Annotated in this window: 50 protein-coding genes, 1 tRNA gene and 3 pseudogenes (1 of these 54 cut by a window edge); 18 read left to right on the forward strand and 36 right to left on the reverse strand. The window is 46.4% G+C overall.

The window, feature by feature from the left end; all coding sequences use genetic code 11:
* Nucleotides 1-449: 449 nt before the first annotated feature.
* Both H164_RS0106055 and H164_RS0106060 read right to left on the reverse strand, forming a co-directional pair.
* Nucleotides 450-1,652, reverse strand: a complete 1,203-nt coding sequence (locus H164_RS0106055; RefSeq protein ID WP_019967799.1) for a CobW family GTP-binding protein — start codon at nt 1,650-1,652, stop codon at nt 450-452.
* Between the two features lie 232 nt (nt 1,653-1,884).
* On the reverse strand, nt 1,885-3,036 hold the full coding sequence (locus H164_RS0106060; RefSeq protein WP_019967800.1) for a hypothetical protein: 1,152 nt from the start codon (nt 3,034-3,036) through the stop codon (nt 1,885-1,887).
* A gap of 94 nt (nt 3,037-3,130) precedes the next feature.
* Between H164_RS0106060 and H164_RS0106065 the strand changes: the two genes are divergently transcribed.
* Nucleotides 3,131-4,015 (forward strand): patatin-like phospholipase family protein, encoded by an 885-nt coding sequence (locus H164_RS0106065; protein ID WP_019967801.1) that lies wholly within the window; start codon nt 3,131-3,133, stop codon nt 4,013-4,015.
* Between the two features lie 21 nt (nt 4,016-4,036).
* Here the strand turns inward: H164_RS0106065 and H164_RS15775 are convergent, their stop codons facing one another.
* Nucleotides 4,037-4,276 carry a hypothetical protein gene (locus H164_RS15775; protein ID WP_211214768.1) on the reverse strand — a complete coding sequence of 80 codons (240 nt, stop codon included), beginning with the start codon at nt 4,274-4,276 and terminating at the stop codon, nt 4,037-4,039.
* Between the two features lie 199 nt (nt 4,277-4,475).
* On the opposite strand from H164_RS15775, the gene H164_RS0106075 reads away from it, so the two are divergent.
* Nucleotides 4,476-5,828 carry a DUF6080 domain-containing protein gene (locus H164_RS0106075; protein WP_019967802.1) on the forward strand — a complete coding sequence of 451 codons (1,353 nt, stop codon included), beginning with the start codon at nt 4,476-4,478 and terminating at the stop codon, nt 5,826-5,828.
* A 5-nt stretch (nt 5,829-5,833) separates the two neighbouring features.
* Nucleotides 5,834-6,787: a glycosyltransferase family 2 protein gene (locus tag H164_RS0106080; protein ID WP_019967803.1), complete on the forward strand. Its 954-nt coding sequence runs from the start codon at nt 5,834-5,836 to the stop codon at nt 6,785-6,787.
* Nucleotides 6,788-6,844: 57 nt separating this feature from the next.
* On the opposite strand, the gene H164_RS0106085 is transcribed toward H164_RS0106080, so the two are convergent.
* Entirely contained in the window at nt 6,845-7,552 is a 708-nt protein-coding gene (locus H164_RS0106085; RefSeq protein WP_019967804.1) for a DUF421 domain-containing protein, read from the reverse strand.
* Between the two features lie 436 nt (nt 7,553-7,988).
* Nucleotides 7,989-8,810, reverse strand: a complete 822-nt coding sequence (locus tag H164_RS0106090) for an alpha/beta hydrolase (RefSeq protein WP_025829959.1) — start codon at nt 8,808-8,810, stop codon at nt 7,989-7,991.
* Between the two features lie 102 nt (nt 8,811-8,912).
* Here H164_RS0106090 and H164_RS0106095 point away from each other — a divergent pair, with 102 nt between their 5' ends.
* Complete coding sequence (locus H164_RS0106095; RefSeq protein WP_025829958.1) at nt 8,913-9,443, forward strand: NUDIX hydrolase; 531 nt, start codon at nt 8,913-8,915, stop codon at nt 9,441-9,443.
* Between the two features lie 188 nt (nt 9,444-9,631).
* On the opposite strand, the gene H164_RS0106100 is transcribed toward H164_RS0106095, so the two are convergent.
* The 7 genes from H164_RS0106100 to dapB form a co-directional block, all read right to left on the reverse strand.
* Nucleotides 9,632-11,404: a hypothetical protein gene (locus H164_RS0106100; protein ID WP_036872790.1), complete on the reverse strand. Its 1,773-nt coding sequence runs from the start codon at nt 11,402-11,404 to the stop codon at nt 9,632-9,634.
* Nucleotides 11,405-11,433: 29 nt separating this feature from the next.
* The gene (locus tag H164_RS14435) at nt 11,434-13,278 is read right to left on the reverse strand and encodes a hypothetical protein (RefSeq protein ID WP_019967808.1); all 1,845 of its coding nucleotides are present in this window, start codon (nt 13,276-13,278) and stop codon (nt 11,434-11,436) included.
* 51 nt (nt 13,279-13,329) lie between these two features.
* On the reverse strand, nt 13,330-13,584 hold the full coding sequence (locus H164_RS0106110) for a hypothetical protein (protein ID WP_019967809.1): 255 nt from the start codon (nt 13,582-13,584) through the stop codon (nt 13,330-13,332).
* A 417-nt stretch (nt 13,585-14,001) separates the two neighbouring features.
* A complete protein-coding gene (locus H164_RS0106115) occupies nt 14,002-14,649 on the reverse strand; it encodes a WbqC family protein (RefSeq protein WP_019967810.1) in 648 nt (215 codons plus the stop codon).
* Between the two features lie 38 nt (nt 14,650-14,687).
* A complete protein-coding gene (locus H164_RS0106120) occupies nt 14,688-15,089 on the reverse strand; it encodes a S26 family signal peptidase (protein WP_019967811.1) in 402 nt (133 codons plus the stop codon).
* A 67-nt stretch (nt 15,090-15,156) separates the two neighbouring features.
* Complete coding sequence (gene lepB / locus H164_RS0106125) at nt 15,157-16,602, reverse strand: signal peptidase I (protein WP_019967812.1); 1,446 nt, start codon at nt 16,600-16,602, stop codon at nt 15,157-15,159.
* 5 nt (nt 16,603-16,607) lie between these two features.
* On the reverse strand, nt 16,608-17,363 hold the full coding sequence (gene dapB, locus H164_RS0106130) for a 4-hydroxy-tetrahydrodipicolinate reductase (RefSeq protein WP_025829953.1): 756 nt from the start codon (nt 17,361-17,363) through the stop codon (nt 16,608-16,610).
* A gap of 226 nt (nt 17,364-17,589) precedes the next feature.
* Between dapB and H164_RS0106135 the strand changes: the two genes are divergently transcribed.
* The 4 genes from H164_RS0106135 to dusB are packed head-to-tail and all read left to right on the forward strand — an operon-like array spanning nt 17,590 to nt 21,447.
* On the forward strand, nt 17,590-18,903 hold the full coding sequence (locus H164_RS0106135) for a DUF2851 family protein (RefSeq protein ID WP_025829952.1): 1,314 nt from the start codon (nt 17,590-17,592) through the stop codon (nt 18,901-18,903).
* Nucleotides 18,884-19,303 carry an acyl-CoA thioesterase gene (locus H164_RS0106140; protein ID WP_019967815.1) on the forward strand — a complete coding sequence of 140 codons (420 nt, stop codon included), beginning with the start codon at nt 18,884-18,886 and terminating at the stop codon, nt 19,301-19,303. The genes H164_RS0106135 and H164_RS0106140 overlap by 20 nt, the downstream gene beginning before the upstream one ends.
* Nucleotides 19,304-19,309: 6 nt before the next feature.
* Nucleotides 19,310-20,437: a DNA-processing protein DprA gene (gene dprA, locus H164_RS0106145; RefSeq protein ID WP_019967816.1), complete on the forward strand. Its 1,128-nt coding sequence runs from the start codon at nt 19,310-19,312 to the stop codon at nt 20,435-20,437.
* 26 nt (nt 20,438-20,463) lie between these two features.
* Nucleotides 20,464-21,447, forward strand: coding sequence for a tRNA dihydrouridine synthase DusB (gene dusB / locus H164_RS0106150; protein ID WP_008564806.1), 984 nt, complete (start codon nt 20,464-20,466; stop codon nt 21,445-21,447).
* A gap of 949 nt (nt 21,448-22,396) precedes the next feature.
* Here the strand turns inward: dusB and H164_RS0106155 are convergent.
* Both H164_RS0106155 and H164_RS0106160 read right to left on the reverse strand, forming a co-directional pair.
* Nucleotides 22,397-22,597 (reverse strand): hypothetical protein, encoded by a 201-nt coding sequence (locus tag H164_RS0106155; RefSeq protein WP_019967817.1) that lies wholly within the window; start codon nt 22,595-22,597, stop codon nt 22,397-22,399.
* A gap of 21 nt (nt 22,598-22,618) precedes the next feature.
* On the reverse strand, nt 22,619-23,707 hold the full coding sequence (locus H164_RS0106160) for a mannose-1-phosphate guanylyltransferase (RefSeq protein ID WP_019967818.1): 1,089 nt from the start codon (nt 23,705-23,707) through the stop codon (nt 22,619-22,621).
* A 174-nt stretch (nt 23,708-23,881) separates the two neighbouring features.
* Between H164_RS0106160 and H164_RS0106165 the strand changes: the two genes are divergently transcribed.
* From H164_RS0106165 to H164_RS0106180, 4 genes and pseudogenes are all read left to right on the forward strand, one after another.
* Nucleotides 23,882-23,966, forward strand: a tRNA-Leu gene (locus tag H164_RS0106165).
* 233 nt (nt 23,967-24,199) lie between these two features.
* The gene (locus H164_RS0106170; protein WP_019967819.1) at nt 24,200-25,120 is read left to right on the forward strand and encodes a hypothetical protein; all 921 of its coding nucleotides are present in this window, start codon (nt 24,200-24,202) and stop codon (nt 25,118-25,120) included.
* Between the two features lie 124 nt (nt 25,121-25,244).
* Nucleotides 25,245-25,538, forward strand: coding sequence for a helix-turn-helix domain-containing protein (locus H164_RS0106175; protein ID WP_019967820.1), 294 nt, complete (start codon nt 25,245-25,247; stop codon nt 25,536-25,538).
* A gap of 4 nt (nt 25,539-25,542) precedes the next feature.
* Nucleotides 25,543-25,971 (forward strand): annotated as a pseudogene (locus tag H164_RS0106180) (hypothetical protein); the annotation flags it as partial.
* Here H164_RS0106180 and H164_RS0106185 read toward each other — a convergent pair.
* Genes H164_RS0106185 through H164_RS0106195 form a run of 3 tightly spaced genes read right to left on the reverse strand, consistent with a single transcriptional unit; the run spans nt 25,972 to nt 27,550 of the window.
* Nucleotides 25,972-26,535 carry a hypothetical protein gene (locus H164_RS0106185; protein ID WP_248616184.1) on the reverse strand — a complete coding sequence of 188 codons (564 nt, stop codon included), beginning with the start codon at nt 26,533-26,535 and terminating at the stop codon, nt 25,972-25,974.
* 59 nt (nt 26,536-26,594) lie between these two features.
* A complete protein-coding gene (locus tag H164_RS0106190) occupies nt 26,595-27,269 on the reverse strand; it encodes a hypothetical protein (RefSeq protein WP_019967823.1) in 675 nt (224 codons plus the stop codon).
* Nucleotides 27,266-27,550 carry a hypothetical protein gene (locus tag H164_RS0106195; protein WP_019967824.1) on the reverse strand — a complete coding sequence of 95 codons (285 nt, stop codon included), beginning with the start codon at nt 27,548-27,550 and terminating at the stop codon, nt 27,266-27,268. The genes H164_RS0106190 and H164_RS0106195 overlap by 4 nt, the downstream gene beginning before the upstream one ends.
* A gap of 417 nt (nt 27,551-27,967) precedes the next feature.
* On the opposite strand from H164_RS0106195, the gene H164_RS0106200 reads away from it, so the two are divergent.
* From H164_RS0106200 to H164_RS0106210, 3 genes and pseudogenes are all read left to right on the forward strand, one after another.
* Nucleotides 27,968-28,426, forward strand: a complete 459-nt coding sequence (locus H164_RS0106200; RefSeq protein ID WP_025829948.1) for a DUF6078 family protein — start codon at nt 27,968-27,970, stop codon at nt 28,424-28,426.
* Between the two features lie 281 nt (nt 28,427-28,707).
* Nucleotides 28,708-29,379 (forward strand): annotated as a pseudogene (locus H164_RS14440) (relaxase/mobilization nuclease domain-containing protein); the annotation flags it as partial.
* Nucleotides 29,380-29,381: 2 nt separating this feature from the next.
* Nucleotides 29,382-30,029, forward strand: a complete 648-nt coding sequence (locus H164_RS0106210) for a hypothetical protein (RefSeq protein ID WP_019967827.1) — start codon at nt 29,382-29,384, stop codon at nt 30,027-30,029.
* 58 nt (nt 30,030-30,087) lie between these two features.
* On the opposite strand, the gene H164_RS0106215 is transcribed toward H164_RS0106210, so the two are convergent.
* The 9 genes and pseudogenes from H164_RS0106215 to H164_RS14445 all read right to left on the reverse strand — a co-directional run bounded on the left by H164_RS0106215 (nt 30,088) and on the right by H164_RS14445 (nt 40,049).
* The gene (locus H164_RS0106215) at nt 30,088-31,632 is read right to left on the reverse strand and encodes an RNA-binding domain-containing protein (RefSeq protein WP_019967828.1); all 1,545 of its coding nucleotides are present in this window, start codon (nt 31,630-31,632) and stop codon (nt 30,088-30,090) included.
* 20 nt (nt 31,633-31,652) lie between these two features.
* On the reverse strand, nt 31,653-32,174 hold the full coding sequence (locus H164_RS0106220) for a very short patch repair endonuclease (protein ID WP_019967829.1): 522 nt from the start codon (nt 32,172-32,174) through the stop codon (nt 31,653-31,655).
* Nucleotides 32,175-32,261: 87 nt separating this feature from the next.
* A complete protein-coding gene (locus tag H164_RS0106225; RefSeq protein ID WP_019967830.1) occupies nt 32,262-33,344 on the reverse strand; it encodes an HpaII family restriction endonuclease in 1,083 nt (360 codons plus the stop codon).
* Between the two features lie 8 nt (nt 33,345-33,352).
* A complete protein-coding gene (locus tag H164_RS0106230) occupies nt 33,353-34,672 on the reverse strand; it encodes a DNA cytosine methyltransferase (protein WP_019967831.1) in 1,320 nt (439 codons plus the stop codon).
* Between the two features lie 10 nt (nt 34,673-34,682).
* Nucleotides 34,683-35,600 carry a restriction endonuclease gene (locus tag H164_RS0106235; RefSeq protein ID WP_006044042.1) on the reverse strand — a complete coding sequence of 306 codons (918 nt, stop codon included), beginning with the start codon at nt 35,598-35,600 and terminating at the stop codon, nt 34,683-34,685.
* 10 nt (nt 35,601-35,610) lie between these two features.
* Nucleotides 35,611-37,254, reverse strand: a complete 1,644-nt coding sequence (locus H164_RS0106240) for an ATP-binding protein (RefSeq protein WP_019967832.1) — start codon at nt 37,252-37,254, stop codon at nt 35,611-35,613.
* Nucleotides 37,251-38,339 (reverse strand): DNA cytosine methyltransferase, encoded by a 1,089-nt coding sequence (locus H164_RS0106245; protein ID WP_019967833.1) that lies wholly within the window; start codon nt 38,337-38,339, stop codon nt 37,251-37,253. The genes H164_RS0106240 and H164_RS0106245 overlap by 4 nt, the downstream gene beginning before the upstream one ends.
* 194 nt (nt 38,340-38,533) lie before the next feature.
* Entirely contained in the window at nt 38,534-38,758 is a 225-nt protein-coding gene (locus H164_RS0106250) for a helix-turn-helix transcriptional regulator (protein ID WP_019967834.1), read from the reverse strand.
* A gap of 66 nt (nt 38,759-38,824) precedes the next feature.
* A pseudogene (locus H164_RS14445) lies at nt 38,825-40,049 on the reverse strand (tyrosine-type recombinase/integrase).
* Between the two features lie 976 nt (nt 40,050-41,025).
* On the opposite strand from H164_RS14445, the gene hcp reads away from it, so the two are divergent.
* The gene (gene hcp / locus H164_RS0106260) at nt 41,026-42,678 is read left to right on the forward strand and encodes a hydroxylamine reductase (RefSeq protein WP_019967835.1); all 1,653 of its coding nucleotides are present in this window, start codon (nt 41,026-41,028) and stop codon (nt 42,676-42,678) included.
* 528 nt (nt 42,679-43,206) lie between these two features.
* Here hcp and H164_RS0106265 read toward each other — a convergent pair.
* From H164_RS0106265 to H164_RS0106310, 10 genes are all read right to left on the reverse strand, one after another.
* Nucleotides 43,207-44,649 (reverse strand): DUF6080 domain-containing protein, encoded by a 1,443-nt coding sequence (locus H164_RS0106265; RefSeq protein WP_019967836.1) that lies wholly within the window; start codon nt 44,647-44,649, stop codon nt 43,207-43,209.
* Nucleotides 44,650-44,698: 49 nt separating this feature from the next.
* Nucleotides 44,699-45,172 (reverse strand): 2-C-methyl-D-erythritol 2,4-cyclodiphosphate synthase, encoded by a 474-nt coding sequence (ispF, locus tag H164_RS0106270; protein ID WP_025829944.1) that lies wholly within the window; start codon nt 45,170-45,172, stop codon nt 44,699-44,701.
* Between the two features lie 48 nt (nt 45,173-45,220).
* Nucleotides 45,221-46,378: a type IX secretion system outer membrane channel protein PorV gene (porV, locus tag H164_RS0106275; protein ID WP_373278006.1), complete on the reverse strand. Its 1,158-nt coding sequence runs from the start codon at nt 46,376-46,378 to the stop codon at nt 45,221-45,223.
* 59 nt (nt 46,379-46,437) lie between these two features.
* The gene (porU, locus tag H164_RS0106280; protein WP_036887807.1) at nt 46,438-49,968 is read right to left on the reverse strand and encodes a type IX secretion system sortase PorU; all 3,531 of its coding nucleotides are present in this window, start codon (nt 49,966-49,968) and stop codon (nt 46,438-46,440) included.
* 37 nt (nt 49,969-50,005) lie between these two features.
* The gene (locus H164_RS0106285; protein ID WP_008564767.1) at nt 50,006-50,623 is read right to left on the reverse strand and encodes a fumarylacetoacetate hydrolase family protein; all 618 of its coding nucleotides are present in this window, start codon (nt 50,621-50,623) and stop codon (nt 50,006-50,008) included.
* 312 nt (nt 50,624-50,935) lie between these two features.
* On the reverse strand, nt 50,936-52,672 hold the full coding sequence (locus H164_RS0106290; RefSeq protein ID WP_025829942.1) for a membrane dipeptidase: 1,737 nt from the start codon (nt 52,670-52,672) through the stop codon (nt 50,936-50,938).
* A gap of 25 nt (nt 52,673-52,697) precedes the next feature.
* On the reverse strand, nt 52,698-53,168 hold the full coding sequence (locus tag H164_RS0106295) for an Lrp/AsnC family transcriptional regulator (RefSeq protein ID WP_008564764.1): 471 nt from the start codon (nt 53,166-53,168) through the stop codon (nt 52,698-52,700).
* A 131-nt stretch (nt 53,169-53,299) separates the two neighbouring features.
* Nucleotides 53,300-54,187, reverse strand: a complete 888-nt coding sequence (locus tag H164_RS0106300; protein WP_019967843.1) for an FKBP-type peptidyl-prolyl cis-trans isomerase — start codon at nt 54,185-54,187, stop codon at nt 53,300-53,302.
* An 8-nt stretch (nt 54,188-54,195) separates the two neighbouring features.
* On the reverse strand, nt 54,196-55,077 hold the full coding sequence (locus tag H164_RS0106305) for an FKBP-type peptidyl-prolyl cis-trans isomerase (protein ID WP_008564761.1): 882 nt from the start codon (nt 55,075-55,077) through the stop codon (nt 54,196-54,198).
* 22 nt (nt 55,078-55,099) lie between these two features.
* Complete coding sequence (locus H164_RS0106310; protein ID WP_019967845.1) at nt 55,100-55,702, reverse strand: FKBP-type peptidyl-prolyl cis-trans isomerase; 603 nt, start codon at nt 55,700-55,702, stop codon at nt 55,100-55,102.
* 202 nt (nt 55,703-55,904) lie between these two features.
* Between H164_RS0106310 and H164_RS0106315 the strand changes: the two genes are divergently transcribed.
* Nucleotides 55,905-56,609, forward strand: coding sequence for an SIR2 family NAD-dependent protein deacylase (locus H164_RS0106315; RefSeq protein WP_019967846.1), 705 nt, complete (start codon nt 55,905-55,907; stop codon nt 56,607-56,609).
* A gap of 81 nt (nt 56,610-56,690) precedes the next feature.
* A protein-coding gene (dinB, locus tag H164_RS0106320) for a DNA polymerase IV (protein WP_019967847.1) crosses the window boundary here: on the forward strand, nt 56,691-57,671 show its 5' portion. The gene runs 105 nt beyond the window's last position; only the first 981 of its 1,086 coding nucleotides appear in the window; it begins with the start codon at nt 56,691-56,693; the stop codon falls past the right edge of the window.

Raw genomic sequence — 57,671 nt, forward strand, 5'->3', positions numbered from 1 at the left:
TTTCCGAGGCCTCGTTTCTTAAAAAACATTTTGCAACAGCATTTCCGAGGCCTCGGAAAATAAAAATGCATACTGAAATTATATTTCCGAGGCCTCGGAAAGTAAAAATGCATATTGCAATTGTATTTCCGAGGGCTTGGAAAGCAAAAAAACATTTTGCGACAATGTTTCTAAAAACTTAGAAAATAAAAAACCTTTTGCGACAATATTTCTAAAAACTTAGAAAATAAAAAACCTTTATGCGGGAACAAAAAATAAAATCTCTCCCGCTATTTCCAAATGCGGGAGAGACTAAATTTACAGCAAATTATTTATACGCAGTTCGCACTCCCCTCCCTTCGGGAGGGGTTGGGGGTGGGTTCCTCCTCTTTCTTGCTTATTCGGGAGGGGTTGGGGGTGGGCTCCCCCCTCTTTCTTGCTTATTCGGGAGGGGTTGGGGGTGGGCTCCCTTAATCCACAAGCCGTGCGTCGAGCAGACGTGAAATCTCGTCCTTATCTAAGTGCTGGCCGATAAAAACAAGCTTCTGCATGCGGTCGCCGTAGGTTTCGTCCCAGTCGCGACGCAGCCCCTCCTCGCGCGCCTTGAGCGCCTCGAGTTCCTTTTCGGGCATCGTGGCATACCACTGTCCGGCATTGCGCAGCCCCATCTGGCGACCGGCTTGCTCAAAGACATAGCAGGTTTGCGGCTCATCCTTGAACCAGCAGATGCCTTTGCAGCGAATGACGGTCCGGGGCCATTGTGTGGCGATGAACTCGTCGAAGCCCACGAGGTCGAACGGCTTGCGGCGATAATAAACAAAGGTCCCGATGCCATACTCCTCCACTTCGCCCCCTTCGTGATGGTGGTGATGATGGCCCGCTTCGTGGTTGTGGTCGTCGTGATGGTCGTGATGCGCAGCCTCCTCCGTTTCCTCACCGTGATGATGCTCAATTTCGTCAATCCACGCGGCCGAGGTCGCTACCGCGTCGAAATCGAAGCGGCCGGTGTTGACGAGCTTGTCGAGGTCCACGTCGCCGTAGTTACATTCGATGATTTCTGCCTTTGGCTGCAGCGCGCGAATGATGTGCTTGATGCGTGCCAGCTCGCGCGGCTCCACCTCGGCGGCCTTGTTGAGCAGGACGATGTTGCAGAACTCGATTTGTTGGATAACGAGGTTCTCGATGTCTTCCTCGCCGATTTCCTGCCGCACGAGCGCGTCGCCGCTTCCGAATTCGTCTCTCATTCGCAGCGCATCGACTACGGTTGCGATGCAGTCGAGTCTGAGAATGCCATCCTTGATGTATTCCGGTCCCATGGTCGGTATGGAACAAACCGTCTGGGCGATGGGCGCCGGTTCGCAGATGCCGCTGGCCTCAATGACGATGTAGTCGAACTTTCGCATCTTGACGATGTCGTGCAGCTGCTTGACGAGGTCCATTTTCAGCGTGCAGCAGATGCAACCGTTCTGTAGGGCGACGAGGCTGTCGTCCTTTTCATTCACAATTCCGCCCTTTTCTATCAAATCGGCGTCGATGTTCACCTCTCCGATGTCGTTTACGATGACCGCGAACTTGATACCGCGCCTATTCGATAAGATTCTGTTCACCAGCGTCGTTTTCCCGCTGCCCAGATAGCCCGTGAGCAGTAAAACCGGAATTTCTTTCTTGTTCATCTCTTGTTTCCTCTCTTAAATTATAGTTACTATGCAGAAATTGCATACAAAGGTATAAAAAATTATCAATAATGCGTAACTTTGCAGCGATTGTGCGTCATATTCACGGTAAAACAACGCAGCACAGCTGAAGATGAACAAAAAAGAGCATTTTTCTGCGCCCACATGCCACTTACGGCCTGATAGTGCAACGGAAACGTCCAATCGCAGGCTGCGTCGCGATTAGGCCGAACTAACCCATCTTCTTCCTGTAACACCGATGCCTTCTGTGCTGTTCCGACTCGAAATACTGCCATTCGCTCTGCACAGCCGTATTGGTTTCCATCTGCGGCATGGCTTCCGCCCACTTGAAACCATATTGGTGGGAACGGTCAATGAGGTCGTTAAAGATAAGCGCATTGGCTCCTTTCTTACGGTATTCGGGCAATATTCCGATGAGAAGCAGGTCGACCGTGTCAGTCTTATGCCATTTCAAGACACGCAATAATGGCCACCACCCCATCGGAAAAAGGCGGCCGTCGCGCGTCTTCTGCAATGCTCGAGAGAACGAAGGGAACGTGATTCCGAAGCCAATCATCTCGTTGTTGCGATTCCCATCGACCACAGCTGTGACGAGATTAAGGTCGGCTTTACGGATATAATCGTTCACCAAGCCATCTATCTGTCGGTCGGATAGTTCGGAATAGCCGTAAAGGTCTTTATAAGTGGCATTGACAATCTCAAACAACCTACGCCCCATTCCCTTGTTGATTAGCTCGTCCGACGTGAATTTATGCACATGGAGATTGTACCGCGTCTCTATCATTCGGCTCAATTTCTCAAACTTCGGCGGTGCCACTTCAGGAATCTTGATACGGTATTCCAAATAATCATTGTCCTTTGCGAAGCCTTCCAGCCGTTCAATATGCTGTCGGTAATAGGGATAGTTATAGTTGGTATACATCGTAGAGAGGCGGTCGAAGCCCTCAATGAGCATGCCCTCGCGGTCCATATCGGTAAATCCGAGCGGTCCGGCAATCTCATTCATGCCCCTTTCGCGGCCCCATTTCTCAGCCACATCGAGCAAGGCTGTCGACACTTCCGGGTCGTCTACGAAGTCAAACCAGTTGAAACGCACTTCCTTACAGCCCCATTTTTCGTTGGCACGGTGGTTGATGATGGCGGCAATGCGCCCCACCATGCGCCCCGATTTGAACGCCATGAAATAGCAGGCCTCACAACATTCGAACGAAGGGTTGCGGTCGCTGCGTAGTGTTTTCATCTCGTCGCCGAACAAAAAAGGAACGGCATACGCGCAATCACGGTACAGTTCGTAGTAGAAGTCAATGAATTTCTTCAAATCACTCCTATGCTCTACTGTCTTTATCTCAATTTGTGCACACATTGTTTCACATGTTTTACGGTGCAAAATTACCAATTATTTCTCAATAATTCCTTATCTTTGCAAAGATAAAATACCAATCTTTCAAAATCAATGCATGGAAACAACCAAAAAGAATGACCGAGAAACGAAGACCGGACTCGTGCTCGAAGGCGGTGCCTTGCGTGGTCTTTACACGATGGGCATCGTAGATGTGCTCACCGAAAACAACATCTTCTTCGACGGAATGATAGGCGTTTCGGCCGGAGTTGCCTTTGGTTGCAACTATCCAAGCCGTCAACCGGGGCGTGCTTTGCGCTATAATCAACGCTATTCTGGCAATTGGCGCTATTGCAGTCTGCGTTCATGGCTCACCACGGGCAACCTTTTCGGAGCCGAATTCGCCTATCATCGGTTGCCAAAAGAGCTCGACCCGTTCGACTTCGAAGCCTTCAAAGCCTGCCCAACCGACTTTTGGATGGTGTGCACCGACGTGGAAACGGGTCTCCCCGTCTATCGCATGGCCGACAAAGCGATGTCTTTCGACAGCCTCTGCGAGTGGGTTCGCGCCTCGGCCTCCATGCCCTTGGTGTCGAGAGTGGTCGAAATCGAAGGCCAAAAGCTGCTCGACGGCGGCGTGACCGACTCCATTCCGCTGCGCTTTTTCAGGCATCAAGGCTACAAACGCAACTTGGTTGTCTTGACACAACCACGCAATTACGTAAAGCGTCCCACGCCTTTCATGCCCCTCATGCGCCTCGGTCTGCGCCGTTACCCCAAGATGATAGCCGCTTTGGCCCGTCGCCATGTGATGTACAATGCGCAACTTCGCTACGTCGAAGCACAGGAACAATCAGGCGACACACTCGTTCTTGCGCCCGAAATGCCGCTTTCCATCAGCCATACCTCGCACGATCCGCAAGAAATGCACCGCATTTACGAGATTGGAAGGCGGCAGTGCGAGGCAAATCTGGCGCGGATAACAGCGTTTGTCAAGGGATAAATAGAGGGCACCTCTAACGTCTTACAAGAGAAGCGAACCCAAGTCTGCGGGCAATGTCAGCAAGATAGGCGTGCGTATAAGTTGGCCGTTGACGCGTAAACGGGTGGACAAGTTAATTATTCCGGCTGTTGTAGGAATGTACAGCTCGTGCGTCTGCCCCAATAACCACGTGCTATACGCTTGCAATTCACTTGGTCGGACGCACGAACCGTGCGTCCCTACATTCCCGCCTTGTTCCCATTGCATTTTAATTCCAGCCATTTTACCGTGCAATCTCAGCTATTTTAGGCGGCAATCTCAGCCATTTTACCGTGCAATATGGCTGAGATTGTTTTGCGGTATGATTGCCGTGGAAAATCACCCACGCTTTTTGTCTCCCCGGAAACTATCCAAAGATAGGTAAAACACTTGACAAATTGAAAAATAATATGTACTTTTGTAAGCAGAAAAACCGGTGACAATGAGAAACCCATTCAGCATTTTCGCCATCCGAAAGGGCGAAAGATGGCCTGCTTTGGCCATATTTATCTATCTGACAGCCTTGAACGTACTTGCCGTTTCAAAGCATTTCGAGGCGTTCACCCGTTGCGGACACCTCGGTTACTACTCGCTCTTCTTCGGCGATTTCACTCTTTCGGGCTTTGATCCTTTCACGTATGTTATTCTTTCCGAGTGGCGTTCGCTCTACAGTTTGGCCCGTCATCCGCTGCTGGCTGTGCTCATTTACCCGCTGAACCAGCTCAACCAATGGCTCATGATGCTGACGGATATGAACTGTGCCGTGTTCATTTGGGCCGCCGTTCTCATTGTTCTTTCGCTCTATTCTTTCCTTTTTCTATTCCGAATCCTGCACAAAATCATTGGCATCGGCCATAAGGATAGCTTCTTGTTATCAGTGTTTTTCTTCGCATTCGGGCACATTATGGTCACCGTTGTGGCCCCCGATCACTTCGCACTCTCGCTCTTTTGTCTGCTATTGACGCTCTATGTGGCCGGCCGGGCCATTCGTCTCAAAGAGCCATTAGCCGCATGGAAGACGGCGCTTCTGCTGTTCCTGTCAACCGGAGTCACCGCTACCAACGGTCTGAAAGTTGCACTTGCAGGGTGGTTTGCAGGTGGCAGACGGTTCTTCCGACCCAAATCGTTCGCCATTTCCATCGTGCTTCCACTGCTGTTGCTGGGCGGAAGCTATCTGATCATCAGTGAATACATTCAGAAACCCGAGCAGGAAAGGCGCGACCGCACGCTGAATCAGCGACTGAAAAAGGACGAAGCGTTTCGCAAACAACAGGCGACGCTCATGCAAGCTGCGGCAAAACGCAACGCCAATCCCATCATGAAGGGCGAAAGTTTCCGCTGGACCGACCTCGCATTGTCACGTCCTCGCTCGGTCATAGAGGGCCTTTTCGGCGAGTCTTTGATGCTCCATGAAGACCATGCGCTGCAGGATGTCAACAAAGGACGGCCGGTTTTCGTGACTTATCGCAACAAAATGTGCTACGTTGTCGCGGGCATTGTGATGCTGTTGTTGCTGCTTGGCATCGTAACGGGGCTTCACGACCGCTTCATGCAGCTCTGCCTGTCGTGGTTCAGCCTTGACATGGTGTTGCATCTTGGCCTGGGTTTCGCCCTGTCCGAGGTCTATATCATGGCCGCCCACTGGACTTTTGTGCTGCCGATTGCCGTCGGTTTCCTGCTCAAGCGCCTGCAAAAGCCGGGCATCAAACAGGCTTTGCGCTTGCTGACTGTGCTCATCACGATGTTCATGTTGGCCATCAACGGTCGCATTTTCCTGAATTTCATATTGGAATAAGACTGATGAAAGTGTCCGTTCTCGTTCCCGTTTATGGCGTGGCGCAGTATATCGGCGCGTGTGCCGCATCGCTTTTTGGGCAGACCTACCGTGATATCGAGTTCATTTTCGTAGACGATTGCTCGCCCGACGACAGCATTTCAGTATTGAAAGAGGTGTTAAAAGCCTATCCCGACAGGGAAAATCAGGTTCGGATATTGCGGTACGAGGCCAACAAAGGCGTGGGAACGGCCCGCCAAACTGCCTTTGCTCATGCCACGGGAGAGGCTGTCATGCATGCTGACAGCGACGATATTCTGCCGAAAGATGCCGTGGAATTGCTGGTCAAAGCCATGCAAAAAGGAGCCTATGACATTGTAACCGGGGCCTATGCCACGTATGAAAACGGAACAATCGGAGCCATTATGGCACCGCCAAAACTGTCACGTCGGCGTTATTTGCGGCTGATGTTGTGTCAGAATTTAGTGAAACATCATCTCTGGGCCCGCCTTTATCGGCGTGCATTCCTGCAGGAACAGCATATCGGTTTCGCCACCGGCATTGACTATTGTGAGGACTATACGGTCGTCACGCGGGCCTTTCTGTACGCCAAATACGGCCATATCGACCAAGTGGTTTACTACTATCGCACGGACAATGTGGCCTCTTATACGCATCAAATCTCCCGTAAGAACCTCGTTTCCATGCTGAAAGCGAATGCCGTTGTGGCTGACTTTTTCCGCCAAAATGATAGGAAAAAGACTTACAGAATGGCCTTGGACATGGGATTGATCAACATGTATCGCGAGGCCATGAAGCACGGAATGCAACCCAAAGAGATTGAACTTTATTGCCCGTTCAGGCCAAGCAAGCTCTTCAACAGGCTGTTTTTAAAAATGATGAAAAGCGGAATTCCGCTGCAAGTCAGCAATGTCTTGTATCTTGTTTACCGTCGGATAGCAAGAAATCTCGGCATGTAGCGTTGCCACTCGGGCCCCGTTGCGCCGTCATCTCATTGCCGAACGGCCACCGAATGCCTACATCTGCACCTCGTTTTCAATCTTTTCGGCAGCGATTTCCTCCCTTCCGCGCTTCACATCGCCGTCATAGGTGACGAAATAAAAGCCGCGATGGGGCGTCCATTCCATGCAAAACAGGTCGTGAGGCCCGTCAAATCCGTTGTTCTTGATGTTGTGAAGCACCCAAGAACGCGTCTTGTTGCAACGCAAAAGCCCCTTTTCAACGATTGCACCGTTGTTGACCAACAAATGAGATTCGGCTAACTTGCCGGGCGAAAGCACCGTGACGGCACCGTTGGTTTCGAACAATACGTCCTCAACATCAAACATCGAGAAGATGCCTTTCTGCCGCAATAGCAAGCGAAACTGCTCCATTTCGAGGCTGTTTCGCTTGAAAGCCTTGAAGTTAATCACGCCGTTTCTCACCAAAACCTCGCTTTCTCCCTTGATTAAATGGCGCAGTTTGAGCGACCGCATCGCAAAGCGAACGAGCATATTAAAGCCAGTCCACACGGCCAAAGCAAAGAGAATGTGCCACATAGACATGTCAGGATTGTAAAGCACACCACCGACTAAGGCTCCTATAACAAAGGCACTCACGGTGTCAAGTGGCGTGATTTGCGCCATTTGGCCCTTGCCTGCGATACGCAGAAAAACCAATATTCCAATCATGCCCGTGATGAGTTTCAGGGCTATCTCCACGTAGGGATGTATCCATTCAGCCATTTTTCCAATACTTTTTTTATTGATTCAAAACACGATATTCGGGCTTTACGCCCCGAAAGAGGCCCGCCCCATGCCCCAACCTGCACACCGCAAGTTCGGAATTCGGCTGCAAATATAGACTATTGTCGCGAGATGTACAAGAGAAATGACAGAAAATTGCCGCCAAAATGATGCCCATCAACGCACATAACGCCCCACCCCGCCGCCTGATATCATCGCTTTAAAAATAAACGCACCACTATGGTGTTCTAATTTCAGCCATTTCACCGCACAATATGGCTGAGATTACCGCGCAATATGGGTGAGATTGCACGGTAATATGACTGAGATTGAAACATAAGGTGTAAATTATTGAATTTCAATTGAATGTATGTAGGAACGCAAAACGAACGGAACGGCGAGACAACATGGGAGAGTTTCCTTGCCAAATCGTTCGTTATTTCTGCAAAAGCCAGTCTTTCAAGTCCTGCAACATCGTGACATGGTGTTTGAAATTGGGCCGGATACCCCACCCATGTCCGCCACTTGGATAGACATGGAGCGAGGCCGGGACATCGTGCCGATAGAGTTCGAGATAATAATTCACGCCATTTGCCGGCATAACAGCCCTGTCATCGTCGCTCAAAGCAATCCAAGCAGGGGGTGTAAAACGGGTCACCTGAGTGTCGTTACTAAAGTCTTTTTCGTCCTTTTTTCGGGCATCTTTGCCCATAAAGTTATCGTGACTTTGTTGATGAGTATAGCCCGGAACCATCGTAATCACAGGATAAAAGAGCACTTGAAAGGCCGGTTTGGCGTCTCCCTTGCTGTGGGTTGCAATGGTAGATGCCAGATGTCCGCCCGCCGAAGAGCCCATAATGCCCACGTCGTTCGGGTCGATATGCCATCTTGAAGCATTGGCTTTGACCAGCCGCATGGCTGCTTCGGCATCGCTGATGGGCACTTCGAGGTTGCCATTGGGCATGCGGTATTTCAGTACGATGGCCGCAATTCCGAGGTTATTGAAGAAACCTGCCCAGTCTTTTCCCTCATGGTTCATGGCCAACATGGCATAGCCTCCACCCGGACAGATGACGATTGCGCGCCCGGTTGCAGCCTTCTGGGTCGGCAGATAGACGTAGACTTTAGCCGTATCGCGGTCGTTTCCGTTGCTGTTGGGGGCATTGTCCTGCCACAAGTTCAGTTCGATTGGCCGCTGTGCCGCCGCTCCGACACCCGAAAACAGCAAGGCAACCAGCATCAAATGTTTCATTTTCATATCTTGTTCTTTTGGTCTTGGCTTGTTTTTTCCTTTCGCATTTGCAAAGATAACCAAAAAATCGTAATATTGCAACATGAAACCAACGATTGAAATAAACCTATGATGCTCTTGGAGAAAATGGCCTTTTGCCCTATTTGCGGCTCATCTCGCTTCCCGATGTCAGGTCTGAAGAGTCGCCGATGCACGGCTTGTGGCTTCGAATATTTTATGAATCCTGCCGCTGCAAACGTGGCTTTAATACTGAATGAACGGCAGGAACTGCTCGTGGTTCGCCGGAAAAACGAGCCCGAACGGGGCACTCTCGACCTTCCCGGAGGCTTTGCCGACATGGAAGAGACGGCCGAAGAGGGCGTAATCCGCGAGGTGAAAGAAGAGACGGGCCTTGAGGTTACGTCCGTGCGCTACCTTTTCAGCTTTGCCAACCACTATGCATTCAGTGGTGTCATCGTGCCCACACTCGACCAATTCTTTGCTTGTAGCGTTGCCGATACAGCCGTTTTGCAGGCTTCTGACGATGCTGCTGAGGCTTTCTGGCTACCATTAAACCGCATCGTCCCCACCGATTTCGGTCTCGTTTCCATTCGTCGGGGTATCGAAAAGTACCTGAAGACAAAGGAAACAACAGCATGACAAGGACTCGTCGGAGATGTAGCGGTAGCATAAATATTAGTCGCTACCAGTACCTCCCACCGGTTCTCTATTGCTGATAAGGATAAAGACCTCACGGGCTGGTTGATATCCACATGACATCATTAGACGGAAACAGCACGCAATCCCCGGGGATTGCGTGCTGTATTTATAAGGATTAATCGTTGTTTTTATCTTGACTTAGGCATTGAAAGTAGTCCCAATGTCTTTAGTGTATTGTGAACAACTGACACATTAGCTTTGTAAAACTGTAGACTATAGGCTGTATTATCATAAGGATGAGCAGGATCATGATTCCATAGCCAATAACGTCCTACTTGTCCTACACCCTTCAAGGCACCGTTCTCCCAATAACCCAAAGCAGGCAATGGGAAATAACCAGCTACATCGTGCACACCTTCTGTCAACACTCCTGTATAACCCGATGTTGGAGCATTATTACGCCAATTATCACCATTCTTGGCTGTTGTATGTCCCTTAGTAATGTTAGGAACCCACATCATACCTGTAAACAAATGTCCATCATATATATACTGAGTTTCCTCATCCCAATAGCACTGGTCAAGTACGTATGAAACATCATTAGCTGTCGGAACATCATTCTGATAGTCCAAAGCACCTACTACAACATCTCTGTTATTTGAGTCATACCAACGGAAACCATCTGCTGCAGACTTTGGCCACTTGTCATCAGGTGCTGCAGGTGCAGGGATACCGGCTGCCCCGGCATTGAAGCCCCAATTTCTTGGTGTCGTCACACCATTCCAATAGACTAACGATGCGCCCCACATATGATAACTGTTAAAACTATTACTGAACGATGGGAAGCTAAGCTTATAGTAAAGTGGAAGATTCTTACCTTCTTCTAAAACCACCTTGGGGTATTCATGATGAATAGTATAGGTTTGATGCGTGATGGGGTCACTCAGCAGTACATCCACCTTCACATTTTTGTATTCACCAGGTAATGCTACCATGACAGCAGCCTTCTTCAAGGCATCATCACGGCTCCCAGCAATAGAGAGACCGTCAGAAATTACTAACATTGATCCCTTGCTCTGCTGATCGTTCGGACGGGTAGTCAGATCAATGCCGGCGACACTGAAATCCAATTGTCCATTGATACTTTGATTATCAACAGTGACATTTATCCGTTTCACATACAGATGCTCTATCGCACCGGTAGTATTATACACCATAAACGACAAATAGCTGGCTTTATGTCCTGTTTTGTATTCTATCCCATGCGAGAATGGTTTATTGCTAGATCCCACGACATACTCATCGGTATTATTACCGACGTGGATATGAAAACGGTCGTAGCTATAAGTGGTAATACCGGTTTGTGAATCATAACTTTCTTTGTGATCGCTCCATGTAGCTGCGGCATAGCCTACAAAGCAATCACCATTCTCTCCTAATTTGTCTGCATAACCGGCTGTCCCCGTCTGATGCTGTACCTTCGGGATATTCACCTGATGCACGTTGTTACTGTTACCTGTGTAGAGAAGCGTATAGTACCCTTGCCGATAATCTCCTGTAGGATTAGTACTATTGGATTCGTTACTCTTTTTAGTAATTGGCTTCAGATTTGGATAAACAAACGAAACAGACTTAATCAGTGAAGGATTTGAAGGATCTACCTCTGCTGTATACTGCTGATGGGCTTTCTGCCAGTCTGCAGTAGCCTGTTGTTGGTTGACATCACACCACAGATAATTCTGATCGGTCTCTGTCCACACAAACTTAATTTTATTATCTTTTTCTATTGCACCGGTACGTGTAGTAGTCTCTGTCGGAACAACGAATGTTACGCCATTACCAACGTCCTTGCTTCCTCCGCTTCCATTTCCATTCTCCGGAGCAATTTCATCGCCCGCACAGCTACTCAGTGCAAAGACCGAAGTAGCTACTACAACAAATGCTAATATTTTCTTTGTCATATACAATAAGCTATAATTATTTAATTCCTTTAATAAGAAGTGTCTGCCCATTTTGGTAGTGCGATATCACGCATAGCTTGCTTTCCTCCAAAGGGACTATCACTACCAGAATAAGTACTATTTGGCCACCAATATCCGTGGTACAACTGCCCCTCTCCATCATAGTAGAAAATACAATGCATCATCCAAGCAATATTGTTTGAACCTGCAAATGGAGTACTAGCCCAATACTCTCCATATGCAGTTCCATTTTTAGGTATCATACCTATTAAAGAGCCATCGATATAACCACCTAATGGCAACACGAAAAAGTATTCGTTACGAGAACCGGCCGGAATATCAGACCATTTGTCTTGAAAACCTTTCCAAAGAAGGTAACTACTAGTGGATGATGAATAATCAGTACCGCTATGTTGCGCCATCATTTGTGCAGTACTTCTCGACACTTCAGTAGCAATCTTTGATGCCTTTTTAACCCATATACGACCATTAAACAGATGTCCATCATATGTAAACGGAGCAGGATCAATACGAGGATTGCCATTTGACACATAATACTGCAAAAGATTAACCGTAGGCGCGTCTTTATCCAAAGAGCCGTCTGGTGCACCAATAGGCTTTGGTGGACTGACTATTACATTGCTATAATATCGATTTGAACCAGAATTAGGCAAGTTACCACTGGCACCTGGAGGCAACATATTCCCCTCTGCGGTCCAATTGTGATAAGGCTGATAACCGTCCCAGTAGGTCTTCTTAGCACCCCACATATGATATGTATTGAAAAATTCAGAAGTATAATCCTCACAAGATAGTGCAGAGTAAATTGGTCTGTCCTTACCAGGATTTAACGTCAGCGAAGCTATTTTTTTATTGAACTTACCATATGTACACGTTACCGGATCCCACAATAGATACTCGATATTTACGTTGTTGTACGTACCCGGTGCAAGTACCATAATAGCACCATTATCTACAGCAGCATCCTTGCTGGCAGAAATTGGAATATTTGCCGTACTAGTACCTGTTGTTGGTGCCTGAATATTCTGGGTGCACATCAATGTAATCCCTGTGTTCTCATTCCCACTACTCCAAGAGGTGATATTATACCCTTCATCGTTGACAGGAAAGTTCCCATACATCAGCTTATCAGAATAAATCTTCACGCGTAATAGTTTGCAACTCGCCAAAGCATCGTGACTGTCTCCGGCCGCCGCATAGGGCATAAAGGTGATATAGGCACTATGGTGCTTCAATGTGAAATTGTAATACAGTCCGTTGTCCTCTGCCGTAGCTGTAGCATAGTCACCATATTGACGAAGATGAGTGGCTTTCCCCGGGACGAACTGCTGCTGTATGTTTTTTATAGCATTATAATTATATCCACTACCTACACTAGTTCCATTTCCATATCGTACTTTGTATTCCGGTTTTTCTAATTTGGAATCTCCTTCCCATGTTGCACGGACTACCCCCCCCGTTATAGGGTCAGTATCTTCCACTTGCATAGTAGCCCCGGACTTTGGAAAATATCTCCAATTAGGAGAAACATCTGTGCCGTAGTTTACCCAAAGTGGATAACCTGTGGTACTGTTATATTGTTTATCCTCATCCTCATCAAAAAAGAACCGGATTCCTCTCTTTACGCCATCACTGAGTTTACCATATACACCGGTCATGCGTGTACGCGCTGAAGCTACATATGCTTCAGCCTCACGCTTCGCATCTTCGCTGATATAGCCACCCATTTTGTATTTTCCTTCGCGATGGCCATCATTGCCATCCTTGCTGACATTTTCCTCAGCACAGGAGCCAAGGCCTAATGCCAGTACGGCAAGAGTAAGGCATTGCATGAATAAAATCTTTTTCTTCATTTTGTTTCCTTTTTCATTATTAATACAACTTCAAATTGGAGAAGCTGAATACTATTCTTCTTCCCAAACACTTCCCCAAGATTTGGCATTATTAACTTCACCATCATCTTCAATCTCACCTGAACTACCACCAATAGTACGGAAAATACCACCGTCACTGTTCATCGCTTCACCAGGCGTATTATCCAAACCCACGACTGATGCTTCGAGTAACGCGTGATCATAGTCCACTTCGTGCACAGTGATGAATGGGCTGACATATGTCTTTCGCCCATCGAGAAGTTTCTCTTCTTGAATTTCTTTCATCGATTTATTTTGAATTTAATAATTAGTTACAAACCATCATGGTGTAGCCTTGATATTAAGACACACCAAAAGGTCCTCGCAAACTACAGCGGGGAAACGTTTTATAATATGTATAAGCGTATTTAGAAGATATGGGAGAGGTAACAAATCATTTGGAATAACTAAATGATTCCTGTTAAATGTCACAGAAACAATATGATTTTCTTTCATTTTCATATTTTACCTTTGTATGAACTCCCTATTAAAAAATCAAAATCCGGTGGCAAAATTAAACATTATTTTTGAATGGAGCAAAAAAATGCCCTAAAAATTTCGTGTTTTTTAAATATCATTAGTGGAAGGACGACCGGAAAAGCTCGCCGAAAAGCCTCTGAAATTCACCTCAAAACCCTCTCACCAAGGGCCGGGGAGAGGCTTTTATAACCACAATATCGCCTCGTTCCCCTCATTGAAGAGCAAATCGAGGATACTCATGTTGGGCTGAAAGCCGTACTTCTGCTGATAAACTTGATAGTAAGGACGGGACATAAAGTCACTATCAAGGCCGGGATGCTTGGGCCGAATGACGTCACGGAAGTCATCAATGAGGCTGTTTTCTATAGCATTTTCAGCCATCGAAGCATCGGAAAGGAATGCCGTTGTGAGGCTAATTTTGGGCCGAATGTCGAGCAGTTCGACCATTTTTAAGATGATTTCCATATTGAAATCGAAGAGGAACGTCCATTTTCGTTCGAAAAATGGACGCAAGTCGTCTTGATAATAGTCGAAGAACGGACTTTCTCCATAGGCCGAACAGAGTGCATTCCAATGGATATGTCGCCAGTTTCCATGGTCAGAGATGCGGACATCGCGCATCGGTGTCTTTGAAAGTTGGCTACCTTGAGGGCATGAAACAGGGATACTGAGGGCTTGAATGCCATTGGTCGTGGGAATGATGCAACGGTTCCGATAGGTTTGTTTGACGAAATTGTCGTACTGTTCGATGAGGCATCGGTCGTAACGATGCAACTTTTGATACCATTGAACGGGGCCAAAATAGGCCGAAGAGAGCAGGGCTGTTTTCATAAAGCAATACGTTTGGGCGTTGAAAGTATTGCTTCCCGTCAGAAAGGCAGATAAAAAAGGCGGTAAGCGGGACCAATAATGTCGTGATAAGGCACGAGCATTTGAACGCTTCCTGTGCTGACAAGGTAGGCAAAACAGTGTTTACAACGGCACTTCTTACAGCAAACCACAGGAATAACGAAGCGTTTCTGGCTCACTGTAAGGGTATCTCCGGGCAGCGCCATGATGCGACCCAAAGTCGTTGTTCGGCTGCCAAAGACGATGAGTTCACCCCGATGAAAGTTGCGATGTGACAACTTATTCACCACTACACGGTCGCCCTGACGCAGCACGGAGGCTGCCGGAACGCGGTAAACGGTGAAAGCAAAGGCGCGAACTGCAATGACGATCAACAGTGCAACGCCCGAAGTCAGAAGCCAAGCACGCAGTTGCTGCATCATAAAAAACCCTTTCGCAACCACCAACCGCAGTCGGTGGAATACGAAAAAGGCCCACCTTATTTATATATTACTTGATATTGTCGACAAGTTTGAACAACCTGCTCCAGCGAATGCCGCTGAATCCGGGGTGGTCGGGGTTGTGACTCCACCATATAAAGATAGGTTTCCCGACGATATGGTCCTCGGGTACGAACCCCCAATAGCGCGAATCGGCACTGTTATGCCTGTTGTCTCCCATCATCCAATAGTAATCTAACTTGAAAGTATAGCTGTGACTGAGTCGCCCATTAATATAGATTTGACCGTTTTTCACGGTGAGTTCATTGTGCTCATAGGCTCGGATCGGACGCTCATAAAGGGCAATATTCTTCATATCCAAGTGCACCGTGGCTCCCTTTTTGGGTATCCATATGGGGCCGTAGTTGTCGCGTGTCCACCCCGTATAGGCATTCAAAGGATAGAGGTCGCCCGATTGTGCGTCGGTGTTCAGGCGGATAGAGGCCACGATGTCCCTGCGGGCAGCAAGTTTCTTGGCTGCTTTGTGCGTTAAAGGCAGGTAGCCGAACTGATTGAGTGAGGCCATGTCCTCGTTCGAAATGCCCAGTTCGTCCATCAATTCCGGGGGCATCTGCGTCTTCAACTTCACGTAGTAGCTGTATTGAACATTGTCGGGTTCTTTGTTGGGTTTGCCATCCAAATAGACAATGCGGTTCTTGATCTGCAGCGTTTGCCCCGGAAGTCCCACGCAACGCTTCACATAATTCTCGCGTCGGTCGGTGGGTCGGGTGATAATTTCTCCGTATTCTGCGGGATTACCTGCGATGAATTTGCGTCCCACGGCCAGCGCATGATCCAAGTAATCACGCTGTTCAACGGGGTTCATGGCCTTCAAATCGGGCTGAACACCCTGCTGTGCGAGCAAACTTTTGCCGATATAGCTGCACAATCCGTAGAAATCTTGCCCCTGATAAGCCTCGGCCGAGCAGAGTGTATCGCCCGACGGATAGTTGAAAACCACGATGTCATTGAGCTTGACATGCCCGAATCCCTTCACACGACGATAGTCCCAATGAGGCCATTCGAGGTAGCTTTTGGTGTTGATGACGGGAAGTGTGTGTTGCGTGAGGGGCATCGAGAGCGGTGTTTCGGGTATGCGGGGGCCATAACTCACCTTGCTCACGGCCAGATAATCGCCTGTCAAGAGACTCTTTTCAAGTGAACTCGAGGGAATAACATAGTTCTGGAAGAAGAAAAGATTGATGAAATAAACGGCTACCAAGGCAAAGATGAGGGCATCGACCCAGCCCATGATGAAGCGCGTTGGGCCTTCGGCGTCTCTCCACCACTGCCATTTGATTTTCTTGGTGATATAGACATCATAAATAAATGGAACCACAATGAGTCCCCACCAACTGCCTATCCAATAGAGAAACAGCAGGTAGCAGATGATGACGGCAACGAACTTGGCCCACTGAATACGTGGGTTTATCTTGGCTTTTTCTTTATCAATCATTGTATTTAGAATTTAAATAGGTCGCCGGTTGTCAACAACCCCGTGTGATTTTGAGTGTATTCAGCCGCCAACACGGCGCCCAAAGCGAAACCTTCGCGGCTGTGTGCATCGTGCGTAATCGTGATTCTGTCGGCCTCGCTGTCGTAGGTAACGCTGTGAATGCCCGCTACTTCGTCACGACGAATACTGGCAATGGGCAGCTCTTCGGGCGCAACAGCGTTGCTTCCTTCCTCACTTCCGTCGGCATGATGCTGGAAACCTTTCACCCATTCGGTCTTTCTGTCGAGGTTTCCGATGATGTCTTCGGCCAGTGTTATGGCAGTTCCGGAGGGCGCATCAAGCTTATGCACATGGTGGGTCTCCTCCATCGTGACGTCATATTGCGGAAATTGGTTCATGATCTTGGCCAAATAGCGGTTCACGGCCGCGAAGATGGCCACGCCCACCGAGAAGTTGCTGGCCCAGAAAAGGGTATGCTTGCCATCTTTGGTCAATGCCTCAACGTCGGCCTTGTGGTCTTTCAGCCAACCTGTGGAGCCACTAACGACCTTCACATTGTGGCTGAATGCCTTGAGATAGTTGTCGTATGCCGCCGTGGGATTAGTGAACTCGATGGCCACATCGGCTTTAGCAAAGGCCTCGGAGTCGAAGTCTTGCTGATTGTCGGCATCGATTTTGCACACGATTTCGTGGCCACGTGCAAGAGCAACCTGCTCGATCATATGCCCCATTTTGCCGTAACCAATCAATGCTATTTTCATACTTGCGTTGTCGTTTTATTCATTTTACGTACTTATTATTGCGACAAAGTTACGAAATTCTCCGCTGATTTGATGAGTATATGATGTATAATCTGTTGAAATTCGTGGTGTTTTATCAGTTTTTTTGTATTTTTGTACAAAATATAGTTGCACTCGACAAATCATGAACACGTTCACTTTGCCTTGTTTGAAATATTTTTATAAAAATAAATTGCCTGAGAATATCATGGAACAGCTCCTGCATTACGTCTGGAAACACAAGATGTTCCCCCTGAAACCCCTCACGACGACCGACGGGCAGCCGGTGGAAGTGATAGATTCCGGCCTGCACAACCACGATGCGGGGCCCGATTTCTTTAATGCAAAGATTAAAATCGGGAGTACGTTGTGGGTGGGTAACGTCGAAATTCACGACAAAGCGAGCGACTGGTTCGCCCATGGACACGACAAGGACGAGCGCTATGATAACGTCATCCTGCACGTCTGCGGACAGCTCGACGCTGTCGTAACAACGCAAAAGGGCGACCGTTTGCCACAAATGCAGTTGGAAATACCTCCCTATGTCACGCAACATTATGATGCATTGTTGGCTGCCGACCGCTATCCACCCTGCCATTCAATTATTCCAAACCTGTCACATCTGATGCTCACTTCATGGCTCACAGCCTTGCAAACCGAACGATTGGAGCAGAAAACGGAAGCCATCTTGCGGCGCGTAACGACCTGTAACGGCTCGTGGGAGGCGGCTTGTTTCGTCACGTTGGCACGTAACTATGGTTTCGGTATCAATGGAGAAGCTTTTGAGCAGTGGGCGTTGAGCATTCCGTTGCAGGCCATTGCCCACCACCGCGACAACCTTTTTCAGATTGAAGCCATCTTCCTCGGACAGGCCGGACTGCTCAATCTCGAAACTGTTCCGGTCCGTCACCGCGACGAAGCACTTGCCGACGGCTATTTTTCTAAGCTGCAAAACGAGTACACTTATTTGCAACACAAGTTCAACCTGAAGCCTATTGACTCCCATCTGTGGCGGTTCTTGCGCCTGAGACCCCAGAACTTCCCACATATCCGTATTGCTCAATTGGCCCGACTCTACGCTGAACGGCGGGCAGGATTGAGCCAATTGCTCGAATGCGAAACCGTGAAAGCAGCCATGCAGTTGCTTGGCAGCAACGTAACCCCCTATTGGGAAGCACACTACGGCTTCGGCGTTGCAAGCGAGCCCCATGAGAAACGGCTCTCGACGGCCTCGCTCCAACTGCTCGTCGTCAATACCGTTGTGCCACTGTTGTTTGCATATGGCCGTCACATCAACAAGGAATCACTTTGTGAAAGAGCCCTCGGTTTCCTCGAAGAGCTACGGGCCGAGGATAACCGCATCGTCAGAATGTGGTGCGACTGCGGCTTGCAAGTGACACATGCCGGCGATGCTCAAGCTCTGATACAATTGAAAAACGAATACTGTGACAAGAAAGAATGCCTGCGATGCAGGATAGGTTATGAATACTTAAAACGAAACAATGAGCAAATACATCTTTGAAACGCGCATGGAAGTGCGCGACTACGAGTGCGACATCGAAGGAATTGTAAACAATGCCAACTACCTTCACTACACCGAACACACCAGACACCGCTTTTTAAAGCATGCCGGACTGAGCTTTGCCCGCATGCATGAGAAAGGAGTAGACGCGGTTGTGGCCCGCATGAACCTTGCTTTCAAGACCCCGCTCCGCTGCGATGACGAGTTCATCTCACGCATGGGGTTGCGCAAAGAGGGCGTGCGCTATATCTTCACCCACGACATCTACCGTGCCAGCGACGAGCGGCTGTGCTTCCATGCCACTGTGGAACTGGTCTGTCTTATCAATGGACGACTCGGAAACAGTGTAGACTACGACCGTGCGTTTGCTCCGTTCATCGCACAAGAGACCCCAAAATAGCATGCCATGGCAGACCAACAGGAACAGTTCAACACTCTTGTTCTATCGCGGATAGGCTTTTATAATCTCGCAGGGATACTCGAAGTCTACCGCCGGGTGGGCTCGGCCACGGCCATTATGGAGCAACATCGCGACATTCGAAGCCTCATCCCCGAAGCCTCGCCGCGCCTCGTTGAGGCGTTCCAGCATATTGATTCCTTGCAAAGATGGGCCGAAGCGGAACTGAAATGGGCCGGAAACAACGGCATACATGTGCTTTGTCTGAACGATGAATGCTATCCCCAGCGCCTCAGTGAGTGCTGCGACGCACCGCTGGTCTTATTCTATCAGGGCACCGCCGACCTCAATTGCCGGCGCATCATCAGCATTGTGGGTACGCGACGTTGCACGGTTTACGGTCAAGACCTTGTCCGTCGGTTCGCAACAGACCTGAAACAACTCTGCCCGGACGCCCTTATCGTGAGCGGACTTGCCTATGGTGTGGATATTCAAGCCCACCGAAATGCACTGCAAAACGGCTTCAATACCGTTGCTGTCTTGGCGCATGGGCTCGACAATCTCTACCCCAATGCGCATCGAGATACCGCGAAACAAATGCTCCATCAAGGCGGTTTGCTCACCGAATATGCCTCACACACCAACGCCGACAAGCAGAACTTCGTGCGCCGGAACCGCATTGTGGCAGGCTTGAGCGACGCATGTATCGTCGTTGAAAGTGCAGTTCACGGCGGTGCACTCATCACAGCTCGCCTCGCAAGAGAGTACAATCGCGATGTATTTTCATTTCCCGGAGCCGTCGGTTCGACCTATAGTGAGGGCTGCAACAACCTCATTCGCGACAATCAGGCCGCCCTTATCACCTCGGCTTTCGACTTCATCAATGCCATGGGATGGCAGGACAAGCTACTCTCCAAGGTCCGTAACGAGGGCATCGAACGGCAACTTTTCCCCGAACTCTCGGCCGAAGAGCAACTGATAGTAGCTGTGTTGAGTCAGCAAAACGACCTGCAAGTGAACATGCTTACCGTTAAAACAAACCTCCCGATAGCCCATCTCACAGCCTCGCTCTTCAGGCTTGAGATGAAAGGGGTGGTAAAACTGATGCCCGGCGGCAGCTATCATTTGCTGGGATAAGGAAAATATTGTAACTTTGCCGACGTATGAAAATAGGCAAAATCGACTTTGGTGAGCGTCCAATCTTCCTTGCTCCGATGGAAGATGTGACCGATATTGGCTTCCGAATGCTATGTAAACGGTATGGCGCGGCCATGGTTTATACAGAGTTTGTTTCAGCAGATGCCATTGTAAGAAGCATCAAATCAACCCTCAATAAGATAGAAATTAACGATGCAGAACGGCCCATCGGAGTTCAGATTTACGGCCGAAATGTGGAGTCAATGGTGCAGGCTTCGCAAATCATTTCACGTGTAAAACCCGACTTGATTGACCTGAATTTCGGCTGTCCCGTAAAGAAAGTGGCTGGCAAGGGAGCTGGTTCTGGCATGCTGAAAAATGTTCCCTTGCTGCTCGATATCACCCGAAACGTGGTGCAATCTGTTGATGTTCCGGTCACCGTTAAGACTCGTTTGGGCTGGGATAATGACCATCTTATCATCACAGAATTGGCCGAACAGCTACAGGATTGTGGCGTTCAAGCCCTCACGATTCATGGCAGAACGCGAGCCCAAATGTACACCGGTGCGGCCGATTGGAGGCTGATTGGCGAGGTAAAACGCAATCCCCGGATTCACATTCCCATTATCGGTAACGGCGACATCAGCACACCCGAGGAAGCCAAACGGGCGTTCGACGACTACGGAGTGGACGCCGTTATGGTGGGAAGAGCCACGTTTGGGCGGCCATGGATATTCAAAGAGATGCGCGATTTCATCGACAATGCGACGGCAAAACCGTTGACCATAGACGACAAAATCGATATTCTTGAGGAGCAACTCCGGATAAATGTGGAGAGAATAGACGAGTATCGAGGTATCATTCACACGCGCCGTCACCTCGCTTCAAGCCCCATTTTCAAAGGCATTCCCGACTTCAAACCGATGCGGATAGCCATGCTTCGCGCCACAAAAACGGCCGAACTGACTGCCATTCTGGAAGACTGTCGCGCGCTGTTGAAATCATTGTGACCGCTTGCCGCGCTGCAATCGCAAATAGCTGCCAAAGGGTCGTGGCACGTTTGAAATCGTTACGCCGCGCCGTTTCTTTCGCATTGGATTTCAATCACTTGCACCTTGCATCCCAATCTCAGCCATATTGTCGTGCAATCTCAGCCGTTTCACCGCGTAATCTCACCCATATTACACGGTGAAATGGCTGAGATTAGAACAGGGAATGCAAGCGATTGATTTTCAATGTACACTGCCGTTTGAATGGACGCACGGACCGTGCGTCCCTACATGCATTCGCACAGCTCGCCCCATCACCCATTTTACACATCAATCCGACCGATATGGGTATGTAGGGACGCATGGCCCGTGCGTCCGCCCAAGGTGAATGGCAAGCGAATACGCAGCCCATTTGAGCAAAACGCACGAACCGTGCGTCCCCATATCCGTATGCACATTCAACTTCTTCACCCGTTTACTTGTCAACTGTCAACTGAAACGTGAGGAAATGCACGAACCGTGTACCTCAACTTTCGTTCAAATAAAAAACAGTTTCGGTTGGAAAGGTGAACGAAAGTAGCGTTTTAATGGAGGAACATCATGACGGGCAAAGCATGAAAATGAGTGTTTCAGGAGGTGTGTTCGCGCACAAATAATTGATTTATGTCAAAAATACGCGGTATTTTCGTTAAAAACAGGTTTCGTTTCTTGGTATTTCGCAAAATCTTCCTACCTTTGCAATACCAAAAGACAATAGGTCAGTTAAGGTAAAAAGAAGATTGTTTTTCAGGAATAACACCAAAATTAGGTATTGGTTAAGGTAAAAAAAGATTGTAATACAGGTTAATAGGTTTAGGTTTTTAGTTATTAGTTTAGGTTAAAAGGTTGTAATTTTAGATGAAAGTGGTGGAGCCGTGACGGCTATACACCCTTGATGATCGGGGAGAGAAATCTTCACCGATTTTTTTTATCACTTTTCCAGCAACATATCGGCCATCTCTTCGGGTGTATTGAAAGGCATTCCGAAGACAAGGTCGTCGTCGGTGAACATCTCCATCAGTTCTTTCACCTCGCTTTCTGTCAGTTGCGGCTCTCCCGTTTCCTTGGTTGCGTGCAGCAGGCACTGCCTCACTTGCTCGCGATAAGCGTCGATTAAAGTCTTTTCTATCATATTCTTGGTTTATTATGTGCCTCACACGAAGTCATGTCCTTTCCTCATCTGCACCTCTGCAACATATTTTCGAATGAGTGCCGAAGAGTCTTCTTTCTTGCAAATCAGCAGCACATTGCCTTCTTCAGCCACGATGTAGCCGTCTAATCCGTTGATGACGGCCAGCCGACCTTCGGGCATTTTGATGATGTTGTTGCGGGCATCTTCCAGATAAACGTCCGAATTGATGACCACATTGTCGTCATCTCCCTTTTGTATGGCCTCGTAAACGCCGTGCCAAGAGCCCATGTCGGCCCACCCGAAGTCGCACTGTTTGAGGTAGACGTGGTCGGATTTCTCGAGTATTCCGAAGTCGATGGAGATATTGGGGTACGAAGGAAAGTTCGCTTTCACAAAGGCATTCTCGTCTGCGATGGTCCAATCGGGCTTGCTGGCATCGAGGTTTCGCAACACCGATGGCAGCAGACGGTACAGACTTTTGCGCAAGAAACGGACGTTGGAGAGGAACATTCCCGTGTTCCAATACCATTCGCCGCTGTCCATGAACATGCGTGCAAAGTCGCGTTCGGGCTTTTCGATGAACGTGCGCACACTGTAAATATCGCCCTTTCCGGCGTATTCTCCGAGTTGAATGTAGCCGTATCCCGGTTCGGGGCGCGTGGGTTTGACGGCCATGGTCAGCAGGCAGTCGTGCGTTGCGACGAATTCTAAGCCTTCCAATAGATTATTTTTGAAGTTTATTTCGCTGAGTACCATCTGGTCGGAAGGTGCAACAATCAGGCAAGCGTCCTCATTGATGCGCCCGATGCGGTGCATGGCCCATGCTACGCTTGGTGCTGTGTTGCGATAAATGGGCTCGGCCATCACGCGGTCAGCCGCAACTTCGGGCAACTGTTCGTGTACCAAGTCCGAATACGCCTCGTTGGTGTTAATATAAATGTTCTCTTGCGGCAAGATTGCGGAAAATCGGTCGTAAGTCTGCTGCAACTGCGTGCGTCCTACGCCAAAGAAGTCAACGAACTGTTTAGGAAAACGCTCGCGACTGCATGGCCAAAGCCGGCGTCCTTTGCCTCCGGCCAAAATCACACAATAGAAATTGTTTAAGGTCATGCCTGCTTTTGAGTTTCTTTATTTACTCAACGAATTTAAATATTAAAAACGAAACCGCAAAGTCTTTTTGCTTTTTTATGGAAACCTTACACAAAAAGAACACTTTTCTCATGAAAAGCTTTGCCAATCAAAAAAATCTTCCTACCTTTGCATCTGTCTCCAAGAGGCAACCATGCCCAGATGGCGGAATAGGTAGACGCGCTGGTCTCAAACACCAGTGCCGCAAGGCATCCCGGTTCGAGCCCGGGTCTGGGTACCACAAATCCCTTGTAAATCGCTGATTTACAAGGGATTTTACTTTTTCAATATGTACTAAAAGTGTACTTTCTAACAAAACTATTGAAAAGGTGTACTTTTATAGTTTATCGCCACTTAGATTTATATTTAATTAACGACAACTCTTCCCTTTTATTCTGTTTGTTTCCCTTTCTTGGCTTTTTCTCCAATGAATACCTTATCTTTGTAAACAGTGCCCACCATAAAAATTGCAAAATGGGAAATGACAATCTAAAGATACAGCTTGACAGTATTCAACGAATATTAATCTATTGCATTACTCAGACCTACAATGTGCTCATTGGAAATATTCTGAGAAAGAAGAGTTGTATTAGCAATGTACAACTTAAAGAGATGTTGCAAAAAGAATATATCCGAATAACTGACGAACTTTCTTCCATTTATCTGAATTACCCTGCTCTTGCGTGTGTGGAGGAGTATTACAACAATGATGACTTTTTGTGGGAAAGTACTTTCTTTGAATCACTGACCAAAGAACAAAAACAGAAATATAGCTCCTTCTCTGTATCTTCATTTGAATATGCGAGGTACATTGAGGCACGCACCTTATATAATGATGTCCTGCCAATGTTCTCGTATCTTGTTGATGCGATTCTATATGAACGCTATGCAAAATACCTCATGGCAGAAATAGAACGCATTGAATTGACTGAGGTACAAACTGATCGGTCTCGCTCTTCAGTCTTGGTAAACGATGAACCATGCGAGCAGAAAAAGAAACCTGTCATCGTTGGCAAAGGAACAAATCCATTTCAATCTGATTTTACAGATGAGCAAATTGAGATTCTTACCGCTTGCATCAACGAAATTCAATTATTTACAACTTGCATATCTCCTAAGATACTCAAAGATTTTTTTGCTTGTAAGCTAAAAGGTGCCCTGAAATCAAACAACAACCGCCAGTTGGCGTATCTCATGCAAAGTCTTAATCTTCGAGGGTTCATTACTGATGAATGGCAATCTGCGATTGCTCGTAATGAACTTGTCTTGGGGAAAACAAAAGATACACCACTGGCACGCACCGACCTTTCTACTGCAACAGACCAAGTCAACATGAAGCAGCCGAAAGGATGGGAAACCATTGATAAATACTTCAAACAACAGAAAAAAGGTTGAGCATAGGTTAATATCTCAAACATTGCTCAACGCCATTTACTTTTATCGTTTCTAATTTTGCCCTCGTTAACAAATAATTAGCGAAGGTGCACCTTCATATTGTTTAATTCAAAATGTTTTCAATATGAACAAGACATTAGAAACTCGAGTTGAAGAACTCGAACAAATGGTATTCATGAATAAGAACGTGCTGAGTTTTGAAGAAGCCAGCAGGTTCTTAAACCTCTCAAAGAGTTATCTCTACAAACTCACATCAGGCAATTTGATACCGCATTACAAGCCACAAGGTAAGATGCTTTATTTTGAGAAAGCAGAACTCGAAGCATGGCTGCGTCAGAATCCTATCAAGACTTCTGCGCAAATAGCCCAAGAAGCACAGAGATATATTATGGGTAACAAACCTTTAATGCAGAAGTAAGGCTATGGAAAACGAGAATTTCATTCATGTTGGCACAACATTGCACAAGATTGTGAACCAACCTCGTATTAATGGTGGCTTTGTCAAGAAGCGTATTGTGTGGAACAATGAAACGCTACGGCAGGACTATGGTAAGGACTTTATTGCCACTGTCCCGAAGTACGATGGTTTCTGTACCGTACCTAACCACGTGAACTATCAACCAGTGGTTGACAAGTTTCTGAATCTCTACGAGGCGATAGGACACCAACCAAAAGAAGGAGAGTTCCTACACATCGAATCCCTGATAAAGCATATCTTTGGGGAACAATGCGAGTTGAGCATGGATTACTTGCAATTGCTCTATCTCCAACCCGTGCAGAAACTCCCCATTCTCCTGATGGTGCCAGATGAATACAAGATAGAGAAAAACACTCAGCTTGGTAAATTAAAGCTATTCCACTTCTTGTACATCATTCTCATGCATCTTCTTATTAGCCTTTATCAATTGATCTGAACTTATTTCGTCCACATTTTCCTTAGGTGTCCCAACTTCTTTATCGACGCTATTTACTTCCACCTCTTCATCTCTATTGTCATCTGATGGTTCAATATTCTCTTCTTCCTCTGTGTTCTCGTTTTCCTCGGGTGTCGTTTCCTGCATTAAAACTGGTTGTTGTTCCTCGACTGTAGCGTCATCTTGATAATTACGCTTCTCATTCAGTTCAATCGCATCTTTCTTACTTTTCTCTTTCGATATATTGGGGACATATTTATGGATGCAATAAGCTAAGATAGCCCCCAAAATAAGAGTTCCTAAACAACCCAACTTACTCAAGATGTTCACTATAACGTGCCCGACGGGACCAAGAATGGAATTGAGAGGTGGGGCAATCATGTATAAAAATACTTGAAACAATCCCCTTGGTCTCAGTCTGTTACCACATTCCGAACAGGTATTCGATTCCTCAATGTCATTAAAGCTGCCGCATATTGGGCATTTTACAATTCTTCCCATATTATAAAGTCAATGTTTATCGTTAATGTTGAATAGGGTTTGTATAACAATTCCTTATACTACTTTTCTTCTTCAGAATCATGGAATTTCTCAATATTTCCTATAGTTACCCGTCCATCTGAATATAACTTGAGAGTCGCTTTCTTCATTATATTATAATCGTAGACGGTGTATATTTTCAAATCCTCTATCTGCTCTACAAACTTATATTTTAAGATGGGCATTCTAATTTCGCTGGAAATATCGGATAGGTAAAGAATCCAAAATGCGTGTGTTTCATTGCTTGTAAGCGATAATCCAAGTCGTTCATTACAGTATTTTTCAACTTCACTCATGGGGTATCTTTCCTTACCTCCCATATAGCTATGGAAGTCGGCGATAAGCTCAGGATTATCTGCTGCTAAATAGCCATGCCCCTTTTCTTTCATCTTTGCTAACACATCAGAAAATACGTAGCCTCTCGTGTCTAAATACATTTCAGGGCGAGGATAATATTTATTGTAGCTCGTTATATTATCGTATAATCCTCTATCAAACTTATTGAGATAAGCATTGATAGCCTCCTTATCAATAAAATAACATATGCAAAGCTCTTTTGCGCTTTCATCCGGTTCCATACTGTACTTGTGACTCTCTACTGATCTGAGAAATTCTTCTGCAATAAAAGCGACAATCATAAACCCAAAGATGGAACCAACGATTATTCCAATCCATTTTAGAACCTGCTTTATCATAGTTCTTCTTTTTTCTTCCACAACTGTACCTCATTCATTCTCCCAAATACATTCTCCGATAAAGTCCGTCCATTCTTCTTTATCTTCAATCTATCCATGTAAGTAGATAAGAAACGGCCAATGGCAGCATGTTCTTTGTGTATATCCGATGGAGAATCACGTAGAATATCGTTTAGATAGGCTCCACCTTTCGTTGCATTGAACTTTTGAATAAAATCATGAGAGCTGAATGAATTCTCCATCTTCTCAATAACCTCTTTCGCTTGTTGAACTGTAATCATTATTATTGTTTAGTTTGTTTTCGTCCTCCAGTCCCATAAGGGCGATTTATAAAATGCAGAAGCGTGGAACTGACTATGCCCACGTTCTAAGTTGAAGGTCCTGAGAAAACCCTGTGTACAAATGTAGTAATAGTAGCCCACGCTATAGCGTGAGAACCACTATGCTATCCCTGTACACATTTGAAAGTTTCTCAGGTTTTCAACTTACAAGATAAGCATAACGCTTCTTCTTTTCCAACGATGTCATGTGCCTTTAAAAAGGACACGATACAAAGATAATCAATTTATCTTGAAAGGTTATCCGAAAGGTAACATTTTTCAGCAAAATAGTGCTATCTCATTCAAAAATTGCAATATACAAAAACAATTGTTTATCTTTGTATTCTGTCAGAACAAACCATTTAAAACAACAACATGATGACCCTCGAAGAATACACCCAATTAGATGCCGACTTCGCCCATTGCAGCGGCGAACATTGCGAACGGGCAAACGAATGCCTGCGCCACACCGCCCACAAGATGCTCGCGAAGAACACACGAGATTGTTATATGATGACCAATCCCAACGTGATAACAGGCAACCGGTCGTGCCCGCTCTTCATACCCGACCGCCGAGAACGCTACGCATGGGGCATCTCCCGCATCTTCGACAACGTGCGCGCCGCCGACCTGCGCGGCGTCCGACTGGGCGTCATGCAATGCTTCGGCTCGGCCACCTATTACCACGTCAAGGAGCAACTCCGCGCCATCACCGAGGAAGAGCAACAGGACATCCGAGAAGCCTTTACCGAAAGGGGATACGACGGCCAAAGCATCGAGTTCGACCGCTATGAAGAACATTACCCTGCACTCATGCGTATGAAGCACTACAAGTAGGCCTCACCCCAGCCTCTCCCTTATGCCTCTTCCTTCATTCATATAAGCCATACAGTATCACTCATATCAGCCATACAGTATTGTTTATATAAGCCTTTCCGTATTATACACGTTTGTATAAGTAATTATACAGGCGTGTATAACTAATTATACAGATTTGTATAGTAAATTATACAAACGTGTATAATTCCGCTGATATAGGCCGCGGAGAGCATCGTATACAGTATATGGACTGTTGTATATAAACATATTGGTGAAGACTGTTGAAGGCATGAGTTACTCGTGAATATATGGAGAAGATGGAGATTAAAGATACGCAGTACATTATCGGGCTTCCTTTCGATAAGGAGCACCCACATGTTCATATCGCTTTCAATCGGATAGACAATAACGGTAAGACCATTTCTGACCGTAACGACAGGTTCAAAAGTGAGAAGATTTGCAAAGAACTGACCGCCAAATACGGTTTATACTTCGCTGATGGCAAGGAGAAAGTCAAGGAGTATCGTTTAAAAGAACCTGACAAGACCAAATATGAAATCTATCAGACGTTGAAAGCAGAGATTGCTCAGTGCAGGAATTGGAAAGCCTTACTTGCTCATTTGAAAAAGCAGGATATTGGTGTCCGTTTCAAGTACAAAGGCAACTCACAGGAAGTGCAGGGGATTATTTTTGAAAAGAACGGCTATCATTTCAATGGCTCTAAAGTGGATAGGGGTTTCAGTTATTCCAAGATAGACTTTGCCCTACAACAGAATAATAGAGAAAACGAACAGCAGATGCAAGGAACGATAAATCTTGTATCTAATGTTGCAAGTGTTACAAGCGAAATTACCAACGACCTCATAGAAGGAGGATTGGGATTATTCCGGACTCATGGCACTGTCCCTGCGGAGGTTTATAACACACTTGATAAAAAGAAGAAAAAGAAAAAACGTAAAATACATTTATAACTATGGCAGATAATAATACATTTGTCCTCTTTGAGGAAATCAAAAACAAACTGGAGACAATTTACAGGGAGCTAAAGGAGTTGAAAGAAAAGGAGAATGGTTCTGTTTCCCTCCCTGTTCAATCTACACTAGCACAAAGTGATGAGCAGAAAGAACAGGAATTGCTCAATCAGTATGAACAGCGAACAAAAGAAGTGATTAACAGGTATATTGGTGTGCAAGTGCGCATCAAGGACGAGGAGGCTAAATCCATGGACAAATTGGTAGCAAGTGTCTTGACCATGCTGCACGAGTGGCAGGAACAGAAAGAGCATCCACAACCGCAGGAACAGATTCACAGGCACAGCTTTGACATCAAGTCATCGAAAGTCTTTACTACTGTGGTAGCAGTATCTGTCCTTTGTTTTGTTTCTTTGGTCGGCAATTACTTCTTATGGCAAAGCAAGCAGCAATACAAGGACGATGCCTTGAAGTTCCGTATCATCAGAGTATGGCGAGGTTGCAGCTCCAAGGATATTCTATGGCTCAACGATGTGTTTGATATTCATCGCAATGAAAACACAATCAGAAAAATTAAGAAGGCAACTGATAGTTACGAGATGGAATTGAAGCAAAAGGCAGATAGCTTGATGCAAATGAAATTGAAATAACCCTATATGAGGCAAGCCCAACCAAAATTCTCGCTTGGTTGGGCTTGTGCGCTACATCTTAATCTATGATTTCCCAAAAGCCACCATTATCTGGTCCAACACGACGGAGGTACTTGTTACGCATATATTCGATGTTACGCATGATAGAGGTGGCACTAATTCCTACGGCTGCAGCAAGTTCTATCTTGGTAATATAAGGATTTTCAGCCATTAATTGCAAGATGGAAATACGATTTGATGTTAATTTATCACCATTTTCTAATGCTTTGGCTACAACTTTCTCTACTATTACCTTTCGTTTATTAGTCGCCTTGATTTGCTTATCAGTCACCATATCAGATACCTTTGGCTGTTCATCAGTCACCTTTTCAGATACCTTTAGGTAATTATCAGTCACCTTGTCCGTATTCTCTTTCACAGACACCTCTTGCTCCGACACAACCTTCGGCACTGTGATTTTTAAAATAAAATCATCAAGATGGAAGGATAAATGTGATGTACCATTGGCTTCCAACTCCCTACACATGCGATCTACACCTTCACCAAACTCCTTTACAAAGTCGTATGCTTTAAGAAATTGGGCTATTTTAGGATTTCGTGAAAAATGTGTATGGCGAATATTTGAAGGCTTGACCGTTCCGGGTAATCTACCGGGCGACTCAAATACCAAACGATTGTCAAACATCTTGATTTGTATTTCCGTGCCCTTGATATTGTAAGCACGGTGGCAGCAAGCGTTGACAACTATCTCTTGAATCACAAACTTAGGATAATCTCTATGGGTCACGAACCGACCATGCTGCCCAAGGAATGTGTGCTCCTCTACTTGAGTTTCAAGATAAGCTATCGTGGCTTTCACCTGATCAAGTATCGTTCCTTCAAAAGTTACGTCCTTAATAACATTCATCTCTGCACCCACTCGCTCCTCTGTACCTTTATAGCGGATGAAGCGAGTGCGTCCACGAGGAAAGAACTTTTGAGGATATTTACCAAACAACAGGACACAAGCCACACTGACTTGCTCCTCTCCCTTTGAATTGGTAGTCATGAAGTCATTATTCTCATGTAGATATTGCTTTGCTGATTTGGTATAACCAATTAATTCTGTATATCTTTCTACAGCAGCCATATCAATGTCATCAACCATAGCACCATACACAGCCGTATCCTCATAGTAGCGCTCTCCCTTATCGTACATCAATTGTATGCGTTCTTCAAAAGACAGCTTTCTACTTTTATCGCCAACACGCATATAAGCTTCATCCACTTGATTGGCATGTAGCTCAGAACTCGCAGGGATATACATTAACAAGATATGGTTGTCGTTCCCACCCTTATCAGTACAAGGTACCAAATCGGTGGTAATAGGCACAGAAGGATTGCAGAAATCCAAAGGAACACGCAACAACTCATTCAATTTCTCCGTATGTTGATCCACGCCTTCTATCTTCCGAGTCTTGTCAGAAACTCCAATGGCGACAACCCCACCGTCAGCATTGGCAAATGCCACGATAGAAATAGCCAAAACTTTCGGTTCTATTTGAATGCTCTTGCAATCAAACGTCTGGTCTTCCTTGCGGGTTGTTATTTCTTGAATAGTCATATATTGTACAACGAATTCTTTTACCTCTTTGTTCTGTATCCATATTTATCTGTAATATCTTCCGCAGCCATTAATGGTTTTTCTTCAGGTATCTTGTACCTTTTTATGCTATGATCTTCCAGGAAAATGCTATTGAGTGTAAATATCAGGGATTCCAAAGTACATTCTCTTTGGGACGATTTCAATTCACATTCCCAGATTGTGATGCAGTGCCACCCCATTAAGGCTAGTTTGCGACACACTTCTCGGTCTCGTTCCTGATTCCGTCTGATCTTGTTTATCCAGAATTCTGTATTAGTTTTCGGTATTGTATAATACCTACACCCCTCATGCCCATGCCAGAAACATCCATTAACAAAAATACAGGTTCTGTATTTTCTCATCACGATGTCCGGTTTTCCAGGAAGCCGTGGATGATTCAGTCGATAGCGGTATCCATGTATCCACAGCCACTTGCGCACAACAACTTCTGGTTTTGTGTTCTTGCCGTGAATAGCTGCCATATTTTCATGGCGCTGTTGTGGGGTATGCGTGTCGCTCATAGACCTTCTATAAAACGCTTGTTGATAGATACTTATTCATTCCTTTTTCGTAGGAGTGTAAAAATATACGGCATCGGATGGGCATGATCATTTAAACCGAATTTGTAGATTTAATTTAAAATACAAATTTCCGTCCTGTCCACGATAAAGAGTGGCAAATTCGTACTTGCTTGACGAAGGAGATTCGAGACGTGTGTTGTAATAGAGATAGTCTTCAAAGAGATTGCGGTCATAGAAATGATAACAAAGTACGTTTCCATCATCTTTAACCACGAGATAACCACCATTAGCCTCATATTTTCCGTTCCAAGGTGTATGTGGTACCATGCCGAGTGCAGATGCTACCAAAAGGTTTTTAATTTTGCACTCATAGTACTTCTGATTGTTGGTCATGTCATATCTCATCGGATTTTTTGAGGCTATTATCTCTGTCAGAATTTTCAGGTCCTTACTGCCACCCTGATTACCTTCCAGAAGGATTGCAGCCATTATAGATGGCAGGTAACTGTCTATCAGTATGAAGTTATTACGGCATATTGGATCATCCATATTTTTGAACATGAATTTTCCTCCCATTTCTTGAATCCTCATAACACGGTCAATAAACTTTGTCCGTGTTTTGATAGCATTTATGGTCGCTATTTCGGAATTAGAAAATTCATGACCTTTTACCACAAAAGTGAAATTGGTGGTTTTTCCAGCATTGAAAAGCGTGGAATCGCTACCGAGTTTCGACTTTATGCTGAATCCAAGTATGGGGGACATACCTGTCCGCAGATCATGGATAACAATTCTGATGTCTGTTTTTTTCTGAGATTTTGCTTTTATATTGCTGCAATGAATTTCAGACATGAATTGTTCTATCTCTGGAGCCACGAACGCACCGTTTGACTGGCGAATGATACTAAGCAACATGCCTGCCTTTTCAAGAAAATCTGATACTTTCCTGCGTAATAATTCTATACCATCTTCTGTCACCACAACAATATCATCTTCTAAAGTATACTCGTAGTGTCCTTTCTTTTCATCACGCAGAATTTTCAGTATAGGGTAAAACAAATTTTCTATCTTGTTCAGATTTCCGTCACCAGCATAAACTTGTTTTTCCCCCAACAATTTGAAGAGAACGTAAATTTCACTCCACTCTCCTTTGTTAGCAGTCTTTGTCATATTATTAGTTATATAATTCCTAACATTTGAAGTTCCTTCTCTGCTGTGGCTTGAATGGCAGGAATAGCTACAGAATTGCCAAACTGCTTGTAAGCCGAAGCATCAGCTACAACTATCTTGAATTTGTCAGGGAAGCCTTGCAGCCTTGCCCACTCGCGGGGGGTCATGCGTCGGATGCCTTCACGGTTTACTTCGCCTTTGATGTTCGTAATGGGGGTAAAGTCCTTCAACCTTTTATCAATCAAAAGATTACGTTCCCTGCCCATGCCACCTACGACGATGGCGTTTGCTACACCATCTGTATCAATTATTTCATAACCAAACCCATGACCAGCCGCTTCATGACGGGCACGATGGCGTTTCAGAGTTTCAACGTAGGTTGTAGATAGATAGTATTTTACTGACGGAACTTCATTTTCCATTACATCACGGAAACGTGGACGGTTCTCGCCTTTTGTTTGTGGCTCTGGGTAATGGAAATTTGCAGTGTTTATGTGCAGATCCTTCCGAAAGCCGATGATGTAGATACGCTCACGATGCTGTGGTACACCAAAATCCATAGCATTGAGAATCTTTGGTGGCACCACATCATAGCCTGCATCGTCAAGGTGTCCAAGTATGGTCTTTAACGTGCGTCCCTTGTCATGGATAGCAAGTCCTTTTACGTTTTCGAGAAAAAAAGCACGTGGTTGATGTTTACGGAGAATAGCCTCTATTTCAAAGAACAAAGTTCCGCGTGTCTCATCTTTGAATCCCAGACGATGCCCAGCAAGAGAAAATGCCTGACAGGGAAATCCACCGCACAATATGTCAAAGTGCTGGGGGATATAGCTCTTGGTTGATTCTTTTGTAATGTCACCGAAAGGCATCTCACCATAATTTGCCAAATATGACTCTTGTGCTTTTGCATCAAACTCCGAGGAGTAAACGCATTTACCGCCAAGGTTCTGAAGAGCGATACGAAATCCTCCGATACCAGCAAACAGATCAATGAAGGTAAAACGAGGATGTTCAGGGACGGGGAATGGCACTTTGAAAAAGTCCGAAAAGAGATTGTACTGGAGAGGTGATTCTGCTGCCATCCATATCTGTTCATCACTTAGTTCGTCATCGTTAAGCATCTGACGTGACTTCTTGCGAGAAAGGAACTCGCGGATAGCCAGAATAACTTCTTCTCTCTGGCTTAAATCCATTTCCTTCTGTTGGTTGTGAAGAAAGTGGCTTAACAGAGCCATCTGATTCTCATATGATGTTTCGCCGTAGATTCTAACACCTTCCGTCGTAACTTCTTCTGGGAAATTTACTAATTTTATTTTTTTGTTTACCATGCTATTCTCATTATTCTTCAAAGTAATCGGAATCTAATTTCTTTACTTCATATACTTTCTTTTCGCTAACTCCTACATTGTATTCTATCATATAGTCAGCAAGTTTTTTCCCGTCAATAAGAACAATCTTCTTGCTAGCCTTGTTGGCTGTTTCAATTGCACCAGTAGTGAATTTACTAGTGGTTATAAATACTCCCTTAGTGGCCTTTTGTTCATCAAGTGCACCAATGAACTTGTGTATCTCTGGTTTACTGACAGGATTATCTGCATATCGCTTAGCTTGGATATAGATCTTGTCAAGCCCAAGGGCATCCTCGGGAATGATGCCGTCCACACCATTGTCATGACTGGTGGGAGTGACTATGGCCATCTCCTTGTTTCGGCTTCCGAATCCCATATTTAAGAGTAGATCAAGCACAAGTTTCTCAAAGAAGTTTGGACTCATATCCAATACCCGTTGTAGCAAGTCTGCGGCAAGGTCATCATTAATGCTCTTGAAAGCAACGTCCATTTGCTCTGTTGGGGTCAATTCATCTAGTATCTCATCTGTTTCAGTTTTCTTGTATGTCTGCTTGTCCTTCAAAGATATAGACATGTGTGCATATTCTGCAAATTCAGAATATTGCAGCAAGTCTTCTTTTCTTAGATAGGTATGCATCTTCAAATAATCTCTACCGCGTTGTGTTATCCGATATACTCCACGCTGAGGTATCTCTATAAAAAGGGCGCGCCTCAGCCATTGGCGAGACCAACCAATGCGGTCGTTCAATTGAAAAGCAGAACCATTCTTCGTCTTCAATGAACAATCCTCTTTACTGAGATTAAAATGCTTCACAAGAGCATTCTTCATTTCCGTCATGCTCACATCCTTATCTTTGAGTTGACTTAAAAATGGGTAGAGAAAATTTTCAAACTTTGGTATCGCCATATTTAGTGTTTTAAGCCATATTCAACAAACTAATTATTCTTGCTTTAATATTCTCATACGTGATCGTTAATCGACTTTTTGCTATTACTGTTAGTCGAGAGGTGTGTGCTAGAGCATCTCTAATGGGCTTGTATTCTGTTGCATCTCTCCTCAAAGTAGCCTTTTTTATTCGATCAGTTTCATCATCTGCGAGATAAGCTAAACTATCCATATCCAAGTGAGTTAAATTTGTATCATCTTCTCGAATATTAAAGTTAATATTGGCATTCTGTTTTGCGTTTTCTGCTTGTGTCTTCCAAGCATTAATTTTGTTTTGAATATTTTGAGGAATGGGAATGTTCTTCTCCTTGACATATTTCCGTAAAAGGTTCTCAGAAACGAAACATTCGCCATAAGAAGATAGATTAAACTCTGCATCTTCTTGCATTTCCTTTATCCAACCATCTACTTTCTTTCGGCTAATATCATTTTCCTTTGATGGAATGAAGTCTTCTATCACCACATTAAACAACTCTTTGGACTTTCTTTGTTTCTTAGTCATTCTTGAATTTTCCTGATCCCCATCTTGATTTATTTCTGTACGCCATATATCCCAATCGTTAATTATGGTCTTGAGTATATTTTCTAACATATTCAATAAGTCCTTAAACTTAGGATCGTCAGGCACAACACCTTCTCGGCTGCTTGTAAAGCGGTCGGTATTATCGTCTAAGCCATCGAAGTGAACCTGTCCATACAAGTAGCTTTGAACTATCCTTGCTATTGGAATATGTCTCAAAATATCTTTTTCTCTTAATCGACCATTTACATACAAATCAATAGTTGCTTTTTCGTCAGTTCCGTTAATTTTTATATCAGAAGGTTTTTCAACCGAAGCTATAAACCCCTTTACGGACTTATTGTCTAATGGAAGGATTTTGGATTTCTTAAAATTCCTGCCCTTAATATATGGGTCATTTATATCATTTAAAATCCAGACAAACTGCGTCTTTTCTTTTATTGAATTTAATTCTTCTATCGTTATTAACTTTTCATTTATATAGATATTAAAACTTGGATCTTTTAGAGAAAAACGGAAATACAAAGCCACTAACTTTCCTATGTATTCAACCCGATTGCGGATTCCATCTTTCAGCCCTTCGAAAATAATTACAGTACCATTGTCACATAATCGTTCTCTGTAAGTAGAAATTAAAGCTTCATTTGGTACACCAAGACTATATTCGTCAGAGGATATATCGTCTTTTATAGCTTTGTCAAGTCCAGAGTTGTCTATTATACCACCAACTAATTCTGAGTTCTCTTTTTTTGACAAAATGGTTACCGTTTGAGCACATGAAAGCAAAGCTAATTTTCCTATGCCTTTTCTTCCTATGTAAGGACGTCCATTGGCTGTATGTGTATTGTTGTTTTTACGTTTTGAGTATCCAATTTTCAAAAACTTATTTTGAAAATCGCTTCCATCCATACCGTCACCATCATCGCGAACAATAAGGATCATTGCATTGCGATCTATGGTAATGTAAACATTCTGTGCATCTGCATCCCAAGAATTGGAAATTGCTTCACCAAGAACAGTGATGAAATTCCTATAAAGATTTCTACCCAAGTGATTAAGAATACTGAGCGATATGTTAAAATTGTACTGTTTCATAATGGAACATTTCTAATATGTTGTTTTATACTTTCCGCAATCACCTCTCCCAATTTAGGAGGAACTGCATTGCCTATATACCGCGAAGCTTTTGTCAACGAAACATCTTTCTCGTTCGGAAAGAACTTATATGTAACGGGAAATGTTTGGAACAAAGCCGCTTCACGTGCGGAAATCGCTCTGTCTTGCTTGGGGTGTCCAAAACGACCATTGCCAATACCTGTACATAGAGTTGTCATAGTTGGGGCAGGTTTTTCCCATACCATGCGGCCATAGACACTACCAAAGCTTTTGCCACCTTTTTTCTTATGGCAGTTAAGCCACAAATCTTCAGGCCAATCTTTCCAGCTTCCTCCATAAGGCGTATCTTTAATCCTCCTCATATTCAAAGGGGTTAATGCACGGCACCTATGCAACGGATCGGTAGAGCAGGTGTGCCCAGCTTCTAATGATGGAAGATCGCCAATGGTATCGCGTACAGTTACATAATTTGCTTTTGTATGAGTAGGTGGAATCAAACTAATATTTCCAAAACGAGAAGCCAAAAGTACCAAGCGTTTACGAGTTTGTGGAATACCGTAATCTGGACAATAGACGACCTGATATTTTACATGAAACTTCTCTTCCTCTAATACTTTTATAAAATCAGCCAGCACAGATCTTAATTTAAAGGAAGCGATGGCGGGTACATTCTCCATAGTAACGATGTCTGGGTGAACTTCTTTTACCAAACGTCCGAACTCATCTAAAAGACTATACTTTTTTTCGTCTTTATTCTTGTTTTTAAATGCATATGAAGAGAAAGGCTGACATGGGGCGCACCCCGCTAAAACCTTTATTGCTTTTTTTGAATAGAAAGGAAGAATATCCTTCTTTGTGACGGTTCTTATATCTTTATATTGAAACTTCGCCTCATTATTAATCTCGTAAGCATATTTACAGGTAGCATCCAAATCAAAACCTTCAAGAATCTTAAGACCTTTTGATTTCATGCCGTAGCTCAGCCCTCCTATTCCGCAAAACAGATCTACCACCTCAATAGATGGTAATCTTCCTCGTCTTTTATGATGTGTTTCCTTTTGCATAATAAAACTATTTATATAGGCAAAAATTACGAACTATATCTGAACCTGCATCAGATCTGCAATTGCAGCCACTACAGACTTTTGTGTTAATATTATTCATTTTATAAAGTTTCTGCACATGACCAATTACATCAAAAATGTACCATAGTTCTCGTATAAGTATATCATGTCTATAATTCATGTTGCCTATATGCTTAAATTCTGTCTATACAAGAATCCATTTCCAGCAAGTCCTTTATATCAACCTGAAGCAGACGGGCAATTTCAATAAATTGCGCCATGGATGGTTGTATCTTGTTAGTTTTCCATCGAGAAACAGTCATATCTGTAACTCCCATCTGTTCAGCAAGCCAACGATTAGTAACTTGCCGGTCAGCCAACACCACCCTAATTCTGTTTTGACAATTTTTCTTCGGCATCTATTTCTTTGTTGATGATATGTGCAAAGATAGACATAATTTGTTAAATAACACCATGCTTTATAGCTATAATTTTAATTCCGGCAAACTATTTATTGCTTCTTCTTTCAATTTATCCACAGCACGGGTATATTTCTCTGTGTGTTTCAATCCACTATGCCCCAATAGGCTGGCGACAGTTTTGATGTTAGTCCCATTATTGAGGATGTTCACTGCAAAGCTATGGCGAGCGCAATGCCAGCTGATGTGTTTATTGATGCCTGCACGTTTTACCCACCGTTTTACAGATTTGCTGCAACTCTCATATGAAGGGAGGTTGAAGATAGAGGAATTTAAATCCTCAGGAGCTTCACCAATTAAGGAGAGTAATCCATCATTGAGAGGAATAATAACGCCACTATTTGCAAGAATGTCCTTTGGTCTTGTTCTGTTCAAATTTCAGGAGGCGATTGGTATTGTCGATGTTTTTATAAGTTAGGTCTTTCACATCGCAGAAGCGCAGACCGCAATATAGACAGAGGATAAATGCTCGTCTGACATTGGGATTTTCATTGTCGTAATGGCATTGAATCAGTGATTGGATTTCGTCCATTGACAACACATCTTTGCGTAAAATCTGTTCATCCACCTTGCACACAACACCCTTGCATGGGGCTTTCAGCATCACTTCATGATCTATGGCATAGCGCACAACTTTTTTGAAACGCTGATAGATGCTCTTTGCCCCTTCACCCACACTTCGTGATTGCAGGTACTCTACAAACCGTTCCATCATGTCCTTGGTTATTAAGTCAGGCTTAATGCTAAACTCATAGAGTGGGTATTGCTCTTTCAGAAAATCCTTAAAACGATTCAGGGCTATCTTTATCATTCGCAGGTCTTTCTTCGTATAACTGTCTATGTACGCCTGATAATAGTCTAAGAAGTTGACATTTCTGTCTTTCTTCAGGCGATAACCAAGCATACTCTCTTTAAACTGCTGTTCACACTCTGCACGAATCTTTGCTGCCAATGCAAGTGTTTCCTTATTCTGCTGGCGTTCTTCTGGTATACGTGGCTTGGCTATCAAGTACAACTGCAAATTCTCTTTTCGCCTGTTATGCTTAATATGTACTTTGGGCTTACCAGCCATCTTTCCTGTTTCGTACAAAACAGGATTACCGTTTTCGTCCAACACTGGCGTTTCTTCTCTACCGAGATAATACTCCAGATAAAGACTTATTCGACCATCAGAAAGCACATTTTGCTCCAATTTCGGATTTTCCTTTGCTTTATTTTCTAATTTTGCCATAATTGATAGTTATGTACCTAAATGTGTATCAAACCGAGTAAAATCATTAACTCATTTATTTTCAGATGTTTTCTTATTTTGCAAAGATACTAAGAAGTTCCGAATATCAAGGTGTACTAAAAGTGTACTATCTAACAAAAAACAGGCAAAAATGGGTAAAGTCGACAAATATAATAAAATTATAAGTTGTTGATTATCAATTTAATACATTCTTTTGGTTTCTCTTATTTTCACGGCATTGTACCGGGTCTGGGTACTACTATAAATCCCTTTGCAACCTAATGGCTTGTGAAGGGATTGTTTGTTAATCAACCAAAAGCAATATCTATGAAGTACGAAGAAGGAAAGATGAGTAATGTATCCCGAAAAATACGGTGAGTCTCGATTTTAGTTAAAGGAAGAGGGGGAATAATCCTCTTGTTGTTATTGGTGTGAACCCAAGTACAACAACAGATAAAATACTTTACTTTGAAAAGACCATACTTGAAATATGGCTACGACAGAAGCCCATTAAGACTGCAACACAGATTAATCAAGAAGCCCGGCGATATATCATGGGCAACAAATCTCCCTATTCCAAAGTCCTATTTTCCTCCTATTAGGAACCTTTTATCAATTTACCTATTCAACAGCTGTATTATAGGCTACAGCATCAACAGGTTTACTGGCTTCCATTGGTAAGAATGATACAACCTTATTCTATGTCACTTTCAAGATTGACATAGTCATCTAAAACCGTCTCTTTTACACAATGATAACTTTGCAAGGCAATCATTATTATAAAAACTATTAGAAGTGGGATGCTATTTTCAATATAATCAGCCTAAAAGCATACTTGGTTTCCAAGCCGAACAACAGCTCATCACAGTGCTTTAACAGTCATTAACTCCTCTCAAGTCACAAATGTTACCTTGGCATATTGGTCGTTTGCCGTACTTTTGCAGCACATTTACAAAAACATTATAACAGATAAAGTATGACAGAAAATCAGATGTTTTGTTTCCAATGTCAGGAAACAGCGAAGGGAACCGGCTGCACTGTGAAGGGTGTTTGTGGCAAAACGGCAGAAACAAACCTGTGGCAGGATTTGTTGTTAGGCGTAGTTCGCGGTGTAGGAACGGTTGACCATTATCTCAAAAAGGCTGGAAAAGCGAGCTTACCCGAGGTGGAAAGTTTTATTACCGACGCACTTTTCTCAACCATAACCAATGCAAACTTCGACGATACTTCTATCCTTAACAAGGTGACCAACGGCATTTTGCTGAAGAAGCAACTGATGGATTTGGCTGCAAAAGCGGACATTTCGCTTCCTGATTGGCAGGAAGTAAGATGGGGAGGTGACGAAGATGACTATGCCGAAGAGGGCAAACGCGAGGGCATTCTTCGCAATGAGGATCCCGATTTACGGTCATTGAAAGAGCTCACCGTACTTGGTTTGAAGGGCATGGCAGCCTATTATGAACACGCATCCCGGCTTGGTGAGCACAATCCTGACATCATCAACTTCATGAGCGAGGCGCTTTGCACCATCAGCGACCCCGATGCAAGCATGGAAACACTGCTCAACTGTGTTCTTGCAACGGGCAAATACGGTGTCGATGTCATGGCTTTACTCGACAAAGCCAACACAGGTGTCTATGGAAACCCCGAGCTTACGAAGGTCAATATCGGTGTGGGTAAGAATCCAGGTATCCTTATCAGCGGTCATGATTTGAAGGATATAGAAGACCTTTTGAAGCAAACTGAAGGCACAGGTGTTGATGTTTACACGCATGGAGAGATGCTCCCGGCTCACTACTACCCGCAGTTGAAGAAGTATAAGCACCTCGTTGGCAACTATGGTAATGCGTGGTGGAAGCAGAAAGAAGAGTTCGAAACCTTCAATGGGCCTATTGTTTTCACTACAAACTGTATCGTTCCGCCTTCTCCAAAGGCTAATTATAAGGACCGGGTCTTCACAACCAACTCGGCAGGTTTCCCCGGTTGGAAGCACATTGAGGCTGGTGTCGACGGTCACAAAGACTTCTCTGAGGTGATAGCCCTTGCCAAACAGTGCGCGGCTCCGACGGAGATTGAAACGGGAGAAATCGTAGGTGGCTTTGCGCATGCACAGGTGTTCGCCCTCGCCGACAAGGTTGTTGAGGCCGTAAAGAGCGGGGCTATCCGCAAATTTGTAGTCATGGGAGGCTGCGACGGACGCATGAAGAGCCGCAATTATTACGAGGAATTCGCCCTAAAATTGCCGAAAGACGTGGTTATTCTGACCAGCGGTTGCGCGAAATTCAAGTACAATAAGCTCGCTCTTGGCGACATTAACGGCATTCCGCGCGTGCTTGATGCGGGCCAATGCAACGACTCTTACTCGTGGGCAGTGGTTGCTTTGAAGCTCAAAGAGATATTCGGTGCCAACGACATCAACGAACTTCCCATCGCTTTCAACATCGCTTGGTATGAGCAAAAGGCCGTTATCGTGTTGCTTGCCCTGCTGTCTTTGGGGGTGAAAAACATTCACATCGGGCCTACACTCCCGGCTTTCGTCTCGGAAGGTGTACTGAAAGTGCTCGTTGAGAACTTCGGATTAGGCGGCATTACGACCGTCGAAGACGACCTCAAGCGCATGGTTGGTTAATTCTTTTCTGTTCATAATACGTGTAAAACCGCATCGGACGTATGCCCGGTGCGGTTTTCTTGTGTGCTTTCTCTGGCTCACTAAGCATGCAATAGGGGAAAGAATAAGCGGCCTACAACCAACAAATATCCCTCTATTGACCATCTACTGCACTTTCAATTCCTTGAGCGGACGCATGAGCCACACGTCCCTATTTTTCCATCTCTGCCACATTGTATTTTAATTCCAGCCATATTGCGCGGTGAAATGGGCCATATTAGGCGGTAAAATGGCTGAGATTGCACGCCAAAATGGCTGAGATTGAAACGCAAGGTGTAAGTAATTGATTACCAATTTGAACGCAGGTAGGGACGCACGGTCTGTGCGTCCGCCCCGACAACTACCCCTATACGCTTTCTATTCACCTTGAATGGGCACACGAACCGTGCGTCCCCACACGCCATATTGGGCATATCGCGTGGAAAAACGGGGTGTTTGCAGACTCATTCGCCCTTTTTCGAGAGCGAAGAGAGTGTGTTTCTCCGGCTTTCAGCCGACGAGATAGCCGGCATAAAGCATGAAGTTCCATGCCAACAGGAAGCCCGTGAGGGCCAAGGTGACGATGCGGACGAGGTGAAGCAGGGCAAGATGGCGCATCAAAGTCTTGAAAAAGTAGGCCATGATGATGGGAAGTGTACAGAGCCAATGGGCACCCATGATGTAGACTTCGTTGAGACCGAAGCCGAGAACGACGTGAATCAGCATGTCGAATGCCCAGAACGAAAGGGCAAGCCACATCAAACGAGCGTGCCGACCGCACCATATTCCGCACAGAAAGAGCAGCACAACGAGCCCTTCGACAATGTAATTGAAGGCATATCTGTACGTAACAATCTGCGGACGTTCGCGGAGTGTGTCTTGAAGAAGATGGTCTTGATGCAGCTGAATGGACTCCCCAAAGAGGTTTTCAACAACACTTGGCAGGCGAGGTGTGGTGATATCGGTCCATTGGCTGAACTCTCCTTTGGCGATAGGTTGGCCTTTATGCGCGTTCCAAGGCTGTTTATGGTCGGCCAAATACTTTGCGTAAGCCTTCTTTTTTATCAGCTGTTTGATGGCCGATTCGATAGCCATTGAGTCCTTTAATCGCGTGGTATCGCGAAAAACGCGGGCCAGTTGGGCGTGCTCCCGCGCTGCTTTCGTGGTCTTAGCCTGCTGACGTGCCTCGAAAGAAGGGCGTTCATAGTGGTTCCATTCCAACCGGGCAAGTCCCCAAAGCAGGGCCGACGGCAAGACAATCGCCAGCAGGAGGTTGGCCGGATGCCAGAACCTTCGGCCGTTGGTGAAGGCGTTTGCCATGAACACCTTGATGCCGTTGTTGAGCGAGATGCCTGCCGTGAGCAGGAAGAAGAGCAGGGTCTGCCATTTGGTGAACCTGATTTTGCGCTTCATTTTCTTGCCGGCCACATAGAGGGTCAGCAGCAACATGAACATCGAAAGAGCGAAATGGTCGGGCACACTGACCGAAACCATCACGTAGGCAAAGCTGAAGAGCATCGCCGAAAGCAACAGACTGTCGAACTGTGGCAGCACGATAACCTCGCGCAACAGGCGATAAAGGAAAAGAAAGCTATAGAAACCGCAGAACACGAGCAGGGCTGCAACGACGAAAGGTGCGCAGTTCCGGCCCGTGAGGAGCATCAAACCTTGATTGATTTGATTGGGAATGAACATGAAAAATGCCAGCAACGGGTGGCGATAAATGTTGTAGGCAGTGTCCCAATCGGACACAACTTCATAGCTCAATGGGTCGAATCCCGAGATATGAAAGGTGCCGACGAACACCTTGTGATAGTCGGTTGCGAGCTGGGAGAAGCGGTCTAAGTACTTATAAACCACCAAACTGTTGAGCAAAACGACGTAGACGAGCATCAGAAAAGCTGCCCATCGCTCCTCTACTTTCACTTTGAAGATGCCGAAAATCCTTTTCATTCCTGACAAATTTGACTGCAATTTGAAGAAAAAAGGCCGGACGTGGCTCCTATTTCTCTATCAGACAGATGGCATAAGCGGCCATTCCTTCCTCTCTTCCCGTGAAACCCAACCGCTCGGTTGTAGTGGCTTTGATGGATATTTGGTCCTCATCAATGCCCATAACTGCAGACATACAGGCCTTCATTGCAGGCACATGGGGATTGATTTTGGGCCGTTCGGCACAGATGGTTGCATCGATATTGACCACTTTATAGCCCTTCTCGCCAATCAATTCCACAACACGTTGCAAGATAATCTTACTGTCCATGTCGAGCGTTTTCGCGCTGGTATCGGGGAAATGAAAGCCAATATCGCGCATGTTTGCAGCCCCCAAGAGGGCGTCACTCACTGCATGCAGGAGCACGTCTGCGTCACTATGGCCCTGAAGACCCATGGAATGGCCGATCTTTATGCCCCCCAACCAAAGGTCGCGGCCCTCAACCAATTTGTGGACATCAAAGCCCATGCCTACTCGTATCATGCTTTTTCAAATTGAATGGTTCGTGAATAGCGTCGCAACTGCCGCCCTTTACCGTTTAAAAATGTCCTTGATGCCGTCCATGTCAAAGGTCAACGTGAAGCGAAGCGTCTGGTCGAGGGGGTTGCTTTTGGCCGTCGCAATGACGTAACCTGCGTCGAGTGAGAAGGCACTCATCTTGAAACCGGCCCCCACAGTGAAGTATTTTCGGTTGCCTTTCGTCTCACTTTCGTGGTGATAACCGGCGCGGAGAGCGAACTTATCATTGTAGATATACTCGCCACCAAGGCTCCAACTCACCTCTTGAAGCTCTTCTTTGAGTCCTCCGGGCGCGTCGCTGAAGCTTTTGAAAATGCCACCTATGCTCGAAACATCATAGTAATCGCGCTGCAACCGCGTGTCGTAATCCACCTTTGACTCGCCATCTTTCTGTATGGGACGCGTCGGAACGAGCAGCTTGTTGGCGTCGGCAGCGATGGTAAAACGGTTGAATTCGTCTACAGGAATCATCAAAGAGGCCCCCAACCGCATGTTCGTCGGAATGAATTCGCTGTTGTCTGTGCTTCCGAAGTTAATCTTACTGCCAATGTTCGACAGGTTCAATCCGATGCCAAGCTGGCACTCTCGCTGTCCGATGTCAACATAGTTTTGATAATAAGCGGCTATGTCTGCGGCGAAAGCACTGCCGGGGGAAGTCTCAGAAGTATAGTCGTAAGTGAGATCAGAGTATATCCATCGCACGCCAGCTGATAGAGATAAGTGTTCACTCAGCATCAAAGCATAAGCCAAATCCACTGACATTTCGTAGGGATTGATGGTCATATCGTTGCTACCCGACTGTGAACTGCTCATCATAACCTCTCCCATATTGAAGTAACGGAGCGAACCTGAGACCGCACTATAGTCGCCGATGCGATAGTATCCGGCCAAGTTGGCCAAGTACATGTCGTTGACCAGTCCGCGCAACCAAGGCGTATAGTTGAGCGAAACGCCTGCCCTGCTGATAGTGAAAGGGTATTTTGCGGGGTTCCAATACTGTGAATTGACGTCCGGATCGGTTGCCGCTCCCACGTCACCCATGCCTGCTGCGCGTGCATCGGGGGCGATTGTCTGCGACGTAACGGCCGTATAAACGGGGTTGAATATCTTGTTTTTATCGATTTGCGCAGCTGCCGAAGCCGGCAACAGCAGCAATAAAGAAAGACCCATCAAGGATTTTTTCATATCGTTTCTTGTATGCTTGTATGAGAATTTAACGTGCACAACGGTCAATTATTGCCCACAACGATGAGTTTCTGCGCCTTGCTTGCCTGCTCGCTACCGTCAGATGAAATCTTAGCCCGATAGAGATAGACGCCCGTTTTCAGTCGGCTTCCGCCATCAATACACAGGTCCCAGTCTACCGTATAGGCGTTCGAGGTGGACACACCATGCTCTTTGTGCCTCCAAAGCAGGCGCCCGCTCATGTCAAAGACCTCTATCTCGACGTCCATTCTACTGCCCGTTCGGTCGTGATTGATGATGAATTGCGTGGAAGTGGTGGCCGGATTGCGCGACAAGGCCACGCTGAAAAGGTTCGGACGCAGGCCCTTTTCGACCACGAAGTCAAGCCATGCGGTCGAAGAGTTGTTGAGAATGTCCCACGCTTTGAACTGCAACCGGTGCTTGCCCGGACTGAGTTCGGGTATATTATAATAGGTATAGCCACGCGTATAGCTGCCGAAATCATACCGGAAGTAGTCGTTCAACACATAAGTTTGGTTCATATCGCCATCGATGATAAGCTCCAAATCGTGGCCGATGCCGCTTCCCGACACGTTGATACCGTCCTTATCAGCCACTTGGGCCACGAAGTAAGGCGTGGTATTCACGCGTCCTCCGTTCTCGAAAGCAGGCGAATTGAGGTAGCAATAGATGGAAGGTCCGATGGAATCGTTGGCGGTTTCGGCCGAACCGCCCACCAAAAAGCGGTCCGAAGCACCGTGGACAGCGAGCGAATGGTCGTCGTTTAATGCATAGATATTGATGAGACCGCGACCGTTACTGTAGTTGATATCACGCGGAACCGCAAAGGTGAAGCTGATTTTTCCGCCTCTTACGCTGTCCGAACCCATGAAAATTACCTTCGTGCGGTCGTAATATTGAAAAGCCGTATCGGCCTCGTTGGTGTCGTTGAGCCTGCAGGTTATCAGCTCACGTGAGTCGCGAACCGTCACTGTTGCAATGCCTTTGAAGTGCTGTATGCCCTCGATATGCCCTGCAATACGGGCCATTCCGCCGGCCTTGATAACCGGAAGGGTCGCATTTACAGCCTTTCCGTTGATCGAATCGATGATGATTTGCGGCTTGGGTAGGTTCAATCGGAGGACAGGGTCGCCCAAAAGGGCATATTGCAACTTGTTGCTCGTGAGGTCCAATCCCTTGGTTATCATCTCCGTTCGGGCCAGTCGGGCAGCCTCTCCCAGCGTGTTGGCGATGCCGTTTGGCCTGTCTAAGACGTGTTTCAGATAGGCCATGTTCATCGGTTTGTTGTAGATTGCATACACGGTTCGCGTGGTTCCGTAGAAAGCCATGGCTCCTCCGCGTTCGTTAAGCAGTGCCGTTTCGCCGATAGTCGGCGTGGTTCCGTCGAAAGGCATGATGTCACAAGAGGCCGTTATCCATAAAGGTAGGTTCTTATTCGTGAAGGATGCGAAGTCATTAAGGCGCAAAACGGTTTCATGCGACAGCTGGATTTCGGAGCCATGGCCGGCATAATCCATGACGAGTGCACCGCGTTCTTGTTGCCCGATGATGGTTTTCCGCACATCAGGATAGGTGTATCCCGTGGCTGAACGCCCGCGTTTGTAGGCGTCCCACATGACTTTCTTCACCAAAAAGCCCGGATGTTGCTTCGCTGTTTCTTCGGCCGCGGTGTTCGCATCGTCCATGTGAAGGTTGTTGTTTCCGTCATCTCCCATGAACATCAGCGTGTTTTGCCATGCCCCGGCATTGGAGTTTGTGGTATAATCCAACGTTTTATCGACCATGATCTTGGCTTCATTGGCAGTCGAAACGGGGAAACGTCCTACCGCTATATCGGGCAAATCGCGTGTCTGCAAAGCCCCTCCTTCGCCATCATCCAGCAGGGCAAAGAAGCTGTCGTCAACGAAACACTCAATGGCATTGAATGAATTCTCGCTCTCATAACACAGCAGATAGTCGTCGGGGGCAAGGCCTTTGGCCGCTGAAGTCAGCATGCGATTGTCCCAAAGGCAGTCGCCGAAGAGCAGCAGATAGCGGGGAATGTCGCCGGGCGTGGCCCTGTCGTAGAGCATTTTCATGTAACGGCGATACGCATTGGCGTCGGGTGTGCCACTGGAGAACTCGTTATAGAGTTCATCGGCAGCCACGATGTTCACCCGCAAGCCGTCTTTTTGCTCGTGAAAAGCCTTGAGTCGCTCGGCTTGCGCCTTGAGTTTGCGCGAAGAAGGAATGATAATCACCATGTCGGCTTGCCCGTCTGCGTGTCGGTTTTGATTGGGAATGGCTCCCACAAGCTGCGGAACGGGAAAGTCGTTTCCTTTGAACCACGGGGCCGGAAAGGCCTTTTCCCACGCTATAGAAGCGTAATCGAGCCGCACAGTGCCCGAAATGGTTTTTATCTTCAGCGTATCCGCATTGCCAAGTGACTCGAACGGATAGCTTGCATGCTGTTCGTTGGCCTTGTCATACTCGCCCAAAAGGATGGAAAGCGTGCCAAGTTTGCGGCTATTCAGGCTGATTTCGACTTCGCTTTTCATGCCGGCTGTCACGGCAACACTAAGGGTTCCGTGTTGCGGTTGGCTGGGTTTGGGCAGCAAGATGGTCTTGGTTTGCCCCGCAGGAACAGCTTCCGGGTCGAAAAGATTGCGGCCTCCCTGATACCAAGCAAAGGCATCGCGCTCGTAAAGCGAGTGATAATCGTCGGGCGAAGGATAGAAATCGCGCAGGAAAGTCGTGGAGTCAACAGTCGAAGATGGCGTATCTGACTGCGTAAGGAAATAGTAGCCAAAGTCCGAATAGGGGTTGCGTAGGCGTCTTGAAGCACCCTTTGAGGCCCATGAAACGGGCCCTTTTCCATGGAAAAGTCGCTTGCCTTCGACCACGCACAAGGGCACTTCGCGTAGGTCGTCATACTGAATCAGGTCGGATTCTGTCAGCACTTCGCGTTGCAGATGGCCGCCATAGCCATAGAGATGCACCTTGTTGATGTCCGTAAAACCGGCTTTTCTAATCATCGACTCGGTGAGTTGATAAACGCCCGAAGCCGGTATGCGTATCTTTACCCAGCGTCCTTGCGCCAAAACGGACTGTCGCGCATAGCGGTCGGTGGCCGTCCGGGTGGGCAAGATGCCGCTTCTCGGCTTGGCATGCGCTGTGGCAAACGACTCTACCTTCAGCATGAAGCTCGCTAAAATGGAGTAACGACCGTCGCGAAAGACCAGCGGAAGGAACGAAACCACAAGGGTGGGACGCTTCCGATTGAACGAAACGAACTGCCGAATAGCCGGCATCGCAGGCAAGGGTGCATCGGAAATGCGCTTGTAGCGGGCGACTTCGGCGCGCGACATCTCCGTGAATTCGGGATAAACGATACTGACTTGATAGACCGAGTCGGCGTAATTGTCGGCGAGGGGCAGGCTGTAGGTGAAGCGAGGCAACACGGAGTCAATCCTCACTTGGTCGTAAGTGAGGTTGAAGAAGCGTTGCGAAGCCTGTGCATTCAGGCTCAACAACAGCAACATCGCCATGAGAAATCGTTTGAAACAGCGTGTCATCGGCTCGCGTTGTCTGTCGTTTTCAGCTGTGAAAGCCTTATTTACAATTGAATGCCAACACTTTTTTGTCTTCGAGATAGCCCTCCAAATGGTCGTCAATCCGCACAGGTCCGCAGCCTGAAGGGCAGCCCGTGAAGAGCAAATCGCCCGTGCGCAGGGTGAAATATCTGCTGATATAGGCGATGATTTCGTCTACCGTGTAGAGCATGTTGCCCGAATAGCCCTCCTGAACGGGCTTCCCATTGACGTCAAGACGGAAGCGAAGCTGCTGAACAGGCTTGGTTTTGTCTGTCGAAACCCACGCGCCAAGTACGGCAGAACCGTCGAACCCCTTGCAAAGATCCCATGGTTGGCCGGCCTCGCGCAGCTTTTTCTGCAGGTCGCGTGCCGTAAAATCGATGCCCACCGTCACGGCATCATAGTACCGATGTGCAAACCTTACGGGAATCGTCTTGCCAAGTTTGCAGATACGCACCACGAGTTCGGTTTCGTATTCGATGCTTCCGAGGTGGTCGGGAATGAAGAATGGCTTGCCGTCTTTCAGCAATGCGGTGTCGCATTTGGTGAAAATGACCGGCGTTTCGGGCCTTTCAGCCTGCTCATGTAGCGTGAGATTGTGCAGCGCATAATTCATTCCAACGGCAAATATCTTCATCTTTGTGTTGTTTGATGCTTGGGGACAAAGTTCGGTATAAATTCCCGAATGCGCAAGTATTTGCAGGTTTATGTTGCAAAGTGCATCAAGTTTGCTCACTTCTTCCACCTGATGAAGGGCGAATTTCAGGGTACAGGAAAAACCGTTTGGGCGAAATTTGTCCGTGAAAACCTGCAAAGTAGCTGTAGGGACGCACGGACCGTGCGTCCACTCAAAGAGAATGAAATGCAAATACACGGTTGACGGAGCGGACGCATGGGCCGTGTGTCCCTACATGCGCATGCGCAATCAACTTGCTCACCCGTTTATGCGTCAACTGTCAACTGAAATCCCCTGTACGAGCCGCATGACGCGGAGCCAATTGCCGCCCCATATCTTTTCTATATCGTCTTCGCTGTATCTCCGGCGCAGCAGTTGGATCGTGAAATTGATGATTTCCGATGCATCGGCCATTCCTTTGATACCGCCGTCTCCATCGAAATCGGTGCCAACACCAACGTGGTCGATGCCCATCACGCTGATGGCGTGTTCCAAATGGGCTACGGCATCGCGTATGGTGGCCTCGCCCGACTGCCTAAGAAAGCCGTGATACATCGTTGTTTGGGCCACACCACCCTTCGCTGCCAATGCCCGAAGCTGGTCGTCCGTCAGGTTTCGGGGCACGTCGCACAGGGCCTTGCAGTTGCTATGACTGCAAACAATCGGCGTAGCACTGATGTCCAACGCATCATAAAAACTCTTTTTGCCACCGTGACTCAGGTCAACCATCACGCCAAGGCGGTTCATTTCGCGGATAACCTGCTCGCCGAAGTCGCTCACTCCGCCGTGGGTTCCCGTGCCACGTGCGCTGTCACAGATGGCATTGTCACCGTTATGACAGAGCGTGATATACGTGATTCCGCGGCGGGCAAAGTGCTCCACGTTCCTGATATCGTCCTCGATAGCCAGTCCGTTTTCTATTCCAAGCATGATGCTTTTGCGGTCTTGCGCCTTATTCCGATAGAGGTCGTCGGGCGTTCGCGCCAAAGCCACATAGGCATTTTGGCTTTTTACAATGCTTTCTATCTGGTCAAAGATGCTGTCGGTATAGTGCTTGGGTGTCATTCCGGCCATTTCTCCCGGTTTAGGATGCTGAGGCAGATAGGCAACCATGGTCACAGCGTCGTGCCGTCCGTCGGTCATTTTGTGCAAATCATAGAGGATTCGCGGGTCTCTTTGCTCGAAATGAATGCCTTGGGGAAAGAACATCGGCGTGTCGCAATGACTGTCGAAGGTCAGGATATGGCTGTGGAGGCGTTTCGCTTTGGCGAATTCCACACTGCGACCCACGAGCCATTGAAAGAGTTTCAGGCCCATTTCTTCAAGCCATTCGGGGTGCCATTGCACGCCGATGACAGACTTTTCTTCGCTGCTTTCCATGGCTTCGACGATGCCATCGGGTGCGGTTGCCGTCACACGGAACCGCTCTCCGCAATCGCTGACGGCCTGATGATGGAATGAATTGACGTAGATTTTCGGCCCATAGAGGTCGAAAAGCATGCTTCCTTCGGCTATAGTGACACTGTGCGTAGGCTCGTTTCGGTCGGCATCTTGACTGTGTTTCAACTCCGTTTTGATGTCTTGTGCCACACAACCTCCCAGTGCAAAGGCCAGTGTTTGTATGCCCCTGCAAATCCCGAGCATGGGTATTTGCCGGTTATAGGCCAGTCGGACGAGGAGCAATTCGGCCAAGTCGCGCTCGCGATTGATGTGTCCCAAGGCCTTCAAAGGCTCTTTTCCGGCCCACAAGGGATTGTAGTCGGCCCCGCCGGTGAGCACAATTCCGTCCAAAACATCAAGCGTATTGATGATCACATGCCTGTCGGCAACGGGCGGAATAATAAGCGGTATGCCCCCAGCCGCTATGATTTGACGATAATAAACACTGCGAATGGTGGCGTCGACATCGCTGTAATTGGCTGTAAGACCAATGAGTGGGCGATGCTCGGCCTCGGGAAATGTGGAATAAATCTCGTCGAGATAGGCGTCGAGATGAAAGCCTTTGTTCATGTTTTCCATCAGATGAATTGCTAAATCATTGGTCAGCATCGGCCTTTACGGGTACTTCCCGCTTGATGCTTTGCTCAAGTGAAATCAATGTTTCGGTAGAAACGACACCCGGAATGCTCTGCAGTTGATTGTTCAAAAGGTCCATCAACTGCTCGTTGTCCTTGGCATAGAGCTTCACAAGCATGGTGTAAGGCCCCGTGGTGAAGTGACATTCGACAATTTCGGGAATGGCATTGAGTCGCTGAACCACGTTCTTATACATGCTTCCCCGCTCAAGATTGAGTCCCACATACGTGCAAGTGGAGTAGCCGATGCTCTTGGGATTGACGTCAAATCCGCTGCCTGTGATGGCTCCATTATCCATTAAGTGTTGCACCCGCTGGTGAATGGCGGCCCGGGAAACGCCACACGAAGCGGCAACATCCTTAAAAGGAATACGCGCATTCTGCGACAGAATGCACAGAATCTTCTTGTCGAGGTTGTCAATCTTATCCATCTTTCTATGTTTTATCATTGCCCACGTGGGCCGGTTTAATGTAGCAAATATAGGCAATCTTATCGGATTAAACAACAAAATGCGCGAAAATCTTACGATTTCCGCGCATTTTGTAAACGTATCGAATGAATTTATTTCTCGATTTCCAACAGTTCTACCGTGAAGACCAGTGTGGAATAAGGTTTGATTTGGCCTGCCTGACGAGCACCATAAGCTAATTCCTGCGGTATACAAATCTCCCATTTGCTGCCAACCGGCATCATTGTGAGCGCTTCGGTCCAGCCTTTGATGACCTCGTTGCACCGGAACGAATTGGTTTGCGGGTCACGTTTGTAGCTACTGTCAAAGACCGTGCCGTCTATCATTCGCCCTTCGTACTTCACTTTCACCTTGTCTGTGGCCTTGGGTTTGGGACCGTTGCCGGCTACGAGTACCTTGTATTGCAGACCGGAAGGCGTGGTTTGCATGCCCTCTTTCTTGGCATTGGCCTTCAACCAGTCCTCGTTCTCTTTCTTATAAGCGGCATTACGCGTCTCAACCACCTGCTCGGCACGTTGCCGATAAAGTTTTGAAGCCTCGCTTTGTGCAAAGAACGTAGTATCATTCTGCAGGGCTGCAATGAAGCCTTTGATGAACATGGCCTGCCGAATGGAGTCAGCCGAGCCTTCAAAAGCCTGTTTCATGTTCGGCAGAATGCTACTGTTGACCTTATTGGCTATCTGCATTCCGGCTGCATAAGCCTTGAAAGCAGGGTCGTCAATGTGGGTCTGAGCCTCTTCAAAACCACGAATCACGTCGGCCATGTGCTCGGCATCGACGCCGAAACCCTGTTGCAAGTAGGGCAAAAGACCGTCGGTTGCAGCCATACCTGCAATATAACTGATCGTGTCCGAGGGCGAAACGAGCTTCACTGTAGGCTGTTGCACAGCGGTGTTCGGCTTTTTGTTCTTGTCCTTGGCCTGTGTATGAAGTGTAACGCCCGCCAAGATGACGAGCGTTAGCATGATGATTTTTCTCATTGCAGCGTTTATTTTGCGCCCAACTTAACCAATTCAATCTTGAAAATCAGCGCAGAGAATGGCTTAATCTGACCTTGTTCGCGGTCGCCATAGGCCAACTCTTGAGGGATATAAACCTCCCATACGGAGCCAACCGGCATGTGAACAAGGGCGTCGGTCCAGCCTTTAATCACCTGATTGGCCTTCAATGTGATGGGTTCTCCACGCTTATAGCTACTGTCGAACACCTTTCCATCGATCGTTTTTCCCTCATAGTTCACGACAACCGTCGATGTATCTTTCGGCATTGCACCTGTTCCTACCTTGATAACCTTGTACTGTACGCCTGAAGGAAGCGTCTTTACGCCCTCCTTTTTCTTGTTGGCAGCAAGCCATTTCTCGCCAGCTGCCTTGTTGGGACCGTACTGTTGTTCCATGTTCTTGGCTTTAATGGCCATCATTTTGGTCTGTGCAATCTGCTGTGCCTGCTCAACGGTCATCTTCACCTTGTCGGTCTTGCCCGTAGTTCCAGCCACAAAGCCGGCCATGAAGTTCTTCAAAGAGATGCTCTTTGTGGAGTCTTGGCCGTAAACCTCGCTGTTGATGCCCTTGATCATCTGGTTTGAGATCTGCTGACCAATCTGGATTCCGGCGTAATAAGCAGCCTTCTTCTTGTCGTCTCCAGCGTTGGCTCCGTCGTTCAAGCCCTTGATGAAGTCGTCCATATAGGTGGTATCGATTTGCATACGACCTACCAAGAAGTCCTTCAGTCCCTGAGTTTGCGCCATACCCATAGCGTAACTCATCGTGTCAACGTCGTTCTTTAGGTCGGCTTTTGGAGTAGAATTGCCGCAAGAAGCCAATGTTGCGGCTGCAATAGCCATAGCGGCTACGAATGCTAATTGTTTCATTTGAGATATTATTTGATATGTATTACTTCACTGCTACCAGTTCTACGTCGAACACCAAGGCTGCAAACGGAGGGATGGATGCACCGGCTCCGCGCTCACCATAACCGAGATTGTAGGGAATAAAGAAGCGGTATTTGCCGCCTTCCTGCATCAATTGCAAGCCTTCTGTCCAGCCTGCAATCACTTGATTGAGTGGGAATGTAGCCGTTTGTCCGCGATCATAGGACGAATCGAACTTCGTTCCGTCGATCAATGTGCCCTCATAATGGCACTCAACCGTGTCGGTTGACTTCGGACTTTTGCCGTTTCCTTCGCGCAACACTTGGTATTGAAGCCCCGAAGGTGTCGTGATGATGCCGGCTTTTTTGCCGTTTTCGGCAAGGAACCGCTCCCCTTCTGCCTTGGCCGACTTACCCTTTTCGGCCGCCTCGGCCTGTTGCTTAGCCTCTTGTTTGGCAAAGAAATCCTGCACAAGTTGTTGGGCTTCGGCCTCGTTCATCTTCAGATTGCCGGCGAGAACGTCCTTGATAGCCTGTGCAAAATCGTCTATATTCAATGCTGCGGCACCCATCTGCGATAACTGTCTGCCGATACCAATGCCGAGCGCATAGCTTACTTTATCCATAAAATCCTAAAAATGACAGATTAAAACATCAAATATTTCGAAATCGTTTGCAAAGATAGCAGAATTAAACCGAATAGAAAAGAAACGACTCTTTAATTTTATTAAAATATGATATGCGTAACTTGTTTTTTTAATATATTTGTAACACGAACGCAAAGAAACAGGGCAAACGTCCCGATAATGATAAAATCAGAATGAAGTTATGAAGAAAGAAATATCAAAAATCGTCTTCCTGACCGGTGCAGGCATGTCGGTTGAAAGCGGATTCAAGACCTTTCGCGGCAGCGATGGGCTGTGGGAGAACTATCCTGTGGAGCAGATTGCAACGCATCATGGCTGGGAGAGAGACCCTGTCTTGGTGACTAACTTCTACAACATGCTGCGCCGCAAGCTCTGGAAAGCACAACCCAACGAGGGACATCGACTCATCAAACAGCTCGAAAGCAGCCATGAAGTGACCGTTGTCACGCAGAATGTGGACAATCTTCACGAGAAAGCTGGCTCTAAAAACGTTATTCATCTGCATGGAGAACTGTCGAAAGTGTGCTCAAGCAAGGCTCCCTACGACCCTCATTTCATTGAGGAACTGACGCCGGAACACAGCGATGTGGAACCGGGAACACTGGCTAAGGACGGCAGTTTGCTGCGTCCTTTCATCGTGTTCTTTGAAGAAAGTGTCCCAATGATAGAGCCTGCAGCCCGTGAAGTGGCCGAAGCAGACACCTTTATCATCATCGGAACGAGTCTCAATGTCTATCCCGCTGCAGGCCTCATACAGTATTGTAAGCCCGGAATTCCAATTTACTTGATAGACCCGAACCCCGTGAACATGACCGAAAGTAGGCATATCAAGCAGATAACAAAGGGAGCAAGCGAAGGTATGAAGGTGCTGATGGAAAGCCTGTAGCATACAGCTCGCCCGAAGTTCTCGCCCACTTTTCTCACCATAAAGCCTGGGAAGAGACCTCAACGACCGTCATTTTCACTTATGCGCAAGATTATTCACATCGACATGGACGCTTTCTTTGCCGCCATTGAGCAAAGAGATTGCCCCGAACTTCGCGGCAAACCGATTGCCGTGGGCTATGACGGTGTGCGCGGTGTCGTGTCGACAGCCAGCTATGAGGCCCGAAAATACGGCATACATTCGGCCATGTCGATGCAAACGGCCAAGCGATTGTGCAAGAATCTGATTGTCGTTGAAGGCAATTATCACCATTATAAAGAGGTGTCGACACAGCTTCATACCATCTTTCATGACTACACTGACATTGTAGAACCTATCTCTTTGGACGAAGCTTTCCTTGATGTTACGGTGAATAAAAAGGGATTTGAGCTGGCCGTTGACATTGCAAAAGAAATCAAACAACGCATCAAAAGCGAGCTAAATCTCACGGCTTCGGCTGGCATTTCCTACAATAAACTGCTGGCAAAGATAGCTTCTGACTATCGAAAACCCGATGGAATATGCACCATTCACCCTGATAAAGCCCTTGAATTTGTGGCAAAACTGCCCGTGGAAGACCTATGGGGAGTAGGCAAAAAGACGGCACAGCGCATGCATTATATGGGGATTTTCAACGGAGAACAGCTGCGGTCGTGCTCGCTTCAGCATCTTATTACGATGTTCGGAAAGGCAGGTCCGTCGTTCTACAACTATGCCCGAGGCATCGATGAGCGTGAAGTCATCACCGATCGCACACGGAAATCCGTCGGTTGCGAGCACACTTTCATTGAAGACCTCAGCCTTCCTTCGGCCATACTGATTGAACTTTACCACCTTGTGGTTGAGCTTTCGGAACGTATTCACAAAGGAAATTTCGAGGGAAAAACGCTGACTTTGAAAATCAAGTACGGCGATTTCAAGCAGATAACACGCAGCATCACGGTGCAAAATGTGCTGAAAAGCAAGGAAGACATACTGCCTTTGGCCAAGCGATTGCTGCACCTTGTCCGCTATGACAACGCA

This window comes from Segatella maculosa DSM 19339 = JCM 15638 (genome assembly GCF_000382385.1).
Taxonomy (GTDB): Bacteria; Bacteroidota; Bacteroidia; order Bacteroidales; family Bacteroidaceae; genus Prevotella; species Prevotella maculosa.

What these genes read in the sequence shown, in the direction of transcription:
- H164_RS0106055 (WP_019967799.1), bottom strand. Translation starts at nt 1,652, where the DNA reads ATGAACAAGAAAGAAATTCCGGTTTTACTGCTCACGGGCTATCTGGGC.
- H164_RS0106060 (WP_019967800.1), bottom strand. Translation starts at nt 3,036, where the DNA reads ATGTGTGCACAAATTGAGATAAAGACAGTAGAGCATAGGAGTGATTTG.
- H164_RS0106065 (WP_019967801.1), top strand. Translation starts at nt 3,131, where the DNA reads ATGGAAACAACCAAAAAGAATGACCGAGAAACGAAGACCGGACTCGTG.
- H164_RS15775 (WP_211214768.1), bottom strand. Translation starts at nt 4,276, where the DNA reads ATGGCTGGAATTAAAATGCAATGGGAACAAGGCGGGAATGTAGGGACG.
- H164_RS0106075 (WP_019967802.1), top strand. Translation starts at nt 4,476, where the DNA reads ATGAGAAACCCATTCAGCATTTTCGCCATCCGAAAGGGCGAAAGATGG.
- H164_RS0106080 (WP_019967803.1), top strand. Translation starts at nt 5,834, where the DNA reads ATGAAAGTGTCCGTTCTCGTTCCCGTTTATGGCGTGGCGCAGTATATC.
- H164_RS0106085 (WP_019967804.1), bottom strand. Translation starts at nt 7,552, where the DNA reads ATGGCTGAATGGATACATCCCTACGTGGAGATAGCCCTGAAACTCATC.
- H164_RS0106090 (WP_025829959.1), bottom strand. Translation starts at nt 8,810, where the DNA reads ATGAAAATGAAACATTTGATGCTGGTTGCCTTGCTGTTTTCGGGTGTC.
- H164_RS0106095 (WP_025829958.1), top strand. Translation starts at nt 8,913, where the DNA reads ATGATGCTCTTGGAGAAAATGGCCTTTTGCCCTATTTGCGGCTCATCT.
- H164_RS0106100 (WP_036872790.1), bottom strand. Translation starts at nt 11,404, where the DNA reads ATGACAAAGAAAATATTAGCATTTGTTGTAGTAGCTACTTCGGTCTTT.
- H164_RS14435 (WP_019967808.1), bottom strand. Translation starts at nt 13,278, where the DNA reads ATGAAGAAAAAGATTTTATTCATGCAATGCCTTACTCTTGCCGTACTG.
- H164_RS0106110 (WP_019967809.1), bottom strand. Translation starts at nt 13,584, where the DNA reads ATGAAAGAAATTCAAGAAGAGAAACTTCTCGATGGGCGAAAGACATAT.
- H164_RS0106115 (WP_019967810.1), bottom strand. Translation starts at nt 14,649, where the DNA reads ATGAAAACAGCCCTGCTCTCTTCGGCCTATTTTGGCCCCGTTCAATGG.
- H164_RS0106120 (WP_019967811.1), bottom strand. Translation starts at nt 15,089, where the DNA reads ATGATGCAGCAACTGCGTGCTTGGCTTCTGACTTCGGGCGTTGCACTG.
- lepB (WP_019967812.1), bottom strand. Translation starts at nt 16,602, where the DNA reads ATGATTGATAAAGAAAAAGCCAAGATAAACCCACGTATTCAGTGGGCC.
- dapB (WP_025829953.1), bottom strand. Translation starts at nt 17,363, where the DNA reads ATGAAAATAGCATTGATTGGTTACGGCAAAATGGGGCATATGATCGAG.
- H164_RS0106135 (WP_025829952.1), top strand. Translation starts at nt 17,590, where the DNA reads ATGGAACAGCTCCTGCATTACGTCTGGAAACACAAGATGTTCCCCCTG.
- H164_RS0106140 (WP_019967815.1), top strand. Translation starts at nt 18,884, where the DNA reads ATGAGCAAATACATCTTTGAAACGCGCATGGAAGTGCGCGACTACGAG.
- dprA (WP_019967816.1), top strand. Translation starts at nt 19,310, where the DNA reads ATGGCAGACCAACAGGAACAGTTCAACACTCTTGTTCTATCGCGGATA.
- dusB (WP_008564806.1), top strand. Translation starts at nt 20,464, where the DNA reads ATGAAAATAGGCAAAATCGACTTTGGTGAGCGTCCAATCTTCCTTGCT.
- H164_RS0106155 (WP_019967817.1), bottom strand. Translation starts at nt 22,597, where the DNA reads ATGATAGAAAAGACTTTAATCGACGCTTATCGCGAGCAAGTGAGGCAG.
- H164_RS0106160 (WP_019967818.1), bottom strand. Translation starts at nt 23,707, where the DNA reads ATGACCTTAAACAATTTCTATTGTGTGATTTTGGCCGGAGGCAAAGGA.
- H164_RS0106170 (WP_019967819.1), top strand. Translation starts at nt 24,200, where the DNA reads ATGGGAAATGACAATCTAAAGATACAGCTTGACAGTATTCAACGAATA.
- H164_RS0106175 (WP_019967820.1), top strand. Translation starts at nt 25,245, where the DNA reads ATGAACAAGACATTAGAAACTCGAGTTGAAGAACTCGAACAAATGGTA.
- H164_RS0106185 (WP_248616184.1), bottom strand. Translation starts at nt 26,535, where the DNA reads ATGGGAAGAATTGTAAAATGCCCAATATGCGGCAGCTTTAATGACATT.
- H164_RS0106190 (WP_019967823.1), bottom strand. Translation starts at nt 27,269, where the DNA reads ATGATAAAGCAGGTTCTAAAATGGATTGGAATAATCGTTGGTTCCATC.
- H164_RS0106195 (WP_019967824.1), bottom strand. Translation starts at nt 27,550, where the DNA reads ATGATTACAGTTCAACAAGCGAAAGAGGTTATTGAGAAGATGGAGAAT.
- H164_RS0106200 (WP_025829948.1), top strand. Translation starts at nt 27,968, where the DNA reads ATGACCCTCGAAGAATACACCCAATTAGATGCCGACTTCGCCCATTGC.
- H164_RS0106210 (WP_019967827.1), top strand. Translation starts at nt 29,382, where the DNA reads ATGGCAGATAATAATACATTTGTCCTCTTTGAGGAAATCAAAAACAAA.
- H164_RS0106215 (WP_019967828.1), bottom strand. Translation starts at nt 31,632, where the DNA reads ATGACTATTCAAGAAATAACAACCCGCAAGGAAGACCAGACGTTTGAT.
- H164_RS0106220 (WP_019967829.1), bottom strand. Translation starts at nt 32,174, where the DNA reads ATGAGCGACACGCATACCCCACAACAGCGCCATGAAAATATGGCAGCT.
- H164_RS0106225 (WP_019967830.1), bottom strand. Translation starts at nt 33,344, where the DNA reads ATGACAAAGACTGCTAACAAAGGAGAGTGGAGTGAAATTTACGTTCTC.
- H164_RS0106230 (WP_019967831.1), bottom strand. Translation starts at nt 34,672, where the DNA reads ATGGTAAACAAAAAAATAAAATTAGTAAATTTCCCAGAAGAAGTTACG.
- H164_RS0106235 (WP_006044042.1), bottom strand. Translation starts at nt 35,600, where the DNA reads ATGGCGATACCAAAGTTTGAAAATTTTCTCTACCCATTTTTAAGTCAA.
- H164_RS0106240 (WP_019967832.1), bottom strand. Translation starts at nt 37,254, where the DNA reads ATGAAACAGTACAATTTTAACATATCGCTCAGTATTCTTAATCACTTG.
- H164_RS0106245 (WP_019967833.1), bottom strand. Translation starts at nt 38,339, where the DNA reads ATGCAAAAGGAAACACATCATAAAAGACGAGGAAGATTACCATCTATT.
- H164_RS0106250 (WP_019967834.1), bottom strand. Translation starts at nt 38,758, where the DNA reads ATGCCGAAGAAAAATTGTCAAAACAGAATTAGGGTGGTGTTGGCTGAC.
- hcp (WP_019967835.1), top strand. Translation starts at nt 41,026, where the DNA reads ATGACAGAAAATCAGATGTTTTGTTTCCAATGTCAGGAAACAGCGAAG.
- H164_RS0106265 (WP_019967836.1), bottom strand. Translation starts at nt 44,649, where the DNA reads ATGAAAAGGATTTTCGGCATCTTCAAAGTGAAAGTAGAGGAGCGATGG.
- ispF (WP_025829944.1), bottom strand. Translation starts at nt 45,172, where the DNA reads ATGATACGAGTAGGCATGGGCTTTGATGTCCACAAATTGGTTGAGGGC.
- porV (WP_373278006.1), bottom strand. Translation starts at nt 46,378, where the DNA reads ATGGGTCTTTCTTTATTGCTGCTGTTGCCGGCTTCGGCAGCTGCGCAA.
- porU (WP_036887807.1), bottom strand. Translation starts at nt 49,968, where the DNA reads ATGACACGCTGTTTCAAACGATTTCTCATGGCGATGTTGCTGTTGTTG.
- H164_RS0106285 (WP_008564767.1), bottom strand. Translation starts at nt 50,623, where the DNA reads ATGAAGATATTTGCCGTTGGAATGAATTATGCGCTGCACAATCTCACG.
- H164_RS0106290 (WP_025829942.1), bottom strand. Translation starts at nt 52,672, where the DNA reads ATGAACAAAGGCTTTCATCTCGACGCCTATCTCGACGAGATTTATTCC.
- H164_RS0106295 (WP_008564764.1), bottom strand. Translation starts at nt 53,168, where the DNA reads ATGGATAAGATTGACAACCTCGACAAGAAGATTCTGTGCATTCTGTCG.
- H164_RS0106300 (WP_019967843.1), bottom strand. Translation starts at nt 54,187, where the DNA reads ATGAGAAAAATCATCATGCTAACGCTCGTCATCTTGGCGGGCGTTACA.
- H164_RS0106305 (WP_008564761.1), bottom strand. Translation starts at nt 55,077, where the DNA reads ATGAAACAATTAGCATTCGTAGCCGCTATGGCTATTGCAGCCGCAACA.
- H164_RS0106310 (WP_019967845.1), bottom strand. Translation starts at nt 55,702, where the DNA reads ATGGATAAAGTAAGCTATGCGCTCGGCATTGGTATCGGCAGACAGTTA.
- H164_RS0106315 (WP_019967846.1), top strand. Translation starts at nt 55,905, where the DNA reads ATGAAGAAAGAAATATCAAAAATCGTCTTCCTGACCGGTGCAGGCATG.